This window comes from Streptomyces thermocarboxydovorans, from assembly GCF_039524635.1.
Taxonomy (GTDB): domain Bacteria; phylum Actinomycetota; class Actinomycetes; order Streptomycetales; family Streptomycetaceae; genus Streptomyces; species Streptomyces thermocarboxydovorans.
The window spans coordinates 1-50,459 of the sequence record NZ_BAAAGU010000014.1; the positions used below are offsets into that span (position 1 = coordinate 1).

The 50,459-nt window shown below is 73.9% G+C and carries 39 protein-coding genes, 3 tRNA genes and 2 pseudogenes; 15 read left to right on the plus strand and 29 right to left on the minus strand.

The genetic code is table 11. The features are described from left to right. Window positions 1–323 precede the first annotated feature (323 nt). From ABD198_RS08640 to ABD198_RS08680, 9 genes are all read right to left on the minus strand, one after another. Window positions 324–614, minus strand: coding sequence for a hypothetical protein (locus ABD198_RS08640; RefSeq protein ID WP_343999111.1), 291 nt, complete (start codon window positions 612–614; stop codon window positions 324–326). Between the two features lie 108 nt (window positions 615–722). Then, window positions 723–1,208: an LAETG motif-containing sortase-dependent surface protein gene (locus ABD198_RS08645; RefSeq protein ID WP_343999113.1), complete on the minus strand. Its 486-nt coding sequence runs from the start codon at window positions 1,206–1,208 to the stop codon at window positions 723–725. 185 nt (window positions 1,209–1,393) lie between these two features. After that, complete coding sequence (locus ABD198_RS08650) at window positions 1,394–1,594, minus strand: hypothetical protein (RefSeq protein ID WP_425580439.1); 201 nt, start codon at window positions 1,592–1,594, stop codon at window positions 1,394–1,396. Between the two features lie 116 nt (window positions 1,595–1,710). Further along, complete coding sequence (gene nirD / locus ABD198_RS08655; protein WP_343999115.1) at window positions 1,711–2,061, minus strand: nitrite reductase small subunit NirD; 351 nt, start codon at window positions 2,059–2,061, stop codon at window positions 1,711–1,713. Continuing rightward, window positions 2,058–4,667 carry a nitrite reductase large subunit NirB gene (nirB, locus tag ABD198_RS08660; RefSeq protein WP_343999117.1) on the minus strand — a complete coding sequence of 870 codons (2,610 nt, stop codon included), beginning with the start codon at window positions 4,665–4,667 and terminating at the stop codon, window positions 2,058–2,060. Before nirB ends, nirD begins: the two co-directional genes overlap by 4 nt. Continuing rightward, window positions 4,668–5,885, minus strand: coding sequence for an NAD(P)/FAD-dependent oxidoreductase (locus tag ABD198_RS08665; RefSeq protein WP_343999119.1), 1,218 nt, complete (start codon window positions 5,883–5,885; stop codon window positions 4,668–4,670). A gap of 389 nt (window positions 5,886–6,274) precedes the next feature. Beyond that, the gene (locus ABD198_RS08670) at window positions 6,275–6,931 is read right to left on the minus strand and encodes a class F sortase (protein ID WP_343999121.1); all 657 of its coding nucleotides are present in this window, start codon (window positions 6,929–6,931) and stop codon (window positions 6,275–6,277) included. 114 nt (window positions 6,932–7,045) lie between these two features. Further along, window positions 7,046–7,603 carry a hypothetical protein gene (locus tag ABD198_RS08675; protein ID WP_343999123.1) on the minus strand — a complete coding sequence of 186 codons (558 nt, stop codon included), beginning with the start codon at window positions 7,601–7,603 and terminating at the stop codon, window positions 7,046–7,048. Window positions 7,604–8,045: 442 nt separating this feature from the next. After that, complete coding sequence (locus ABD198_RS08680; RefSeq protein ID WP_343999124.1) at window positions 8,046–8,480, minus strand: gamma-glutamylcyclotransferase family protein; 435 nt, start codon at window positions 8,478–8,480, stop codon at window positions 8,046–8,048. Between the two features lie 199 nt (window positions 8,481–8,679). On the opposite strand from ABD198_RS08680, the gene ABD198_RS08685 reads away from it, so the two are divergent. Further along, window positions 8,680–10,323, plus strand: coding sequence for a M4 family metallopeptidase (locus tag ABD198_RS08685; protein WP_343999125.1), 1,644 nt, complete (start codon window positions 8,680–8,682; stop codon window positions 10,321–10,323). Window positions 10,324–10,428: 105 nt separating this feature from the next. On the opposite strand, the gene ABD198_RS08690 is transcribed toward ABD198_RS08685, so the two are convergent. Together ABD198_RS08690 and ABD198_RS08695 are read right to left on the minus strand one after the other, a co-directional pair. Next, entirely contained in the window at window positions 10,429–12,744 is a 2,316-nt protein-coding gene (locus tag ABD198_RS08690) for a molybdopterin oxidoreductase family protein (protein ID WP_343999126.1), read from the minus strand. A 151-nt stretch (window positions 12,745–12,895) separates the two neighbouring features. Then, on the minus strand, window positions 12,896–13,597 hold the full coding sequence (locus tag ABD198_RS08695) for a SanA/YdcF family protein (RefSeq protein ID WP_343999128.1): 702 nt from the start codon (window positions 13,595–13,597) through the stop codon (window positions 12,896–12,898). A gap of 232 nt (window positions 13,598–13,829) precedes the next feature. Between ABD198_RS08695 and ABD198_RS08700 the strand changes: the two genes are divergently transcribed. The 4 genes from ABD198_RS08700 to dnaG all read left to right on the plus strand — a co-directional run bounded on the left by ABD198_RS08700 (window position 13,830) and on the right by dnaG (window position 19,393). Beyond that, window positions 13,830–14,675, plus strand: coding sequence for a sirohydrochlorin chelatase (locus ABD198_RS08700; RefSeq protein ID WP_343999130.1), 846 nt, complete (start codon window positions 13,830–13,832; stop codon window positions 14,673–14,675). Window positions 14,676–14,704: 29 nt separating this feature from the next. Beyond that, window positions 14,705–16,027 (plus strand): deoxyguanosinetriphosphate triphosphohydrolase, encoded by a 1,323-nt coding sequence (locus tag ABD198_RS08705; protein ID WP_343999132.1) that lies wholly within the window; start codon window positions 14,705–14,707, stop codon window positions 16,025–16,027. Window positions 16,028–16,120: 93 nt separating this feature from the next. Continuing rightward, window positions 16,121–17,386, plus strand: coding sequence for an NAD(P)/FAD-dependent oxidoreductase (locus ABD198_RS08710; RefSeq protein ID WP_343999134.1), 1,266 nt, complete (start codon window positions 16,121–16,123; stop codon window positions 17,384–17,386). A gap of 81 nt (window positions 17,387–17,467) precedes the next feature. Next, complete coding sequence (dnaG, locus tag ABD198_RS08715; RefSeq protein ID WP_343999137.1) at window positions 17,468–19,393, plus strand: DNA primase; 1,926 nt, start codon at window positions 17,468–17,470, stop codon at window positions 19,391–19,393. 27 nt (window positions 19,394–19,420) lie between these two features. On the opposite strand, the gene ABD198_RS08720 is transcribed toward dnaG, so the two are convergent. Continuing rightward, window positions 19,421–19,609: a hypothetical protein gene (locus ABD198_RS08720; protein ID WP_343999139.1), complete on the minus strand. Its 189-nt coding sequence runs from the start codon at window positions 19,607–19,609 to the stop codon at window positions 19,421–19,423. A 305-nt stretch (window positions 19,610–19,914) separates the two neighbouring features. Here ABD198_RS08720 and ABD198_RS08725 point away from each other — a divergent pair. Continuing rightward, a pseudogene (locus ABD198_RS08725) lies at window positions 19,915–21,211 on the plus strand (RNA polymerase sigma factor). Window positions 21,212–21,385: 174 nt separating this feature from the next. On the opposite strand, the gene ABD198_RS08730 reads toward ABD198_RS08725, so the two are convergent. From ABD198_RS08730 to ABD198_RS08745, 4 genes are all read right to left on the minus strand, one after another. Next, a complete protein-coding gene (locus tag ABD198_RS08730; protein ID WP_343999141.1) occupies window positions 21,386–23,314 on the minus strand; it encodes an ABC transporter ATP-binding protein in 1,929 nt (642 codons plus the stop codon). Beyond that, window positions 23,314–25,047: an ABC transporter ATP-binding protein gene (locus tag ABD198_RS08735; protein WP_343999143.1), complete on the minus strand. Its 1,734-nt coding sequence runs from the start codon at window positions 25,045–25,047 to the stop codon at window positions 23,314–23,316. The genes ABD198_RS08730 and ABD198_RS08735 overlap by 1 nt, the downstream gene beginning before the upstream one ends. Window positions 25,048–25,197: 150 nt before the next feature. Continuing rightward, the gene (locus ABD198_RS08740) at window positions 25,198–26,649 is read right to left on the minus strand and encodes an FGGY family carbohydrate kinase (protein ID WP_343999145.1); all 1,452 of its coding nucleotides are present in this window, start codon (window positions 26,647–26,649) and stop codon (window positions 25,198–25,200) included. Between the two features lie 84 nt (window positions 26,650–26,733). Beyond that, the gene (locus ABD198_RS08745; protein ID WP_343999147.1) at window positions 26,734–27,039 is read right to left on the minus strand and encodes a YtxH domain-containing protein; all 306 of its coding nucleotides are present in this window, start codon (window positions 27,037–27,039) and stop codon (window positions 26,734–26,736) included. A 166-nt stretch (window positions 27,040–27,205) separates the two neighbouring features. Here ABD198_RS08745 and ABD198_RS08750 point away from each other — a divergent pair. From ABD198_RS08750 to ABD198_RS08760, 3 genes are all read left to right on the plus strand, one after another. After that, window positions 27,206–27,278: transfer RNA gene (locus ABD198_RS08750), tRNA-Asn, on the plus strand. 5 nt (window positions 27,279–27,283) lie between these two features. Next, window positions 27,284–27,356: transfer RNA gene (locus ABD198_RS08755), tRNA-Asn, on the plus strand. A gap of 178 nt (window positions 27,357–27,534) precedes the next feature. Beyond that, window positions 27,535–27,611: transfer RNA gene (locus tag ABD198_RS08760), tRNA-Ile, on the plus strand. Between the two features lie 501 nt (window positions 27,612–28,112). On the opposite strand, the gene ABD198_RS08765 is transcribed toward ABD198_RS08760, so the two are convergent. Then, window positions 28,113–28,526, minus strand: coding sequence for a PIN domain nuclease (locus ABD198_RS08765; RefSeq protein ID WP_343999149.1), 414 nt, complete (start codon window positions 28,524–28,526; stop codon window positions 28,113–28,115). Continuing rightward, entirely contained in the window at window positions 28,523–28,780 is a 258-nt protein-coding gene (locus ABD198_RS08770) for a type II toxin-antitoxin system VapB family antitoxin (protein ID WP_343999152.1), read from the minus strand. Before ABD198_RS08770 ends, ABD198_RS08765 begins: the two co-directional genes overlap by 4 nt. 558 nt (window positions 28,781–29,338) lie before the next feature. Between ABD198_RS08770 and ABD198_RS08775 the strand changes: the two genes are divergently transcribed. The 4 genes from ABD198_RS08775 (at window position 29,339) to ABD198_RS08790 (ending at window position 37,626) form a co-directional block, all read left to right on the plus strand. Further along, window positions 29,339–30,931 (plus strand): TIGR02677 family protein, encoded by a 1,593-nt coding sequence (locus ABD198_RS08775; RefSeq protein WP_343999154.1) that lies wholly within the window; start codon window positions 29,339–29,341, stop codon window positions 30,929–30,931. A 79-nt stretch (window positions 30,932–31,010) separates the two neighbouring features. Continuing rightward, entirely contained in the window at window positions 31,011–32,261 is a 1,251-nt protein-coding gene (locus ABD198_RS08780) for a TIGR02678 family protein (RefSeq protein ID WP_343999156.1), read from the plus strand. Further along, the gene (locus tag ABD198_RS08785) at window positions 32,258–36,355 is read left to right on the plus strand and encodes a TIGR02680 family protein (protein ID WP_343999158.1); all 4,098 of its coding nucleotides are present in this window, start codon (window positions 32,258–32,260) and stop codon (window positions 36,353–36,355) included. The genes ABD198_RS08780 and ABD198_RS08785 overlap by 4 nt, the downstream gene beginning before the upstream one ends. Next, complete coding sequence (locus tag ABD198_RS08790) at window positions 36,352–37,626, plus strand: TIGR02679 family protein (RefSeq protein ID WP_343999160.1); 1,275 nt, start codon at window positions 36,352–36,354, stop codon at window positions 37,624–37,626. Before ABD198_RS08785 ends, ABD198_RS08790 begins: the two co-directional genes overlap by 4 nt. A 143-nt stretch (window positions 37,627–37,769) precedes the next feature. Here ABD198_RS08790 and ABD198_RS08795 read toward each other — a convergent pair whose 3' ends face one another. Then, a complete protein-coding gene (locus ABD198_RS08795) occupies window positions 37,770–38,366 on the minus strand; it encodes an ANTAR domain-containing protein (RefSeq protein WP_343999162.1) in 597 nt (198 codons plus the stop codon). Window positions 38,367–38,855: 489 nt separating this feature from the next. On the opposite strand from ABD198_RS08795, the gene ABD198_RS08800 reads away from it, so the two are divergent. Beyond that, on the plus strand, window positions 38,856–39,818 hold the full coding sequence (locus ABD198_RS08800) for an anti-sigma factor RsbA family regulatory protein (RefSeq protein WP_343999164.1): 963 nt from the start codon (window positions 38,856–38,858) through the stop codon (window positions 39,816–39,818). 6 nt (window positions 39,819–39,824) lie between these two features. On the opposite strand, the gene ABD198_RS08805 is transcribed toward ABD198_RS08800, so the two are convergent. The 4 genes from ABD198_RS08805 to ABD198_RS08820 form a co-directional block, all read right to left on the minus strand. After that, complete coding sequence (locus tag ABD198_RS08805; RefSeq protein ID WP_343999166.1) at window positions 39,825–40,862, minus strand: rod shape-determining protein; 1,038 nt, start codon at window positions 40,860–40,862, stop codon at window positions 39,825–39,827. Between the two features lie 170 nt (window positions 40,863–41,032). Continuing rightward, a complete protein-coding gene (locus tag ABD198_RS08810; protein ID WP_343999168.1) occupies window positions 41,033–42,382 on the minus strand; it encodes a carboxyl transferase domain-containing protein in 1,350 nt (449 codons plus the stop codon). After that, entirely contained in the window at window positions 42,375–43,829 is a 1,455-nt protein-coding gene (locus tag ABD198_RS08815; RefSeq protein ID WP_343999169.1) for an acyl-CoA synthetase, read from the minus strand. The genes ABD198_RS08810 and ABD198_RS08815 overlap by 8 nt, the downstream gene beginning before the upstream one ends. A 3-nt stretch (window positions 43,830–43,832) precedes the next feature. Then, complete coding sequence (locus ABD198_RS08820; protein WP_343999170.1) at window positions 43,833–44,471, minus strand: O-methyltransferase; 639 nt, start codon at window positions 44,469–44,471, stop codon at window positions 43,833–43,835. 169 nt (window positions 44,472–44,640) lie between these two features. Here ABD198_RS08820 and ABD198_RS08825 point away from each other — a divergent pair, with 169 nt between their 5' ends. After that, the gene (locus ABD198_RS08825; protein WP_343999171.1) at window positions 44,641–45,516 is read left to right on the plus strand and encodes an ATP-grasp domain-containing protein; all 876 of its coding nucleotides are present in this window, start codon (window positions 44,641–44,643) and stop codon (window positions 45,514–45,516) included. Here the strand turns inward: ABD198_RS08825 and ABD198_RS08830 are convergent. From ABD198_RS08830 to ABD198_RS08855, 6 genes and pseudogenes are all read right to left on the minus strand, one after another. Continuing rightward, window positions 45,494–46,096, minus strand: a complete 603-nt coding sequence (locus ABD198_RS08830) for a hypothetical protein (protein WP_343999173.1) — start codon at window positions 46,094–46,096, stop codon at window positions 45,494–45,496. The two genes, ABD198_RS08825 and ABD198_RS08830, sit on opposite strands and share 23 nt — an antisense overlap. Beyond that, on the minus strand, window positions 46,071–46,907 hold the full coding sequence (locus ABD198_RS08835) for an FkbM family methyltransferase (protein ID WP_343999175.1): 837 nt from the start codon (window positions 46,905–46,907) through the stop codon (window positions 46,071–46,073). The genes ABD198_RS08830 and ABD198_RS08835 overlap by 26 nt, the downstream gene beginning before the upstream one ends. A 92-nt stretch (window positions 46,908–46,999) precedes the next feature. Beyond that, window positions 47,000–47,209 (minus strand): annotated as a pseudogene (locus ABD198_RS08840) (Trm112 family protein); the annotation flags it as partial. Beyond that, a complete protein-coding gene (locus ABD198_RS08845; protein ID WP_343999289.1) occupies window positions 47,206–48,123 on the minus strand; it encodes a hypothetical protein in 918 nt (305 codons plus the stop codon). The gene ABD198_RS08845 and the pseudogene ABD198_RS08840, both read right to left, overlap by 4 nt. Before the next feature lie 28 nt (window positions 48,124–48,151). After that, entirely contained in the window at window positions 48,152–48,889 is a 738-nt protein-coding gene (locus ABD198_RS08850) for a class I SAM-dependent methyltransferase (protein ID WP_343999178.1), read from the minus strand. Then, window positions 48,890–50,248, minus strand: a complete 1,359-nt coding sequence (locus tag ABD198_RS08855; protein ID WP_343999180.1) for a condensation protein — start codon at window positions 50,246–50,248, stop codon at window positions 48,890–48,892. Window positions 50,249–50,459: the final 211 nt, after the last annotated feature.

Genomic DNA, 50,459 nt, shown 5'->3' on the forward strand with positions numbered 1-50,459 from the left:
GCGTGCAGCTGCAAGGCGGAGGAGGGCGCCGATGCGGAGCATCGGCAACCGGTGACAACGCCGCAGATGCGCGTGCCGGACCCCGCGTCCGCGGGCTGATCCAAACGACAGGCCCTAGGAGCCGCGGGGCGTTGAGCCCTGGGGCACAAAGACCCCGGAGTCGTTGTCTGTCACCCGACCACCCTCACCGATCGGCATCGGCTCCGGACCACGAAGGAGAGGGCGGGCACCCGTGCGGGGGTGCCCGCCCTCTCTTCGTACGGCCGGGAACGCCGGTGTCCGGGCTGACGCCTGGTCAGCCGGGTCCGGAACGGGACGCCTGGTCAGCCGAGGCCGCGATGGGCGGCCCACAACTCGGCGGCCCGGCCGGCGGCGTCGGAGATCAACGCCGCCAGCGCGGGCTCGTCGGGGACCCGGAACGAGACGTAGTTGCCCCGGCCGCCCTCGACGGGCCGGCCATACGCCTTGGCCGCGAGACGGCCGTCGGGCAGCAGCCGGATGTTGAGGGTGGTCAGGTGGTAGGTCTGCCCGCGCCGGGTGTCCGTCCAGCGCAGCTCCTCGGGGACGGTCACGTTGATGGCCAGAGCACTCACTTCCAGATCGTCGCTGCTCATGGCCGGATCATGTCACGCGGCCCGCGACGGGCCGTCGCCCGAGCGGAAGCCGGGGAGCCCGCGGCACGGGACGGCGGGCTCCCCGGAACGCGGCCGTCCGGCGACCGGTCAGCGGGCGTCGCGGCGCCTGCGGGCGGCGATGAGCAGGCCGCCGCCCGCGAGGACCACGACCGCGCCGGCCCCCGCGATGTACGGGGTGGCGTCGTTGCCGCCGGTCTCGGCGAGGTCCGTGCCGGACCCGCCCTCGGCGTCCGTGCCGGAGGACTCCTTGGCACCGGTGCCGCCGCCGCCCTCCGACTCCTTGGCACCGGTGCCGCCGCCCTCCGACTCGCCCTGGTCGCCGCGGGGCTTGAAGCCGGCCGGCGGCTTGTCGCAGCCGATGCCGTCGCCGTCCCGGTCAAGTCGCTTGGCGTAGTGCTGGTCGCCCGCCGGGATGTTGGAGTACCCGTTGTTGTAGGCCTCGGTGCAGTTGGCGAACGGGTGGTTGCCGTCGTGGGCCACGGCGGTGGCCGGGACGGCGGCCAGGGCCAGCGCGGCGAGGGCCGCGGCTGACGCGCGGGCGGACGTGCGGGCGGACGTGCGGATCGGGTTCATGGACGAATCCCCCCAGTGGTGCGTGTGCTCGGTTTCGAGATGGACGAAGCTACTGAGCACCCCGGGACATGGGGGAGATATGAAGAAGCCGTGACAGGAACGTGACGTGACCGGAGGGTAGCTCTCCGCAACAGCCTGCGGAGGTCCGCCTGATGACGCACCGTCAGGTAAGGTCGCCGCCCCCGTCAGGCCGGCAGGGCGGGCCGTTCTCTGGGGCGGGAACCCGAGCCGTCCGAGGCGCCGAGGGACTCCGGCGGGGACGCCGAGGGGAGGCTGATCACCGCGTCCAGGCCGCCCGTCGCCGCCGCCCGCAGCGCCGCCTCGCCGCCGCTCGCACGGGCCAGCCGCTGCACCAGGGCCCGACCCAGGCCCGTGCCGCCCTTCAAGACGGCCGGGCGGTGAGAACCGCACGACCCCGCCCGACCCCGACGACCGAGCGCGCATCTCGGGGTCACCCCCCGGGGATGCGCGCTCGGCTGTGTTCGCGAACTGACCGGACCGCTCAGGCCGCCTTCACCTCGTAGGCCGTCACACGGACCGCCTCGTCGTCCAGGCACTGCCCGGTCCCCAGGTCGAAGCGCTGCTTGAGCAGCGGGGAGGCGACGAACGGGCGGCCCTGGTGGGAGCCGGTGAGGCCGCGGGAGAGCACCGCCGCGCCGGTGAACGGGTCGCAGTTGTCGATCGCGTAGAGGTTCCCGGCCCGGTCGGTGAAGACGGCGACCTGGCGGCCGTCGGGCAGCAGGGCCGCCACTCCGCGGCCCGGGATCAGCGTGCTCAGGTCGCAGACCGTGAACCAGCCGTCCGCCAGGCGGAGCTGCACCTTCAGATCGGTGGTCTCGAGTGCCAGGGTCATCGCTGGGCGCTTCCTTCCAGGATCTCGTCAGCGGGTCGCCGGCCGATGTTCAGCAGCGGCAGGTCGGGCTTGATCTGGTCGCGTTCGGGGACGAAGGAGACCACCGGGTCCGGGGTGTCCGGGGCGTTCACGAAGGACACGAACCGGGCCAGCTTCTCGGGGTCGTTGACGGTCTCGGCCCACTCGTCGCGGTAGTCGGCGACATGGGCGGCCATCAGGGCCTCCAGCTCGTCGCAGATGCCGAGCGAGTCGTGGACGACCACGTCCCGCACGTGCTCAAGGCCGCCGGGGATGCGCTCCAGCCAGGTGGAGGTGCGCTCCAGCCGGTCGGCGGTGCGGATGTAGAACATCAGGAACCGGTCGATCAGCCGGATCAGCTCGGCGTCCGACAGGTCCTGCGCCAGCAGGTCGGCGTGGCGCGGGGTGGCGCCGCCGTTGCCGCCGGCGTAGAGGTTCCAGCCGTTGGCGGTGGCGATCACACCGAAGTCCTTCGACTGGGCCTCGGCGCACTCCCGCTGGCAGCCGGAGACCGCCGACTTCAGCTTGTGCGGCGACCTCAGCCCCCGGTAGCGCAGCTCCAGGTCGATCGCCATGCGGACGGAGTCCTGGACGCCGTAGCGGCACCAGGTCCGGCCCACGCAGGACTTCACCGTGCGCAGCGACTTGCCGTAGGCGTGGCCGGACTCGAAACCGGCGTCCACCAGCCGGGCCCAGATCAGCGGGAGCTGCTCCACGCGGGCGCCGAACATGTCGATCCGCTGACCGCCGGTGATCTTCGTGTAGAGGCCGAAGTCGCGGGCGATCTCGCCGATGACGATGAGCTTTTCCGGCGCGATCTCACCGCCGGGGATGCGCGGCACCACCGAGTACGAGCCGTTCTTCTGCAGGTTGGCCAGGAAGTGGTCGTTGGTGTCCTGCAGGGCCGCCTGCTCGCCGTCCAGGACGTAGGTGCTGGCGCCGATCGTGGGGGCGAGGGAGGCGATGATCGAGGCCACGGCCGGCTTGCAGATCTCGCAGCCGTCGCCGCCCCGGGCGCCCTCCCGGCCGTACCGGTCGAGGAGGTCCTGGTAGGAGGTGATGCGCAGGGCGAGGACGATCTCGTACAGCTCCTCGCGGGTCTGGCCGAAACAGCCGCACAGGCCCTTGTCGACCTCGACGCCGCTCGCCTCCAGCTCGGCGTTGACCAGCTGCCCCAGCACCTTGACGCAACTGCCGCAGCCGGTACCGGCCTTGGTGCACTTCTTCACCTCGGGCACGGTGGTGCACCGGTGCTCGGTAACCGCGCCGCGGATGGTGCCCTTGGTGATGTTGTGGCAGGAGCAGATCACCGCGTCGTCCGGCAGTGCGGACGGGCCGAGCTGGGCGGACTCGCCGGCCCCCGCGGGCAGCACCAGCGACTCCGGTGCGACCGGCGGCACCGAGCCGGTCAGGGCGCGCAGCGTGCCGTACGCCTCCGCGTCGCCGACCAGGATGCCGCCGAGCAGGGTGCCGTCCCGGCCGATGACCAGCTTCTTGTACAGGCCGGCGCGGGAGTCGGAGTAGACGACGTCCAGGCAGCCCTCGGTGGTGCCGTGGGCGTCGCCGAAGGACGCCACGTCCACGCCGAGCAGCTTCAGCTTGGTCGACAGGTCGGCGCCGGTGAAGGCGGAGGCGTCCCCGGCGATCGTCGCGGCGGCCGTCCCGGCCTGCTCGTAGCCGGGGGCCACCAGGCCGTACACCCGGCCGTCCGCGGCCAGCGCGCACTCGCCGATGGCGAAGACGTTCGGGTCGCTGACCGTGCGGCACTGCTCGTCCACGGTGATGCCGCCGCGCTCGCCGACCTGAAGCCCGCAGTCGCGGGCCAGCTGGTCGCGGGGGCGGACACCGGCGGAGAACACCACCATGTCGGTGGCGAGTCCGGAGCCGTCGGACAGCTTCATCCCGGTGACCGCGCCGGACTCGTCGACCACGATCTCCTGGGTGCCGACCCCGGTGTGGACGGTCAGGCCCATCTCCTCGATGGTGCGCAGCAGCGCCGCGCCGCCGCCCTCGTCGACCTGCACCGGCATCAGCCGCGGCGCGAACTCCACGATGTGCGCGGCCAGTCCGAGCCCCTTCAGGGCACCCGCCGCCTCCAGCCCCAGCAGACCGCCGCCGACCACCGCGCCGGTCTTCGCCCTGCTCCGCGCGTACTCCTCGATGGCGAGGATGTCCTCGATGGTGCGGTAGACGAAGCAGCCCTCGGCGTCCTTGTTCGGCACCGGAGGCACGAACGGGTAGGAGCCGGTGGCCAGGACGAGGACGTCGTAGCCGACGACCAGACCCGAGCGAGCGGTGACCTTGCGTGCCTCGCGGTCGATGCTCGCGGCCGGGTCGCCGACATGCAGCTCGATGCCGTGGCCCTCGATGAACTGCAGGTCCGTCAGCGACAGGTCCTCGGGGGTCCGCCCCGAGAAGTACGAGGTGAGCTGCACACGGTCGTACGCGGGGCGCGGCTCCTCGCACAGCACGACCACGCGGTGCGTGGCGGTCAGGCCGCGTTCGGCGAGCGCCTCGAGGAAGCGCTGGCCGACCATGCCGTGGCCGACGAGCACGATCGTGGGGGTGCCCCCCGGGTTGGCGGTCATTCAGGAGCCTCCATCGTTGGTGAGCAGGTGGAGCAGCGGCCCGCCGCCGGAGGGGAGCGGCTCTGCTCCCTCCCAGGCGCGCGCCAGGGCGCCGACGGTGCCGAGTTCGCCGACCAGGACCCCGCCGACCAGGCGGTCCTCGCGGACGACGACCTTGCGGTAGGTGCCGCGGGTGGCGTCGGTGAGCTGCACGACGTCGTCGCCGGGCAGCGGCTCGGCCCGGCCGAACGCGGCGAGGTCGAAGGGGCTGTCGGGCCCGGTGAGCGTCAGCCGGGTCAGGGACCGGGTGCCGGTGTAGCGGGCGCCGGTGTCGCCGGCGAGCAGCGCGGCGAGCGCGTCGGCCTGTTCCAGCGCCGGGGCGGCCAGCCCGTAGACCGTCCCGGCGTGCTGGACGCAGTCCCCGACGGCGTGGATGTACGGGTCGGAGGTGCGCAGTTCGTCGTCGACGACGACGCCCTTGCCGACCTCCAGTCCGGCCGCCTGGGCGAGAGAGACCCTCGGGAGCACCCCGCAGGCCAGCACCACCAGGTCGGCGTCGAGCGCATAGCCGTCGGCCATCTCCACCGAGCGGACCGCACCGGCGACGCAGCGCACATCGCGCACCCGGCACTCGGTGTGCACCTCCACGCCGAGGCCGGTCAGATGCCGCTCGACCAGCGCGGACGCGGCCGGGTCGAGCTGGCGCTCCATCAGCCGCTCGGCCTGCTGGGCGAGGACCACCTGGGCGCCGCGCACGGCGAGCGCCCGGGCCGTGGACACCCCCAGCAGGCCGCCGCCGATGACGACCGCCCGCACGCCCGGCCGCACCGCCTTGGCCAGGCCCAGGCAGTCGTCCATGGTGCGGAAGGCGTGCACGCCCTCGGGCAGCTCGGGGCCGGTGGTGAACAGTCCGCGCAGCGGCGGCAGCACCGGGTTGGAGCCGGTGGCCAGCACCAGCCGGTCGTAGGCGATCACCGAGCCGTCCGCGCAGGAGACGGTCCGGCCGGCGCGGTCGATGCCGGTGACCCGGGCGCGGGTCAGCGCGGCGGGCGCCGGCAGGGCGGTCACCTCGGGGCTGTAGCGTCCGGCCAGCACCTCGGCGAGCAGCACCCGGTTGTAGGGCCGGTGCTCCTCCTCGCCGATCAGCGTCACGGGCGTGCCCAGCTCGCCGAGCCGCCGGGCGAGCCGTACGCCCGCGAGGCCGGAGCCGATCACCACCACACGCTCGTTCGAGGTCATGCCATCGAGCGTGCGGTGCGGGTGTTACCCGGTGGCATCACTCCTGTTTCCCGCGCGGAACGCTGCCCTCAGCGGGGGAGGGGCGGGGGTGTGAGGGCCCTCGCGGGGGGAGGCGAGGCGGGGACGCCCCGCCCCCGCCGTGGAGTCCATCGCCTGCTTCTGCGCCGCCGAACTCCCCGCCAGCGCCGTCAAGCACAGCGGGGCGAGCCGGGTCACGGTCGACGCCTGTTGGCCACGGACTGGCCTTGTTGCAGTACGAGGTCGGTCACGGCGTCGTCCCTGGCATCGGCCGCCTATGTCCCGGTGGGCCACGTCAAAGTGCCCGGGGCGCCCGCCACCCGACCGCGGGGAGTGATCGGACGGTGCTCCGCCCGAGAGCTGAGGCCCGGTCAGCGGCTGCCGGTCAGGTGGGCGAAGACGACGACGTTGCCCCGGTAGCCGGTGGTGCGGGAGTAGCCGCCGCCGCAGGTGATGACGCGCAGCTCGGGGCGGTCGGCCGCGCCGTAGACCTTGTGGTCGGGGAAGTTCTTCGCCTGGTAGACCTCGACGGCGTCCACGGTGAACACGGCGACGGTGCCGTCCCGGCGGTCCACCTCGATGGTGCTGCCCTTGCGCAGGGCGCCCAGGGAGTAGAACACGGCGGGGCCGTCCGCGCTGTCGACATGGCCAGCGACGATCGCGGTGCCCGTCTCGCCGGGGGTGGTGCCCTCCTCGTACCAGCCGGCGAGGTCCGGCCGCTCGGCGGGCGGGACGTCGAGGCTGCCGGAGGCGGTCAGGCCGAGCCCCGTGAGCGGGGCGTCCACCTCGATCGCGGGAATCCGGATCCGGTCGGGCGCCGAGGGGGCCATCGCGGGTGCCGAGGAACGGCCGCCGCCGTGGCCGTCGCCCTGGCCCGAGCGGGCCGCCTGCGCGGCGGACGGCTGCGGCGGCGCGTGCGGTGCGGCGCCGTCGCGCAGCAGCCATATCCCCGAGCACAGCGCGAACACCGTGACCGCGGCTATCGCGGTGTTGCCCGGACTGCCGATACGGCGGATGCTGCGGCGCATGACCAACTGACCTCTCCTGATCGGGTCCCGTGCCCCCCTCCGGGCCGCGAGGGGCGTCGGACCCGGAGGGGGAGGGACATGCGGTACCGGCGGACGGGCAGCGGAGGGTGCCCGTCAGATCCCGTCGCCTCTCGCCCGGCGATGCAGGAGCCAGGTACCGCCCGCGGCGGCGACGGCCAGGGCTGCCACGCCTGCCGCGGTCTGCACGGGGCCGGGGCCCAGGGCGCCCCCGACCCCCGTCTTCACACTTCCCCGGGGATACACCTGCTGGGCCTCGGACGACAGCGTGACCACCAGGTCACCCGTCACCCGCCGGCCGCTGCCCGCGCAGGTGGCGACGATCTCGTACGTCCCCGGCTGTGCGCTCGGCGGCACCCGGAACTGCCCGGTGATCTCCCGCTCGCCGGCGCCCGGCGCCAGCGTGAAGCGGCCCGCGCCCACGGCGGTGGCGTCGCCCTCCGTCGTGCCCTCGCCGTCGCAGGCCCCGGTGTGCACCGTGACCTGCCCGCCCGGCACGGCCGACGACGGGTGGACGTCCAGGCTCCCGGCCGACGCGTCGAAGGGGCGGCCGTCCGGGGCGGCGGGCTGACCGGCGTGCGCGGGCACGGCGAACGCCCCCGCGGCGGCCAGGGCGAGCGCGGTGCCGGTCAGCAGCCGGGCGGTACCTCGCATCGATGCTCCCTCCAGCTCACGAAGGGCCGCACCCCGCAGCACCCCCATGTGCCGCCGTCGGACGCGTCCCTGCTCTACCGAGGTAAGTGCCAGCGCGCCCGGCCCGCTCCCCGAGGGCACGTCAGGGGGCGGGCTGAACGGGTGTCAGGAGGGGCGGCACCGCCCCAGCGCGCCCGGTGTTTCAGCAGGTCACCGGCGCCCGGACGGGCGAGGGAAACGGAATGGCCGAAGAGTGGTCCGGCGCGGCGGTGAACGGGTGACCGCCCCGGCACCTCGTCCCTTCGCCCCCCGCCCCGTCGTCCGCCCGCGCCCCGTCGTCCGGTTCCGCCCGCGGACGCGGGGCGGCCACCCCGAGGCCGACGATGCTCGGCACGAGAAGATCGCTCCGCCCGCGGACGCGGGGCGGCCACCGCCGATGCCCGGCCTGCGTCGCCCCGCCGCATCAAGGCGACGGGCGCTGCACCCGCCCCCGGCCCCGCCAGTCCCCGCCGGCGACCAGCTCACCGCGGGCCCGCAGCCGGGCCGCCACGGCGGGCGCGGCGAGGTACACCCAGGCCCGCACCTCCGCCCCGTCGCGCTCGCGCACGACCCGCCGCACCACCCGCTCGTAGAGATTGCGCGGATCGCCCGGCGCGTAGTCCTCCAGCCGGTCCAGCTCCGCCAGCAGCGCCGGGTACTCCGTCTCCCGCGCGGTGACCAGCTCCCCGCTGACCACGCCGCCCGGTTGCTCCACGGCGTAGGGGTAGCCCGGCCCCTCGTAGAGCACCGCGCCCGGCAGCCGGCCCGGCTCCTCGGCCAGGGTGCGGCCGCGCAGGAAGCGGTCGTGGTTGACCTCGCCGGGACGGAGGGTGCCGTAGACGAAGAAGGGGAGAATCACGCGTTTCACCTGCGGGGACGGTCGGCGGTGCCCCTCTGCACGGAAGTGCCACGGGAGCCTTGCAGGAACGATTCTCACCCCTCACACACCCGCACATTCACGGTATGGACATGCCATGTCCGGTCCCACTTGAATCGCGGTCACCATCCCCGCCGCCCCTCTCCCCACCTGCATCGGGGCGCCCGTTCCAGGAGACCGCTTGAGCCCGATACGGCACGTCCGACGTCCCCGCCTCGTGACCGCCGGTGTGGCGGTCGCCGGCACCGCCCTGCTGGCCGCCGCGCTCACCCCCACCGCCGGCGCCGCCGACCGGCCGACCCGCTCCACCGCGCTCGCCCACGCCGCCGCGGCCCTCGAAGAGCACGCCGCCGCCCTGGGCCTGACCACCGCCCAGGACACCAAGGTGCGGGACGTGATCGTGGACCGGGACGGCACCCAGCACATCCGCTACGACCGCACCTACCGCGGACTGCCCGTCCTCGGCGGCGACTTCGTCCTGCACCTCGCCCCCGACGGCACCTACCGCGGGGCCGACCGCGCCACCGAGGCCGCGATCGACCTGCCCACCGTCACCCCGAAGCTCGCCGCTCCGAAGGCCGCCGACCTCGCCGCGAAGCTGCTGCGCGCCGCCAACGCCGGCGAGACCCTCAAGCGGCTCACCGCCAAGGCCCGGCTGGTCGTCGACGCCCTGCACGGCGCGCCCCGGCTGGCCTGGCGCACCGACGCGGTGGCCCAGGACGGCCTCGGCAACCCGGTCGCCCGCACCGTGCTCACCGACGCGCACAGCGGCGACCGCATCGACAGCTGGGACAGCCTGGCGACCGTCTCCGGCGACGGCGAGTCCCTCTACGGCGGCACCGTCCCGCTTCAGACCACCGCCTCCGGGTCGGGGTACCAGCTCAAGGACCCCACCCGCGGCGGCACCTACACCGGCGACGCGGCCAACAAGACCGACCTGTGCGTGCTGAACGTCTGCCTCACTCGCGCCCCCGCCACCGTCTTCACCGACGACGACAACCACTGGGGCAGCGGCGACGAGTCCGACCGGGCGACGGTCGCGGTGGACGCCCAGTACGGCACCGACGTCACCTGGGACTACTACGAGGACGTTCACGGCCGCCGCGGCATCGCCGGCGACGGCAAGGGCTCGTACAACCGCGTCCACTACGGCAACAAGTACAACAACGCCTTCTGGGACGACAGCTGCTTCTGCATGACCTACGGCGACGGCGACGGCACCCAGATGGGCCCGCTGGTCTCGCTGGACGTCGCCGGGCACGAGATGACCCACGGTGTGACCTCGAAGACGGCCGGCCTGGTCTACTCGGGCGAGTCCGGCGGGCTCAACGAGGCCACCTCCGACATCTTCGGCACCCTGGTCGAGTTCCACGCGGCCAACGCCGAGGACCCCGGCGACTATCTGATCGGCGAGACCATCGTCCGGGACGGCTTCGGCAAGGACGCCCTGCGCTACATGGACAAGCCCTCCAAGGACGGCAAGTCCGCCGACTGCTGGAGCCCCTCGGTCAAGGACCTCGACGTCCACTACTCCTCGGGCGTCGCCAACCACTTCGCCTACCTGCTCGCCGAGGGCAGCGGTGCCAAGACCCTCGGCGGCGTCGCCCACAACTCCCCGACCTGCGACGGCTCCACGGTCACCGGCATCGGCCGCGCCAAGCTCGGCAAGATCTGGTACCGCGCGCTGACCGTGCACATGACCTCGTCGACCGACTACGCGGGCGCCCGCACCGCCACCCTGAAGGCGGCCGCCGACCTCTACGGCGAGGGCGGCACCGAGCACCGCGCGGTCGCGGCGGCGTGGAGCGCGGTCGGCGTGAACTGACCGCGCCCTACCGAGGCGACGGGCCGACCGCGCCCTTCGTAGGTGACGGGCCGGCGGCGTCCCGCGCAGTGGCCGACGGCGCCCTTCGGAGCGCCGTCGGCGCGCTCAGGGGCGCACCGCCTCCACCCGCACCGCGCACGCCTTGAACTCCGGCATCCGCGAGGTCGGGTCCAGGGCCGGGTTGGTGAGGGTGTTGGCGCGGCCCTCGCCCGCCCAGTGGAAGGGCATGAACACCGTGTCGGGCCGGACCGCGGTGGTGATCCGGGCCGGCGCCACCGCCCGGCCCCGCCGGGACACCACGGCCACCGGGTCGCCCTCGGCCGCGCCGAGCCGCTCCGCCAGCCGCGGATGCAGCTCGACGAACGGGCCGGGGGCGGCGGCGTTCAGTTCGTCCACCCGCCGGGTCTGGGCGCCGGACTGGTACTGGGCCACCACCCGCCCGGTGGTCAGCAGCAGCGGGTACTCCTCGTCCGGCTCCTCGGCGATCGCCCGGTACGAGACGGGGACGAAGCGGGCGCGGCCGTCCTCGGTGGCGAACCGGTCGAGGAAGAGGCGGCCAGTGCCCGGATGGACCCCGGCATTGGCGGGTGTCTCGTCCCGCACCGGGTCGTCGGCCACGGCGTCCGGTGAGGCCTCCAGCGAGGCGTCCTCGGAGTCGCCGGTGTCCGGCACACCGTCCCCGGTGTCCGGCACACGGTCTCCGGTGTCCGGCACACGGTCTCCGGTGTCCGGCACACGGTCTCCGGTGTCCGGCACACCGTCCCAGGTGCCGGGGGCGCCGTCCCAGGTGTCCGGCGCACCGTCCGCGGAGGGCTTTGCCGGGCACGGCCAGAACACGCCGTTCTCCTCCGCCAGCCGGCGGTAGGTGATCCCGGAGTAGTCGGCGGGCCCGCCCGCGCTCGCCCGGCGCAGCTCCTCGAAGACCTCCTCGGGGTCGGTCGGGAAGCCCTTCTCCACGCCGAGCCGGGCCGCCAGTTCGTGCAGCACGTACAGGTCGCTGTGTACGCCCTCGGGCGGGGCGATCGCTCGGCGGCGCAGCAGTACCCGCCCCTCGAGGCTGGTCGTGGTCCCCGTCTCCTCCGCCCATTGGGTGACCGGCAGCACGACATCGGCGAGCGCGGCCGTCTCCGACAGCACCACGTCGCACACCGCGAGGAAGTCCAGCGACCTGATCCGCTGCTCGATGTGCGCGGCGCGCGGCGCCGACACCACCGGGTTGGAGCCCATCAGCAGCAGCGCGCGGATGTCGGTGCCCAGCGCGTCCAGCAGCTCGTAGGCGCTGCGTCCCGGTCCGGGCAGCGAGTCCGGGTCCACGCCCCACACCTCGGCGACGTGCCGCCGCGCCTGCGGGTCGGTGAGCTTGCGGTAGCCGGGCAACTGGTCGGCCTTCTGGCCGTGTTCGCGCCCGCCCTGCCCGTTGCCCTGCCCGGTCAGGCAGCCGTAGCCGGACAGCGGGCGGCCCGCCCGGCCCGTCGCCAGCACCAGGTTGATCCAGGCGCTGACCGTGTCCGTGCCCTTGGACTGCTGCTCGGGACCGCGGGCGGTGAGCACCATGGCGTGCTCCGGCTCGCAGAACAGCCGTACCGCCTCCCGCAGCCGGGGCACCGGCACGCCGGTGATCCGCTCCACGTACTCCGGCCAGTGCGCCATCGCCGCCGCCCGGGTCTCCTCCCAGCCGGCCGTGCGCTCCTGGATGTACCGCTCGTCGGTGCGGCCCTCGGCGACCACCAGATGCAGCAGGCCCAGGGCCAGCGCCAGATCGGTGCCGGGCCGGGGCGCCAGATGCAGGTCGGCCTGCTCGGCGGTCCGGGTGCGGCGCGGGTCGATGACGATCAGCGTGCCGCCGTTCTCCTTCAGCTCGGTGAAGTAGCGCAGCGACGGCGGCATGGTCTCGGCCGGGTTGGAGCCGACCAGGATCACGCAGCCGGTGCGCGGGATGTCCTCCAGCGGGAACGGCAGCCCGCGGTCCAGGCCGAAGGCCCTGCTCCCGGCCGCCGCGGCCGAGGACATGCAGAACCGCCCGTTGTAGTCGATCTGCGAGGTGCCGAGGACGACCCGGGCGAACTTCCCCAGCGAGTACGCCTTCTCGTTGGTCAGCCCGCCCCCGCCGAACACGCCGACCGCGTCCGCCCCGTACCGCTCGCGGGTGCCCCGCAGCCCCTCGGCGATCCGCCCCAGCGCCTCGTTCCATCCGGCCGGCTCCAGCGTGCCGCCCGGTGAGCGCACCAGCGGGGTGGTCAGCCGTACCGCGGAGGCGAGCACCGCGGGCGCGGTCCGTCCCTTGCCGCACAGGGCACCCCGGTTCACCGGGAAGTCCGCCCGCTCGCTCACCTCGACGGTGCCGTCGGCGGCGGGCGTCAGATTCATCCCGCACTGCAGGGCGCAGTAGGGGCAGTGGGTGGGCGTCACGGTGTTCTGCATGCGCTTCAGCGTGCGTCGCCGGTGTTACGCCGCACGCCGGCTGCTGTTACGCGCCCGGTACGGCGGCCTCCCCGTGCCCTCGGGAGGGCGGTGAGGTCCGTCGAGCCGGCCGGTCATGCCGCTGCACCGGCTGCCGTTCACGGGTGCCGTTTCACCGCGTTCCGCTCTCCGCCAGCGCCTGCCGCACCCCCGGTTCCCGCGGCCCGAGGAACCGCGGGTCCGGGCGGAGGGCGGCGTCGGCGTCCGCCTTGCCCGCCGCCAGGACCTCCCGGACCCCGCCGTAGTACCAGGTGCCGTCGTGCGGCTCGTCCACGCCGACGCCGTAGGAGGTGACCCCGGCCGCCTGGCACAGGGCCACCGCCCGGTGGATGTGGAAGCCCTGGCTGATCAGGACCGCCCGGTCCACGCCGAAGATCTTCTTGGCGCGCACACAGGAGTCCCAGGTGTCGAAGCCCGCGTAGTCGCTGACGATGCGCCCGTCCGGCACGCCCTGCCGGGTCAGATAGGCGCGCATCGCGTCCGGCTCGTCGTAGCCGGCGCGGCTGTTGTCACCGGTCACCAGCACCACCTCGATGCGGCCCGCCCGGTACAGCCCGGCCGCCGCGTCCAGCCGGTGCGCCAGGTACGGTGACGGCTCCCCGCGCCACAGGCCCGCGCCGAAGACCACGGCGACCTGGGTCCGCGGCACGTCCGCGACGGTGTGCAGCCGGTCCCCGGCCGCCAGCCGCAGCCAGGCCGCGGGCAGCAGCGCCAGCGCGCATCCGGCCATCACGGCCTGCACCAGCCGCCGCTGCCCCCGGCGGGTGCGCGGCAGACGCGGCAGGCGCGGCACACGTTCGGTGAATCGGCGCATCGCTGCGGCCCCCCTCGGCTCGGTTCCGGCGCCTCGGCTCGGCTCCCGACCGTCCAAGACGCCCCGCCGCTCCCGCCGGTTCACGCGGCACCGTGTGACCGGCTTCACTCCGCCGGGCCGCCGCGCAGGCCAGGGCAGCTCACACGCCCGTCGGGCCCGGCCGTGAAGGGCTGGAAAACGCCCGTCACTCCCGTGCAACGGGGAGGCAATACGGCGCGGCCACCATCGGTGCATGACGGCGACGCACCTCGACAGTACGGCGGACCTCATGAACCGGATCGGCACCAGCCTCGCGGGACAGCTCGGTCTCGTCACGCTGAACGGCAGGCGCCGCCCGGCGCCGCCCGCCCTCGTGGTGGTGGCCCACGGCAGCCGCGACCCCCGCGCGCTGAGCACCGTACGGGAGCTCCTCGACGTGGTCCGCGCCCTGCGCCCCGGCCTGCCCGTGCACCTGGGCCACATCGAGCTGAACACCCCGCTGCTGCCCGACACGCTGGCCGCGCTCGGCACCGGCGAGGCGGTCCTGGTCCCGCTGCTGCTCAGCCGCGGCTACCACGTCAAACGCGACATCCCCGACATGGCCGCCCGCGCCGCGGCCCGCACCCGTCTGGCCCCCGCGCTCGGCCCGCACCCGCTGCTCGCCGAGGCGCTGCACGCCCGCCTCGCCGAGGCGGGCTGGCGCACGCCCGCGGACGGCGCCACCCGCCGCCGCAGCGCCGTGGTCCTCGCCGCGGCAGGCTCCCGCGACCCCGACTCCCGGGCCGGCACCGCACGCACCGCCCGGCTCCTCGCCGGCCGCCTGGGCGTCCCGGTCGTCGCCGCCTACGCCACCACCGCGGCCCCCACGGTCCCCGAGGCCGTCGCGGCGCTGGCCGCCCGCGGCCGCGACCGGGTGGCCGTCGCCTCCTGCTTCACCGCGCCCGGCCGCTTCGCCACCGAGTGCGCGCAGGCCGCCCCCGGGATCGTCTCGTCCCCCCTGGGCGCCCACGAGGCCATGGCCCGGCTCCTGCTCCACCGCTACGACGAGACGGCCGCCACCCCGGCGCACCCGGCCGCCTCCGAACTGGCGTCGGCGTAGAACGGCGGGCGCGGTACTACTGTCTGTACATGCACTACGACGAGTCCGCCGTGGAGCGCTGGGCCCCGGAGCCGGACAAGCGCCCCGGCCGCACCGCCTTCCAGCGCGACCGCGCCCGCATCCTGCACTCCTCGGCGCTGCGCAGGCTCGCCGGCAAGACTCAGGTCGTCACCCCCGGCCAGAGCGCGGGAGGCGCCTCCGCCTGGGACTCCAGCCCCCGCACCCGCCTCACCCACTCCCTGGAGTGCGCCCAGGTCGGGCGCGAGCTGGGCGCCGCCCTCGGCTGCGACCCCGACCTGGTGGAGGCCGCCTGCCTCGCCCACGACCTCGGCCACCCCCCGTTCGGCCACAACGGCGAGCAGGCGCTGAACGACTTCGCCGCCGACTGCGGCGGCTTCGAGGGCAACGCCCAGTCGCTGCGGCTGCTCACCCGCATCGAACCCAAGCGGTTCACCCCGGAGGGTTCGGTCGGCCTCAACCTCACCCGCGCCACCCTGGACGCCGCCACCAAGTACCCCTGGCCGCGCGGCGCCCACCCCACCGACCCGGCCTCCCCGAAGTTCGGCGTCTACGACGACGACCGCCCCGTCTTCGACTGGCTGCGCAAGGACGCCCCCGGCACCCGCACCTGCTTCGAGGCGCAGGTCATGGACTGGGCCGACGACGTGGCGTACTCCGTGCACGACGTGGAGGACGGCCTGCACGCCGGGCACATCGACCCCGCCTGCCTGAACGCCGAGCCGGAACGCCAGGACGTCTTCGCCGTGGCGATCGGCCGCTATGCCGACGCCGGAACCGACCCCGCCGAGCTGGCCGAGGCCCTCGACCGGCTCCTCGCCCAGGAGTGGTGGCCGCACGGCTACGACGGGACCGCCGTCGCCCAGGCCCGGCTGAAGGACGCCACCAGCCAGCTCATCGGCCGCTTCTGCCTCGCCGCCGAGGGCGCCACCCGGCAGGCTTGGCGGAGCGGCGGCCTCACCCGCTACGACGCCGAGCTGGTGGTGCCGCGCGGCACCCGCATGGAGTGCGCCGTGCTCAAGGCTGTCGCCGACCGCTACGTGATGCAGCGCGCCGAGCAGGAGCGGCTCCGCGCCGACCAGCGGATCGTCGTCATGGAGCTGGCCGAGCTGCTCACCTCCCGCGCCCCCGACGGTCTGGACCCGCAGTTCCGCACGCTGTTCGAGCAGGCGCCGGACGACCGCGCCCGCAAACGGGTGATCGTCGACCAGATCGCCTCGCTCACCGACGCCTCCGCCCGCTCGCTGCACGCCCGGATGACCGGCTCCGCACCGGGTATGACACCGGAAGGGACACCGGGGACCGCGCCGGGGGCAAAGACCGCCCGAATGTGACCGTAGGTGGCCTGATCGGGTCACTCCCTCTTCACGTGCCCGGCCCGGTGCGGGAGGCTCGCAAGTGGTGGCACCGCTACGAGGAGGCATCAAGTGGTCGACGCGGATCAGACATTCGTCATCGTCGGAGGCGGCCTGGCCGGCGCGAAGGCGGCCGAGACGCTGCGGGAGGAGGGCTTCACCGGCCGCGTGATACTGATCTGCGACGAGCGGGACCAGCCGTACGAGCGTCCGCCGCTGTCCAAGGGCTACCTGCTCGGCAAGAAGGAGCGGGAGAGCGTCTTCGTGCACGAGCCCGCCTGGTACGCGCGCCACGACGTCGAGCTGCACCTCGGGCAGACCGTCGACGCCGTCGACCCCGCCGCCCGCACCGTCCGCTTCGGCGAGGACGGCACCACCGTCCGCTACGACAAGCTGCTGCTGGCCACCGGCGCCGAACCCCGCCGCCTCGACATCCCGGGCACCGACCTGGCCGGCGTCCACCATCTGCGGCGCCTCGCCCACGCCGAACGGCTCCGGGGCGTGCTGGCCTCGCTCGGCCGGGACAACGGGCATCTGGTGATCGCCGGCGCCGGCTGGATCGGCCTGGAGGTCGCGGCCGCGGCCCGCGAGTACGGCGCCGAGGTCACCGTGGTGCACCGCGGCCCCGCCCCGCTGCACTCGGTCCTCGGGCCCGAGGTGGGCCAGATCTTCGCCGAGCTGCACCGCGAGCACGGCGTCCGCTTCCACTTCGGCGCCACCCTCACCGAGATCACCGGCCAGGACGGCGTGGTCCTCGCCGCCCGCACCGACGACGGCGAGGAGCACCCGGCGCACGCGGTCCTCGCCGCCATCGGCGCCGCCCCGCGCACCGCCCTCGCCGAATCGGCCGGCCTGGCCCTGGCCGACCCGGCGGACGGCGGCGGTGTCCTCGTCGACGAGTACCTGCGCACCTCCGACCCGCACATCCACGCCGCCGGCGACGTCGCCTCCTTCCCGCACCAGCTGTTCGGCACCCGGCTGCGGGTCGAGCACTGGGCCAACGCCCTCAACGGCGGACCGGCCGCCGCACGGGCCATGCTGGGGCGGGAGGAGAGCTACGACCGGCTGCCCTACTTCTTCACCGACCAGTACGACCTGGGCATGGAGTACTCGGGCTGGGCGCCGCGCGGCTCGTACGACCAGGTGGTGCTGCGGGGCGACGCGGGCAAGCGGGAGTTCATCGCGTTCTGGGTGAAGGAGGGCCGGGTGCTCGCCGGTATGAACGTGAACGTGTGGGACGTCGCCCAGCAGATCCAGCAGCTCATCCGCTCCCGGGCCCAGGTCGACACCGAGGCCCTGGCGGACCCGCACGTCCCGCTGGAGTCCCTCGCCTCCTGACCTCCCGCCCGGCCACGCTCCTGCCCTCACCCCCGTCTCACGCCGAGCAGGAGTGTCCGAGCGCCCCCGTAGAATTCACGCGTGGCAGGACGGATCAACGACGAGGACGTGAAGGCGGTACGGGACGCGGTCCCGATCGACGCCGTCGTGTCCGAGTACCTCCAGCTGCGCAACGCGGGCGGCGGCAACCTCAAGGGCCTCTGTCCGTTCCACGACGAGAAGTCGCCGTCCTTCCAGGTCAGCCCGAGCAAGGGACTCTTCCACTGCTTCGGCTGCCAGGAGGGCGGCGACACCATCACCTTCGTGATGAAGATCGACCACCTCTCCTTCTCGGAGGCGGTCGAGCGGCTCGCCGCCCAGGCCGGCATCACCCTGCGCTACGAGGAGGGCGGCTACAACCCCGCCCACCAGCGCGGCGAACGCATCCGCCTGGTCGAGGCCCACAAGATCGCCGCGGAGTGGTACGCGGAGCAGCTCGCGACCAGCCCCGAGGCGGAGACCGGCCGCGTCTTCCTGGCCGAGCGCGGCTTCGACCAGGCCGCCGCCGTGCACTTCGGCGTCGGCTACAGCCCCCAGGGCTGGGACCACCTCACCCGCTATCTGCGCGGCAAGGGCTTCAGCGACAAGGAGCTGATCCTCTCCGGCCTCTCCCAGGAGGGCCGCCGCGGCCCCATCGACCGCTTCCGCGGCCGGCTGATGTGGCCCATCCGCGACATCGGCGGCGACGTCGTCGGCTTCGGCGCCCGCAAGCTGTACGAGGCGGACAACGGCCCCAAGTACCTCAACACGCCCGAGACCGCGATCTTCAAGAAGTCCCAGGTGCTGTACGGCATCGACCTGGCGAAGAAGGACATCGCCAAGTCCTCCCGCGCGGTCGTCGTCGAGGGCTACACCGACGTCATGGCCTGCCACCTCGCCGGGGTGACCACCGCCATCGCCACCTGCGGCACCGCCTTCGGCGGCGAGCACATCAAGATCCTGCGCCGCCTGCTGATGGACAACGGCTCCGCCCGCGTCATCTTCACCTTCGACGGCGACGCGGCCGGCCAGAAGGCGGCCCTGCGCGCCTTCGAGGACGACCAGAAGTTCGCCGCCGAGACCTACATCGCCATCGCACCGGACGGCATGGACCCCTGCGAGCTGCGGCTGGCCAAGGGCGACGAGGCGGTCGTCGACCTGGTCGAACCCCGCACCCCGCTGTTCGAGTTCGCGCTGCGCCAGATCGTCTCCCGCTACGACCTCGACACCCCGGCGGGCCGCGCCGCCGCCCTGGACGAGGCGGCGCCCGTGGTCGCCCGGATCAAGAACAGCGGCGCCCAGCACGAGGTCGCCGTGCAGCTCGCGGGCATGCTCGGCATCCTGGACACCCAGTTCGTGGTCCGGCGGGTCGCCCAGCTCGCCCGCTGGTCCCGCGAGCGCGGCGGCAGGGGCCCGGCACCGGACCGGCGGCAGCGCCCCGGCGCCCCCCAGCAGCCCGCGGTGGCGGCCCCGCCCGCCCCGCGCGGCCCCGCCCTCAACCTCCGCAACCCCGTCCACGCCACCGAACGGGAGCTGCTCAAGCTGGCCCTCCAGCGCCCCGAGCTGATCTCTCCGGCCTTCGACGCCTACGGCGTCGACGAGTTCACCGCCCCGCCGTACGCGGCCGTGCGCCAGGCCATCCTGGACGCGGGCGGCGCCGAGTACGGCATGCAGGACCCGCAGGCCTATCTGATCCGGGTCCGCGACGCCGCCCCCGACGACACGGTCCGCGCCATGGTCACCGAGCTGGCCGTGGAGGCGATCATGCTGCACCGGGGCGTCAAGGAGGTCGACGAGACCTACGCCGGCGCCCAGCTGGTCACCGTCCGCCGCCGGGCCGTGGAGCGCCGCATCCGCGACATCACCAGCCGCCTCACCCGCCTCGGCAGCCATGCCGACCCGGCCGAACTGGCCGCGGTGCAGAACGAGTTGTGGGTGCTCCAGCAGTACGACCAGGCGCTGCGCGAGCACGGCGCGGCGGCGCTGTAGGACGGCCGAGGGCTCGCAGGGCCGGGGTCACCGACTCGGGAACACGGGCGTCACCGCCCGCACCAGCCGGTCGGGGAACTCCCGCCCCCGCTCGGCGAGTTGCGGGTACTCGGTGGCGAAGTGCTCCCACTCCACGTACTGGACGGCCTCCACCAGGTCCGCCAGCAGGACCTCCTCGCGGTTCAGCCGGGGCCACTCGCCCGACAGCCGGAACACCTCGTGCAGCAGCGGGTAGGGAAGGGCTGCTCGCGCATCCGGCCCCGGGCCGGCACGATGTGCCTCAGCTTCACCCCGGCCGACTCCGCCCACCGGCGGAGCCGTTCGGCCTCCGCGGGCGCGGTGCAGCGGACGGTCACATGGGTCTCGTAGAGCGGGCCGGGCTGCGGGGAATCGTCGCAGACCCGGACCGTGCCCGGCATCCGGTTTCCGGCGGGGTGTAACCGGGCGGTCACGGACCGGACGCAAAAAGTCATCGCACGCCCCTCGTGATGACGATGTGTCGTACCCCACACTGGGGTGCGGTGCCTGAGTCCTCGGAGCGCGGCCGATCCGTCACCGACGAATCCCAACCCCCCGCGGTTCCGCTCATCGCGTACGGGACGGACAGCGGCGAGGCCGCCGACTCCGCTCCCGAAGTACCGCTGCCGTCCCCCCTGGCAGCGATCATCCTGGAGGTCGCCCCCCGTGCAGACCCAGACCCTCACCCAGACCGACACGACCACCGTCGGCACGCAGTCCGACCGAGACGTCCTCGTGGCGCTGCCGCCGCGCAGCCGGCTGCTGCACCGCCCCGAGGCGGAGCCCGGCCCGGAGTCTCCCGCGGCGGCCGGACCGCCCGCCGATCCCCCGGCCGAGGCCATAGAGGCCGCCGGACCGGTGCCCCCGTCCCTGCGGCCCGAGGCCACCGGCCCCTCCTCGGACCTGTTCCGCCAGTACCTGCGGGAGATCGGCCGCATCCCGCTGCTCACCGCCGCCGAGGAGGTCGAGCTGGCCCGCCGGGTCGAGGCCGGACTGTTCGCCGAGGAGAAGCTGCGGCTCACCCCCGACCTGGACAGCCGGCTCGCCCTCGACCTGGACCGGCTCGTGGTGATGGGCCGGATGGCCAAACGCCGCCTGATCGAGGCCAATCTGCGGCTCGTCGTCTCCGTCGCCAAGCGGTACGTGGGACGCGGGCTGACCATGCTCGACCTGGTCCAGGAGGGCAATCTCGGACTGATCCGTGCGGTGGAGAAGTTCGACTACGCCCGCGGCTACAAGTTCTCCACCTACGCCACCTGGTGGATCCGCCAGGCCATGTCCCGTGCGCTCGCCGACCAGGCCCGCACGATACGCGTCCCGGTGCATGTGGTGGAGCTGATCAACCGGGTGGTCCGCGTCCAGCGCCGCATGCTGCAGGAACGCGGCTACGAACCCACGCCCGAGGAGGTCGCCGCCCATCTGGACCTGCCGCCCGAGCGGGTCTGTGAGGTGCTGCGGCTCGCCCAGGAACCGGTGTCGCTGCACGCACCGGTGGGCGAGGAGGACGACGTGGCCCTCGGCGACCTGATCGAGGACGGCGACGCGACCAGCCCCGTGGAGTCGGCGGCCTTCCTGCTGCTCAGGGAGCACCTGGAGGCGGTGCTGTCCACCCTGGGCGAGCGCGAACGCAAGGTCGTCCAGCTGCGGTACGGGCTGATCGACGGGCGGCCACGGACGCTGGAGGAGATCGGCCGCATCTTCGGCGTGACCAGGGAGCGCATACGGCAGATCGAGTCCAAGACCCTCAACAAGCTCCGCGACCACGCCTTCGCGGACCAGCTGCGGGGCTATCTGGACTGACGCGCCAGGCGGCAGCGGCACCGGTCGGCAGTGGCATCGGCACCCGGCGCCGGCGGGACCGGCACCCGGACGGGACGGACACCGGCCGTGGCGGCGGCCCGGTGGGGGCCGGTGGCGCGGTCTCCCCGCGCCACCGCCCACCCGCACCGGGCCCGCGACCCGGCCCGCGCCGGCTCAGTCGACCTCGGCCACCGCGGAGGCGAACTGCGCCTGATACAGCCGGGCATAGGCGCCGTCCGCGGCCAGCAGCTCCTCGTGCGAGCCCTGCTCCACGATCGAGCCGTTCTCCATCACCAGGATCGTGTCCGCGTCCCGGATGGTGGAGAGCCGGTGCGCGATCACGAACGAGGTCCGCCCGTGCGCGAGCTTCGCCATCGCCTTCTGGATCAGCACCTCGGTCCTGGTGTCCACCGAGCTGGTCGCCTCGTCCAGCACCAGGATCACCGGGTCGGACAGGAACGCCCGCGCGATGGTGATGAGCTGCTTCTCACCCGCGCTGACCCCGCTGCCCTCGTCGTCGATCACCGTGTCGTAGCCGTCCGGCAGCGTCCGGATGAACCGGTCCGCGTGCGCGGCCCGCGCCGCCTCCTCGATCTCGGCGCGGGTGACCTCGCGGGCGGCGCCGTAGGCGATGTTCTCCGCGATGGTGCCGCCGAACAGCCAGGTGTCCTGCAGCACCATGCCGATCCCGGACCGCAGTTCGTCCCGGGACATCCGCGCGATGTCCACCCCGTCCAGGGTGATCCGCCCGCCGGACACCTCGTAGAACCGCATCAGCAGATTGACCAGCGTCGTCTTGCCGGCGCCGGTCGGGCCGACGATCGCCACCGTGTGCCCGGGCTCCACCGTCAGCGACAGATCCTCGATCAGCGGCTTCTCGGGGTCGTACCGGAACGACACATGCTCCAGCGCGACCCGCCCGCGCACCTTTTCCGGCCGGACGGCCGGCACCGGGTCCGCCTCCTGCTCCTCCGCGTCCAGCAGCTCGAAGATCCGCTCCGCCGAGGCGACCCCGGACTGCACCAGGTTCGCCATCGAGGCGACCTGCGTCAGCGGCATGGAGAACTGCCGGGAGTACTGGATGAACGCCTGCACATCACCGATGGACAGCGAACCGGAGGCGACCCGCAGACCGCCGACGACCGCCACCAGCACATAGTTGATGTTCGACACGAAGAACATCAGCGGCTGCATGATGCCGCTGTTGAACTGCGCCCGGAACCCGGCCTCGTACAGCGCCTCGTTCTCCTCGGCGAACCGCTTCGCCGACTCCTCCTGACGCCCGAACACCTTCACCAGAGCGTGCCCGGTGTACATCTCCTCGACGTGCGCGTTCAGCCTGCCGGTCGTGCGCCACTGCTGCACGAAGTGCGGCTGCGACCGCTTGCCGACCCGCGTGGCGACCACGAACGACAGCGGCACCGTCACCAGCGCCACCAGCGCCAGGATCCAGGAGACGTAGAACATCATCGCCAGCACGCCGATGATGGTCAGCAGCGAGTTGATCAGCTGGCCCATCGACTGCTGCAGCGTCTGCCCGATGTTGTCGATGTCGTTGGTGGCCCGGCTCAGCACCTCGCCCCGCTGGCGCTTGTCGAAGTACGACAGCGGCAGCCGCGCCAGCTTGGTCTGCACGTCCTCGCGCATCCGGTACATGGTGCGGTTCACCGCCCGGTTGACCAGCCGCGTCGCCACCGCCATCAGCAGACCGGCGCCGGCGAACACGGCGAGCGCCAGCAGCAGGACGTTGCCCACGGCGGTGAAGTCGATGCCCTGGCCCGGAGTGAAGTCGGCGCCCTGCAGCATGTCGGCGACATCGCCGTCGCCGCGCTCCCGCATCGAGTCGAGCACCTGCTCCTTGCTCGCGCCCTCCGGCATCTCGCGGCCGACGATGCCCGCGAAGACCAGGTCGGTCGCCCGGCCGAGGATCTTCGGGCCGACCACACTGAGCCCGACGCTCACCACCACGCAGGCCAACAGCCCGTACAGCGTGGCGCGTTCGGGCCGGAAGCGGCCGATCAGCCGCTTGGTCGAGCCCTTGAAGTCCATCGTCCGCTGGTCGGGGCCGCCGCCGGCCATCATCCGCCCCATCGGCCCGGCCATCAGGCAGCCTCCGCTTCCGTCAGCTGGGAGAGCACGATCTCCCGGTAGGTCTCGTTGTCCGCCATCAGCTCGTGATGCCGTCCGGTGCCGACGACCCGGCCCTCGTCCAGCACCACGATCCGGTCCGCGTCCCGGATGGTCGCCACCCGCTGGGCCACGATCACCACGGTCGCCTCGGCCGTCTCCCGGGCGAGCGCCTCCCGCAGCGCGGCGTCGGTGGCGTAGTCGAGCGCGGAGAAGGAGTCGTCGAAGAGGTAGATCTCCGGGCGCTGCACCAGCGTGCGGGCGATCGCCAGGCGCTGGCGCTGACCGCCGGAGACGTTCGTCCCGCCCTGCGCGATCGGCGCGTCAAGACCGCCCTCCAGCCGCTCCACGAAGCCCCTGGCCTGCGCCACCTCCAGCGCGTGCCACAGCTCCTCGTCGCTGGCGTCAGGATTGCCGTACCGCAGGTTCGTCGCCACGGTGCCCGCGAACAGATACGGCTTCTGCGGCACCAGACCCACCGTGCGGGCCAGCAGCCTGGGATCGAGGTCCCGCACCGGCACGCCGTCGACCAGCACCTCGCCGTCGGTGGCGTCGAACAGCCGGGGGATCAGCCCCAGCAGCGTCGACTTCCCGCTGCCGGTCGAGCCGATGACGGCGGTCACCTCACCGGGCCGCGCCACCAGGTCGACCGCCTTCAGCACCGGCTCCTCGGCACCCGGATAGCGGAAGCCGGCGCCCCGCAGCTCCAGATGCCCGTGCTGGCGCAGCTCAGTGACCGGCGCGGACGGCGGGACGACGCTGGAGGAGGTGTCCAGCACCTCGTGGAGGCGCTCGGCGCACACCTCGGCGCGCGGCACCATCATGAACATGAAGGTGGCCATCATCACGGACATGACGATCTGCATCAGATAGGCGAGGAACGCGGTCAGATCGCCGATCTGCATGCCGCCGCTGTCGATGCGGTGGGCGCCGAACCACACCACCGCGATGGACGACAGGTTCACCACCGTCATGACCACCGGGAACATCAGCGCCAGCAGATTGCCGGTGCGCAGCGCCACATCGGTCAGCTCCGCGTTGGCCTTCCGGAAGCGCCGCTCCTCGTAGTCGTCCCGGACGAACGCCCGGATCACCCGGATGCCGGTGATCTGCTCCCGCAGCACCCGGTTCACCGTGTCCAGCCGCTCCTGGATCCGGCGGAACAGCGGACGCAGCCGCCGCACGATCAGCGTCACACAGATGCCCAGCACCGGCACCACCGCGACCAGCACCCCGGACAGCGGGACGTCCAGGCCGAGCGCCATCACGATGCCGCCGACGCACATGATCGGCGCCGACACCATCAGGGTGAACGACATCAGCACCAGCATCTGCACCTGCTGGACGTCGTTGGTGGTGCGGGTGATCAGCGAGGGCGCACCGAAGTGACCGACCTCACGCGCGGAGAAGGACTGCACCCGGTCGAACACCGCGGCCCGCACGTCCCGGCCGAGCGCGGCGGCGGTGCGGGCGCCGTAGTAGACGGCACCGATGTTGCACACCACCTGCGCCAGCGAGATGCCGATCATCAGGGCGCCGTAGGTCAGGATGTAACCCGTGTCACCCCGCACGACACCGTTGTCGATGATGTCCGCGTTGAGGGTGGGCAGATAGAGCGTGGCGCAGGTCTGCAGGAACTGCAGCAGCACCAATAGGGCGATGGGTCTGGAGTACGGACGGAGGTATGTCCGAAGGAGTCGTATGAGCACGCTGTTTCTCTCGGAAGGGTCGACGCGGGGCCGTTTGGTTGCCCGTGGCCCCTATCGTCGGACACTCCAGTGGCGTTACCTCAACCCATTTACCCGATTCATGTGTTCCGGGTCACACACATGCCCCGGCCCTCACGGCTCTCCAGGTCCCTACGGCCGGAACGCCCCCGGATGCGTCTGCTCCCGCACCGCCACGTACTGCTGGCGCACCGCCTGGCCCACCGCCAGCTCCTCGCCCGGCTCCAGCACCTGCGCCGCCGCGCCCTGCCACACCGGCGGGGTGCGCGGATCGAGGGTGCCCTGGGAGACGCCGAGCGCCCAGGCCGCCTGACGGGCGGCGCCGATCGCGGCGTAGTCGGCCGGCTGCGGCACCATCACCTGCGCCCCGAACAGCGAGGGCGCCGCCGCCTGCACGGCGGGCAGCTCCGCGGCCGGGCCCAGCAGGAACACCCGCCGCACCTCCACGCCCCGGCCGCGCAGTACGTCGAGCGCGTCGGCGAGCCCGCACAGCATCCCCTCGAACGCGGCCCGCGCGAGGTGCTCCGGCTTCATCGACTCGCGTCTCAGCCCGGCCAGGGTCCCGGCGGTGTGCGGGAGATTCGGTGTGCGCTCGCCCTCCAGATAGGGGAGCAGCACCAGCCCGTGCGCGCCCGGGGTCGACTTCATCGCCAGTTCCGACAGCGACTCCAGGTCGGGCAGCTGCAGCAGCTCCGCCGTTCCGCGCAGCGCGCGCACCGCGTTGAGGGTGGTGACGACGGGCAGGTGCATCCCGGTCGCGTCGGCGAGCGCGGTGATCGTCCCGGTCGGGTCGTAGAGCGCCTCGGGGTGCACGGCCATCACCGAGCCGGAAGCGCCGAGGGACACCACCGCGTCTCCGAGTCCGATGCCTAGCCCGAAGGCCGCCGCCTGTGTCTCACTGGTCCCGGCGGAGATCAGCAGCCCCTCCGGTGTGGTGCCCGCCGCCTCCGCCGGGCCGATGACCTCGGGCAGCATCGCCTGGTGCCCGAGCGCCAGCTCCACCAGGTCGGGCCGGTAGCCGCCGGTGGCCGCCGCCCAGTAGCCGGTGTGCGAGGCGTCGCCCCGGTCGGTGGTGCGCCGCACCGGCCGGCCGAGCAGCTGCCACACCAGCCAGTCGTGCGCCTGGAGGAGGACGGCGGTGCGGGCGGCGTTCTCCGGTTCGGTGCGGGCCAGCCAGCGCAGCTTGGTCACCGAGTGCGCGGCCTGCGGCACGGCGCCCACGGCCTGCGCCCACGCCTCGCGCCCGCCGAGCGCGTCGATCAGATCCGCGGCGGCGACCTGCGCCCGCTTGTCCCCGCCGACCAGGGCCGGGCGGACGGTGTTGCCCTGCGCGTCCAGCGGCACCAGCGCGTTCGCCTGCGCGGAGACGCCGATGGCCTGCACGCCCTCCAGCAGGCCGCCGCCGGCCGCCTCGCCCAGCGACAGCAGCCAGGCCTGCGGATCCACGTCGGAGGGGCGGGTGCCGTCGGGGCCCTGAACCGGATGCTGGGCATAACCCTGCCTGAGCACGGCCCCGGTGTCCGTGTCACACACGACGATGCGAGTGAAATCGGGCGCACTGTCCAGCCCGGCGACTATCCCCATGTCGAAAATTCTGCCGTACCGCTCCGCCGGGGTCGGGCCACGGGCGCCGGGTGCCCGGCGCTGCCCGGCACTCGGCAGGTGCGGTCAGGTGTTGCTGGTGCCCCAGTCGTCCTCGCCGGAGCCGTGGGCGGTGCGCTCGCGGAGGGTGCGGACCCGCTGGGCGACCGAGTCGGGCATGCGGTCGCCGACCTTGTCGCTGACCGCGTGGTAGGCCTTGCCGGCGAATTCCCGGCCCTGGTGGGCGGCGGTCTCCGCGGTGTTGCGGACCGCGGGATTCTGCGCGAACTGCATGGCGGACTTCTTCAGCTGCTCGTAGCGCTCGCGTCCGGCGCGCGTGCCGAGCACGTACCCCAGGACGAGTCCGGCGGCGAACGTGAGCCGGTATCGCATGGTGGCCACCCTTCCCTTGCAGATCTGCGTAGGTCTCCGGTGCGGCAACGGCGCCGGGGAGTACCGGTTGGCGGAGCACCCCCCTGCTTGCGCTAATGTATGTGTCGCAGCGAGCGCGCGCCCCCTGGCGGATACCCAGGTAGGTACGTTCGATGCAACGAGGCATTCCTCCGTAGCTCAATTGGCAGAGCAGCCGGCTGTTAACCGGCAGGTTACTGGTTCGAGTCCAGTCGGGGGAGCTCGGTCCTCCGTAGCTCAATTGGCAGAGCAGCCGGCTGTTAACCGGCAGGTTACTGGTTCGAGTCCAGTCGGGGGAGCATGCTGAACGAGGGCCCCTCTGGGGTCCTTTTTCATGTCCCGCCGGAACCGCACGGGGCTCACAGCAGTCTCCATGGTCACGAGCACCGGGCATGGCCGACCAGCCGAGGCAGGAGATCGTATGAGCGGCTATGCTGCGGCAGACGGCGCGCACACATGTACGCGACACGCCGCTATGGGGCGGTAGCTCAGCCGGTTAGAGCAGCGGACTCATAATCCGTCGGCCGTGGGTTCGAGTCCCACCCGCCCCACCAAGCGCAGGTCAGAGAAACGTTCTGACCTGCGGGAAACATCTCTTCGGGTGTCCGGATTCGGTACTCGGGGGCAACGGATGTCACTCCGTTTGCCATTACTTCGGTCAACACGTGAGTCCAGGGTTGCCTGTGGGCTGTGACCTGCGGTGGTGCAGTGACTGGAGAGGCGTCGGATTGGCGTGGAACCGTGGAGCCGCGACAGCGTGAACGCCCGCCCGCCGTCGTGCAGATGACACCGCGCAAGGGGTGCGGCGGGTCGAGTTCCAGGGCGCTGACGGTACGGATCGTTCGGTTGCCCGTGATCGGCGACGTGCTCGGTGGTGACCGTGCGGCTGTTGTCGGCGGCGGGGCGGTCTGGTGTATGTCGGTGTGGGAGAGGGTTCGGGCGTAGCCGGCGGCGCTCTGTCGGGTCGGTGTCCAACGGGACGCCGTTGTACGGATTGAGGGCGGGGGCGCCCGCTCACTGCGTGCTGGACGGCGTCTTACTGCCCTTGAGGCGGATCAGTCCTTGAGGTCGATCATTCGTACCGGCTGTCCGGTCGTCCGGGCGATCGTTTCGAAGTCGCGGTCGTGGTGAAGCAGGGTCAGCCCGGACTCTTCCGCGGTAGCGGCGACGAGCAGGTCGACGGGGCCCGCGCTGCGGTGCTCGCCCTTGGCGGTGAGCAGTTCCTGGACGACGCGTGCGCGTCGGTAGATGCCGTCGGGCATGGGGCACCAGGTGTAGTGCGCGTTCAGCGTGCGCTGCACGCGTTCCCGGTCTACCGCCGAGCGTGCGGAATAGAGGACTTCCAGTTCGGTGAGGTCGCAGAGGGCGACGAGCCCTGCGCCTATCCTGTCGTCCCACTCAGCCGTGGTCCGGCCGAGGAGGACGCGAGCGAGGGCGGAGGTATCGATCAGGTAGTCGGCGATCGTCACTCATCCGCTCCTGCGTCGCGGACGCCGTCCGGCTCGCCGGCGGACCGGTACCTGTTCTTGTCGAGGAGGATGTCCATGTCGAGTGCGCCTCCGGCGATCAGCTCGCGAGCTTCTCCGAGAGCCCGCAGCCGCCGGTAGCGGGCGGTGACCTCCCGCAGGGCGGTGTTGATGGTGTCGCGCTTGGTCGTGGTGCCGAGCTCCTTGGCGGCGGCCTCCAGCGCCTCGTCGTCGAGGTCGATCACGGTGCGGCTCATGACGCCCCCCTTGTATATGCGGCGTTGTATATCAATATACACGATCCGGTATGCCTGGCGGTGGGTGTTGCTTGTTCCGGGATGTCTGCGCGTGGCGAGCCGGCGGAACGACGTGGCCAGGATTGCCGCTGCAGAGGCCTCATCGGGAACATGCCGGCTGCGAAGCTGTGGGCCGTCGTGCGGGCGGCACCTTGCCCGGCTCGGGCGGCCCAGGACCGCTGAGCTGCCGACCTCAGGTGCGTGAGGAGGAGGTCGCGCGCCGTCAACCTCCTTGTCTGCGCGACGGCGGTCCGTCACGGCCACACCCTGCTCCACGTGGAGAGCGACTTCGCCACCGTGTCGGCAGTCTTCAAGGAATCGAGCAACGAGACATGCGTGTGTGAGGAAACCCGGGGTCCGGCGCCCTTCCGGCCGTCCTCCCGGGGATGCGGCGGCAGCCGCCCATCCATGGTCAAACCGGGCTGGGTCATCCCGGGGCATACGGCGTGCAATCACCCAGTGTGAAGGTTTGGCCATGGTTGCCGTGAGGGGGTATGCGTCTGGGAGAATGCCGGGACGATGACGTCGCAGCCTGCCGAACCCGACCCCGTCGAGTCCACCGAGCCCGCCTCCTACGCTCCTTTCGCTCACCTCACGGTGCCCAACACGGCCCTCTACCGTCAGGTGATGGGGGTCTTCATGGCGGCCAAGGAGCGGTTCGCGGTGCATCTGCGGCCCGAGGAGGTGCACGCGGCGCTGGCCCCGGAGCACCGGCCCGCCGACCTGGACACCGTGGCCAAGGCGCTGGACAGCCTTGTGGAGTGGGGCAATCTGCGGGCGGACCCGGACACCTCCCGGGTCACCGCGGTCGAGGACTTCTACCGCAAACGCTTCATCTACCAGCTCACCCGGGCCGGCGAAGCCGTCGAGCAGGCGCTGTCCGCGTACGACGAGGCGCTGGGGCGGCGCGGCGCGCTGCAGGCGGTGGCGCTGCACGACATCGTCACGCAGCTGCGGGCTCTGCTGGTGCTCGCCGCCGAGCAGGAGGAAGGCGAGCCGGACGCGGCCAAGGCGCATCTGGCACTGTCGGCGCTGACCAGCCGGTTCGAGGCACTTGCCGAGAACGCGCGGGCGTTCATGGGGTCGCTGCAGCGCACCATCGACCTGCACGGGGTCGAGGTGGAGGTGTTCCTCGCCTACAAGGACCGGCTGATCCAGTACCTGGAGCGGTTCATCCAGGACCTGATCACCCTCGGCGGGCGGATCGCACGGCTCATCGGGGAGTTGGAGGAGCAGGGCCGGGTCGGCACGCTGCTGCGGCTGGCGGCGGCCCGGGAGGCGGGGGACGCCGCCCCGGACGAGGCGGAGACCGCCGAGGCGCAGGCGTACGCACGGTGGGTGGGGAAGTGGGAGGGGCTGTCGGCATGGTTCGTGTCGGCGGACGGCCGCGAGTCGCAGGCCCGGCTGCTGCGCGGACGCGCTCTGGGGGCGATCCCCCAGCTCCTCGCTGTCGTACGGCAGGTGAACGAGCGGCGGGCCGGGCGCTCGGACCGGTCGGCGGACTTCCGCACCCTGGCCCGCTGGTTCGCCGAGGCCCCCGACGACGAGGCGCGGCACCGGCTGTGGCGCGCGGCCTTCGGCCTCTACCCCGCCCGCCATCTCACCGTCGACGCCGACACCCTCGCCGAGCGCGCCGCCCGCCCGGTGGCCGCCTCCACCCCCTGGGCCGGGGCCGAGCCGCTGCGGATCAGCCCGCAGCTGCGCCGCACCGGAAGCTACGAGCGCCGCGGCAAGCCGCGCCGGGTGCAGGACCGGTCCGACCAGCGGCGGCAGCTGGCCGAGATCGCCGCCAAGCAGGCCGGGGAGATCGCGGCTGCCCGCGCGCGGCTGGCGACCGACGGCACCACCCGGCTGTCGGCGCTCCGGGAACTCGACCCGGTGGCCTTCGGCCTGTTCCTGGGGCTGCTCGGCGACGCCCTCGCCACCTGGCGGCCCGGCGTCACGACGACCCAGGCGACCAGCAACGACGGCACGATGGAGATCCGGCTCACCGCCCTGAACGACGGCACGACCGCGGAGATCCGCACGCCGGGCGGGGTGTTCCGGGGCCCCGACCACATGGTCGAAATCACCGACCTCACCAGGAGCAACGCAGTGCGGGAGGCACGATGACCATCCCGAGCCGTCAACCTGCCTCTCACCGGCATCCCGCCCCGGGCCTCGCAGGGGCCGCCGAACGGAGAGTCCACCAGTGACCACGCCCCTGGGGGAGGTGCTGGACGGCCGGCGTACCGCCGAGTTCCACAAGGCCGCCCGCGCCCTGCTGAAGGAGCCGCTGCTGCTCGCCCGCGGCCCGTACGCCGACGCCCACCGCCTGGTGCGGCAGCACGCCGCCGAACTGCGCGACTGGTTCGACCGCAACACCGGCTGGTCGCTGCGGGTGGACGCCGAGGCCGCCCGGCTGCGCCGGACGCCCGGCACCCTGGCCGACCCGACCCACCCGGCACGCGAGGCATCCCGCGCCGGCGCGCCGTTCAGCCGCCGCCGCTATGTCCTGCTGTGCCTGGCGCTGGCCGCGCTGGAACGCGGCGAGGCGCAGGTCGCGCTCGGCCGCCTCGCCGAACAGGTCGTGCTGGACGCCGCCGATCCCCGGCTCGCCGCCGCGGGCGTGGAGTTCACGCTGGAGCGGCGCGACGAACGCCTCGACCTCGCCGCCGTCGTACGGCTGCTGCTGCGGTACGGGGTGCTGCGGCGGGTCGCCGGGGACGAGGACGCCTACGTCAGCGGGGCGGGGGACGTACTGTACGACGTGGAGCGCCGGGTGCTCGCCGGGCTGCTCGCCGCCCGCCACGGCCCGTCGATGATCACCGCCGACGGCTTCGAGGAGCGGCTGGCCGCACTCACCGCGGAGAGCGCCCTGGACAGCGACGAGCTGCGGTTCCGCGCCATCCGCCAGACGCTGACCCGCCGCCTCCTCGACGACCCGGTGCTCTACTACGCCGACCTGACCGACGAGGAGTTGGCCTACCTGACCCGCCAGCGTGCCTTCCTCACCGCGCGGATCACCGAACTGACCGGCCTGGTCGCCGAGGTACGGGCCGAGGGCATCGCCATGGTCGACCCCCTGGACGACCTCACCGACGTACGCATGCCGGAACAGGGCACCCACGGACACGTCACCCTGCTGCTCGCCGAGCACCTCGCCCGCATGGGCGGCGAGGTGAGCCGGGGCGAACTGGAGCGCCGGGTAAGGGAACTGGCCGCCGAGCACGGCGGGTACTGGTCCAAGAGCGCCAAGCAGCCCGGCGCGGAAGGAGAGCTGGTGGAGCAGGCGCTGGCCAAGCTGACCGCGCTCGGCCTGGCGACCCGCACTCCCGCAGGTGTGGCCCCGCTGCCCGCGCTCGCGCGGTACGCGGTCGGAGAGACCGTCGTCGTGGAACCGGGAGACCGCATGCCTCGTCAGACCCCCCGCACCGCTCAGCGAAAGGCCCCCCGGACGTGACCGCCCTTCCCCAGCCCGCACCCGGCCGGTGGCGGCCGCTGCGCATCGGCCTGGTCGACCTCTTCTACTACGACACCGAGGAGTTCTGGTTCCGCGACGGCCGCCTGCTGCTGCGCGGCAACAACGGCACCGGCAAGTCCAAGGTGCTCGCCCTCACCCTCCCGTTCCTCCTGGACGGTGATCTGTCCCCCCGCCGTGTGGAGCCCGACGCCGATCCGGCCAAGCGCATGGAGTGGAACCTGCTGCTCGGCGGGGAGCACCCGCACCCCGAACGGCTCGGCTACACCTGGATCGAGTTCGGCCGCGTCGACGAGGACACCGGGCAGGCCCTTTTCCGCACGCTCGCCTGCGGACTGAAGGCGGTGGCGGGCCGCGGTATCGCCCGCCACTGGTACGCGGTCACCGACCAGCGCGTCGGCCAGGACCTCAGCCTGCTCGACGCGACCGGCACCGCGCTGTCCCGGGACCGGCTCGCCGAGGCGATCGCCGGGCACGGCATGGTGTACGGCACGGCCGCGGCGTACCGCAGGGCGGTGGACGAGGCACTGTTCGGGCTCGGCGAGCGACGCTACACCGCCCTCGTCGACCTGCTCGTCCAACTGCGCCAGCCGCAGCTGTCCAAACGGCCCAACGAGGCCGCGCTGTCCCGCGCGCTGACCGAGGCGCTGCCGCCGGTGGACCAGGCGCTGATCGCGGACGTGGCCGAGGCGTTCCGCTCCCTGGACGAGGAGAAGGAGGAGCTGCGGGCGGCCGCCGAGGCGGAGCGGGCGGCCTCCGCGTTCCTCGACCATTACCGGCGCTACGCCCGCGTCGCCACCCGCCGCCGGGCCCGGCTCCCCCGCAGCGAGCACGCCCGCTACGAGCAGTTGCACCGCGACCTGGCCCAGGCCCGCGCCGAGCGGGAGGAGGCCGAGCGGGACCGGGCGGCCGCGGCCGAGCGGATCGCCGAGCTCGAGGAGAGGGCCACCCGGCTGAAGGCGCAGGACGCGGCGCTGCGCGAGGGCCCCGAGATGCGCAGCGCCCGCGAACTGGAGCAGGCCGCGGCAGACGCCCGCCGCACCGCGGGGGAGCTGGCCCGCACCGAGGCGGACCGGCAGCAGGCGGCCGAGGCGCACACCCGCGCGCTGGGCCGCCTGCAGACGGCCGAGCGGCGGCTCACGAGGGCCCAGGAGCAGGTCGCGGACACGCTGGCACGCGTGCGGGTCGCCGCCGCGGCGGCCCGCGTCGACGGCGAACCACACACCGAGGGCGTGCCGGAGGCAGAACTGCGGCGCGCGGCCGAGGAGTCGGTGGCCCGCAGACGGCGCACCATCGAGCATGTGGAGGAACTGGCGGCCCGAGCCGAGCGGGCCGCCGCCGAACGGCGCGCCGCCGCCCGCCGCCTGGACGAGGCCGAAACCGAGGCCGGGCACACCGCACGGCGGCAGGCCGAGGCGAAGGACGCCGCCGCCGAGGCGGGCCGGGACCTCGTCGCCCGCGTCCGCGAACACTTCGGCGTCTGCGAGGAGCTTGCCGTCGCCGATCCCGCCGGGCTGCTGGACGGCCTGCAGGACTGGGTGACGCACCTTCAGGGACCTTGTCCGGCACGGGAGGCGGCCGGCGCGGCGCACCGCGCGCGGGCGGCGCACCTGGCCGACCGGGCTGCCGCCCTGGGGCAGGAGCTGGCCGGCCTCGAGACCCGGCGCGCCGAGGCCGAGCGGGAGCTCGCCGGCCTGGAGGCGGGCGGTCAGCGGGGGCCTACGGCGCCTCACACCCGTACGCCCGGAGTCCGCGACCAGGTCCCGGGTGCGCCCCTGTGGCGGCTGGTCGACTTCCGCGACCAGGTCACCGCCGCGGAACGCGCGGGCCTGGAGGCGGCGCTGGAGGCCTCCGGGCTGCTGGACGCCTGGGTACGCCCGGACGGCACCGCCGTGCACGCGGACGGACACGACACTCTGCTCGCGCCGGGTGCTCCCCTGAGCGGGCCGACGCTCGCCGACGTGCTGCGCCCCGCCGTGGACCACGGCGACCCCCACGCGTCGGCGGTGGACGAGCAGACGGTGGCCCGCCTCCTCGCCTGTGTGGGCCTCGGCTCCGGCGGGGACACCTGGGTGGCGGCGGACGGCCGCTTCCGCGTCGGCGCGCTGACCGGCAGCTGGTCGAAACCGGCCGCCACCTACGTCGGCGAGGGCGCCCGCGAGGAGGCGCGCCGTGCCCGGATCGCCGCTCTGCGCGACGAACTCGCGGCCCTGGCGGACGAGGTGTCCCGCCTCGAAGCCGAGTGCGCCACGGTCGCCCGGCGCCGGAGCACCCTGGACGCCGAACTGGCCGGTGTCCCCGACGACGACGCGCTGCGCCACGCGCACGCCCTCGCCGCCGCGGCCACGGACGCCGCCCACCGCGCACGGGCCCGCCACGACGAGTGCGCCGCCGACCTCGCCGAGGCGACCCGGCAGGAGGCGGAGGCCGCCACCGAACTGGGCGACACGGCCGCCGCGGTGAACCTGCCCGCCGACCGGGCCGGCCTGACCGCCGTCCGCCAGGCGCTGGCCGACTACACCGCCGTCCTCGCCGCCCTGGTGCTCGCGCTGCGCGAGCGCGCCGACGCGGCACGGGCCGTCGCCGACGAACGCGCCGAGGCCGAGCGGGCCGGCGGCAGAGCAGCCGAACTGGCCGAGCGCGCACAGGAGTCGGCTCGCCTCGCGGCGGCCGCCGACGAGCGCCACGCCACCCCGCGCTCCACCGTCGGCACCGCCGTCGCGGAGCTGGAGCGGCGCCTCGCCGAGACCGCCCAGGCACTGGCGGCGTGCGAGCGCGGGCAGCGCCGGGCACGCGAGGACCACACGGCCGCCGACCGGCGCGCCCACCTGGCACTCGGGCACATAGAGCGCCTCGACGTGGACGTCCGCGAGGCGACCGAGGCCCGCGCCGAGGCCGTCGCCGCGCTCCAGCGGTTCGCGAGCACCGGGCTGCTGGCCGTAGCCCTGCCCGAGGCGGCCGTACCGCCCCTGGACGCCGGACCGTGGGCCGCCACCCCGGCCATCGCGCTCGCCCGCGCGATCGAGAGCGACCTGTCCGACACCGATGACTCCGACGGCGCCTGGGAGCGTGTGCAGAAGCGGCTCAGCGAGGAGTACAAGAAACTCCAGGACGCCCTGTCCCGCGGCGGCCACTCCGCCTCCGCCCGGATGGTCGAGGACGGCATGGTCGTCGAGATCGTCTACCAGGGCCGTGAGCGGGCCGTCCCCGAGCTCGCCGAAGCCCTCGCCGCGGAAGTGGCCGAGCTGACCCGCATCCTGTCCGCGCACGAACGGGAGATCCTCGAAACGCACCTGATCACCGAGGTCGCCGGCACCCTGCAGGAACTCATCGGCGCCGCCGAGCGCCAGGTGCGGGCCATGAACGCCGAGCTCCAGGAGCGGCCCACCTCCACCGGCATGAGACTGCGGCTGACGTGGCGCCCGTCGCGCAAGGCGCCGGCGGGGCTCACCCAGGCCCGTGAGCGGCTGCGCCAGTCCGCCGACGCCTGGACACCCGAGGACCGGTCGGCGGTCGGCGAGTTCCTGCAGGCCGAGATCGCCCGCCGGCAGTCCGAGGACACCGCGGGCAGCTGGCTGGAGGTGCTCACCGCGGCCCTCGACTACCGGGCCTGGCACGAGTTCGGCATCGAACGCCACCAGCACGGCAAGTGGGTCCCGGCCACCGGGCCCGCCTCCGGCGGCGAGCGCGTCCTCGCGGTGTCGGTACCGCTGTTCGCCGCGGCCTCCTCGCACTACGCCACCGCCGCGCCGCACGCCCCGCGCCTGGTCACCCTGGACGAGGCCTTCGCCGGCGTCGACGACGACTCCCGCGCCAAGTGCCTGGGGCTGCTGCACGCCTTCGACCTGGACGTGGTGATGACCTCCGAACGCGAATGGGCCTGCTATCCGCAGGTCCCGGGCATCGCCATCGCCCAGCTGTCCCGCGTCGACGAGATCCCGGCGGTCCTGGTGACCCGATGGGAGTGGGACGGCACGCAGCGACTGCGGGGCAGCGAACCCGGCCATGGGCTGGTGGCCCTCCCCGCGCAGACCGCCGCATCCGCTCCGGAGAGCCAGGACAGCCTGTGGGCGTGAGCGAGGACAGCAACGAGAACACGAGCACGCCGCCGGGCGGAGCCACGCCGCCCGGCGACCGCGACCGCCTGGCCCGCCTCCTCGGCGGCCCCGAACTCGCCTGGCTCGTCGACCGGGTACGCCGCCGTATGGCACGGGACGAGCCCCTCACCGGACCCGTCACCCTGTCCGACCCCACTCCCGCGCAACGCGAGGCAGCCGAACGCCTGCTGGGCCGCGCCCCCGGCGCCGGTCGCTCGTTGCGCATACGCCTCGACGCGGTGGACGCCGTCCTGCGCCGCTCCGGCGCCGGCCCCGACGGCCTCGCCGCCGCCGTCACCGCCCTCACCGGCCCCGTCACCCGCCTCGCCGAGGTACGCGAGCAGGAGGAAAACGCCTGGCGGGAGGCCTACGCCCCGCTGGACACGCTGGTCCGTACGGCCAGGCCCGAACTGGCCGCATGGGCCGACCGGTTGCGTCGCGACGGGCTCGTACGCAGGCTCGCCCGTCCGCAGGCGGCGACGAAACTGCTGGGCGACACGGCCGAGGCCCTGCGCCGTCTGCCCGCCGACCCGGCCGTGTCCATGCCCGCCTTCGCCGCCGACGCGTTCGGCGACGCGCACGCCCTCGACGACGGCACCCCGCTCGCCACCCTCGTCCTGTCCGGCGTCCGTGCCCTGACCGGCTTCCCGGACGGCAGCGGAGCCGAGTGGCGCCGCGAGGCCTGGGCGTCGGCCGGCCTGCTCAAGGACGCCCTGTCCTGCACCGTCCTCACCCTGGGTCTGCGGGGCACGCCGGCCCTCGACTGGGCGGCCGACGCGGGGGAGCCGGCCGTCCTGACACTGCGCCAGCTCACCCACCTCCCCCCGCGTACGGCTCCCACAGCGGTCCATGTGTGCGAGAACCCGGCCGTGCTGGCCACCGTGGCCGACACCCTGGGTCCCGCATGCCCGCCGCTGGTCTGCCTCCAGGGCCAGCCCTCGGCCGCCGCCCTCACCCTGCTGCGCCACCTGCACACCCACGGGGCCACGCTGCTCTACCACGGCGACTTCGACTGGGGAGGCCTGCGCATCGCCACCACCCTGCTGCACCGCGTCCCCTGGCGCCCCTGGCGCTACACGGCCGCCGACTACCGCGCCGCCGCCACCGCCACCCCGCTGGCCCCGCCCCTGACCGGCACACCCGCCACCGCCCCATGGGACCACGAACTGTGCCCGGCTCTCACCGAACTCGGCGTGCGCATCGAGGAGGAGACGGTGCTCGACGACCTGCTGGCCGACCTCGCGTCCTGACCGGGCGCTGGGACAGGGATTTTCTGGAGCACTTCCACCGTGCCGGAGTGGCCGACCTGGAGGATGACGGAACCGTCCGGGTGCGCTCGCTGGGCGAGGCCCGGTTCCGCCTCACGGTGCACTGAAGCTAACGGGGGACGAAGCTAACGGGGACGGCCGGCCAGCGCTCTGACCAGGGCTTCCCGGATGTCGTCCGGTGGGCCGGGGTCGTCGGTGCCCCCGTCCGGGGTGACCGCTGCCGCGATCTCGCGGAGGCTGCTGCCGGCGAGGCGGGCGGCCTCGCGCAGGACGTCCCACGCCTCGTCAGAAGTGCAGCCGTAGCGGGCCATCAGGATGCCGCGGGCCCGGTCGACGAGGGGGCGGGCGGCGACGGCGTCGCGGAACTGCTCGATCTCCGACTCCAGGGAGCGGGCCTGTTCCGCCTCCGGGGCGGGGCGTGAAGGCACCGCGCGGGCCGGGTGGTTGAGCGGGTCCGCGGGGTCCAGGCCGGCCGACTCCAGCAGCCGCCGGGGCTGGCCGTTCCAGCGGGTGGCCGTCACCGGCAGGGAGCGGCGCCGGCCGAAGTCCCGCAGGACGTCCAGGAAGCGCAGCCCGGCCGTGTCCATGAAGTGCACGCCGCTCATGTCGGCGTCCACCCGGGCCGTGCCGGCGGGCAGCCGGGCCAGCTTCCCGGCCAGGGCCCGCACGCACCCCTGGCGCAGCATGCCGCAGGGGGTGAGCAGGGCCCGGTCTCCGTCCATGCGGGCGCCGATGACCAAGGTGTTGAGCCTTCCCGGGAGTGGGGGTGGTGCCGAGGAGGTCATGTCACCGCCTGGTCGCTGTGAGAGGTCGCTCCGAGGGGAGGGGCCGTGCGCGCGCATCGCCCCCTGTGTCCCTGTCCCTGACGTGCTGAGGTGCGCCTGCCCCCTTCTGCGCGGACTACACGTACGGGTGGGAATGAGCACGGCCCGACGGGGTACACGCGCGAGCGTTCCCGACGTGAGGAGACGCCATGGGTACCGACGGCACGGGCGGGGCGCCGCCGTGCGCGGCCGGGGCGCCCGCGCGTCTCCCGGCATGTCCGCCGGAGCGGGCGGCGGACGGCCGCCGATGCGTGGTGCAGCGGCCGCCACCCGCACGGTCACGGGGCTTCGACCGACGTCCGGGGCGGTCCGCCGGCGCTCGCCTCGACGAAGTCCGTGGCCGGTGTGCCGGCGATCCAGGCGCCAGGCCATGAGTGCGGCGATGCCATGAGTGCGAAGACGGAACACCCCGAGGCCGGGCGGGACCCCTCGGATCCCTTCGTCCACCTCGCGTTCTTCTACCGGGACGAGCGGCAGTACACCGACGGCACCGTCTCCTTCGTGCGCGAGGGGCTCGCCGCCGGTGACCCGGTGGCGGTGGCCGTGCCCGGGGACCGGCTGCGGCTGGTCCGGGACGCCCTCGGCGACGACGCCGGGCTGGTGCATCTGCTGGACATGCGGGAGGCCGGACGCAACCCCGGCCGGATCATCCCCGGAGTGCTGCACAGGTTCGCCGACGCCCCGCCGGAGGGGCGGCGGGTGCGGATCGTGGGCGAGCCGGTCTGGCCCGGGCGCTCCCCGCAGGAGTACCCCGCCTGTGTGCAGCACGAGGCGCTCATCAACGCGGCCTTCCGGGGCCGTACGGTCACGATCCTGTGCCCCTACGACGAGCGGGGGCTGCACGAGCGCGCGCTGGCCGACGCTCGTGCCACTCATCCGGCCGTGATTCCCGCCGGCTCGCGGGTGCGGTGGCCGAGTGAGGCGTACGCGCCTCAGGAGGCCGTCGCCCGGTACAACGAGCCGTTGCCGCTGGTCACGGGGGCGCTGACGCTGCCGTTCGAGGCCGGGACGCTCACCCGGGTGCGGCACGCCGCCGCGGACGAGGGGCGGCGGCTCGGGCTCACCGGCGTCCGGCTGGAGGATCTGGAGCTGGCCACGGCCGAGCTGACCACCAACAGCGTGGTGCACGGCGGCGGCACGGGAGTGCTGCGCGTATGGGCGGACGGCGGGGACGTGCTGTGCGAGGTGCGTGACCGGGGGCGGCTCACCGATCAGCTCGCCGGACGCCGGCCACCGGTCCGCGGGCGGGGCGGCGGGCGCGGGCTGCTGCTGGTCCATCTGATCGCCGACCTGGTGCGCGTGCACACCGGAGAGGACGGCACGACGATCCGCTGCTGGTTCGCGCGCTGAACGAGGTCAGGTCGCCAGGGGTGCCAGCTCCAGCGGGGTGATCTTGCCCTCGAGCATGGCGCCCAGGCCCTGCACGGCACACACGTCGGGGCGGTCGGCGATGTGCACCGGCATGCCGGTCGCCTCCCGCAGCATCTGGTCCAGGCCCGGCAGCAGGGCGCTGCCGCCGACCATCATGATCCCCCGGTCGGCGAGGTCGGCGACGAGATCCGGCGGGCAGTTGCGCAGCACCTTGCCGATGCCGTCCAGGACGGCGGTGAGCGGGGTCTGGATGGCCTGCCGCACCGCGGCCGTGTCCACCTTGACCGAGCGGGCGAGGCCGGTGGCGACGTCCCTGCCGTGGATCTCCGCGGACTCGGGGCCCTGCGGGGTGAGGCCGTTGCCGGACAGGGCGAGCTGCAGGGGCCGTACCGACTGGCTGGGCAGCAACAGCTCGTGCTGGTGACGCAGGTGCTGCACGATGGCGTTGTCCACCGCGTCACCGCCGACCGGGATCCGCTCGGCGGTCACGATCGAGCCGAGCGACAGCACCGCCACCTGGGTGGCCGCCGCCCCGCACACCATGATCATGGTCGCCTCGGGGCGCTCCACGGGCAGACCGCAGCCGACGGCGGCGGTGATCAGCGTGTCCACCAGCTCCACGCGGCGGGCGCCGAGGCCCACCAGGGTCTCGATCGCGGCGCGCCGGGCGAGCGGGTCGGCGTCGTGCGGGGTGCAGGCGGCGGCGCGCAGCCTGGGCTTGCGCCGCAGGTTGCGGCGGATCCGGTCGCCGAGCAGATGCCGCAGCATGCGCTGCGCCATCTCGATGTCGACGACCGTGCCGCCGGAGACGGGCCGGACCACCCGGATGTAGTCCGGGGTCCGCCCGGTCATCTTCTCCGCGAACTCGCCCACCGCGATCAGTGCGCCGGTGCGGGTGTTGACGGCGGCGGCGGAGGGCTGGTCGACGACGAGCCCGGCGCCCTTGACGTACACCCGGGTGCGGGCCGCGCCCAGGTCGACTGCGAAGTGGCAGCGGCGCAACTGCTCCAGACTGGCGGTCACGGCAGAACCTCCCGAGTGCACGGACCGGCGGCCCGCCGGATGGCGAACCTCACCGTCATCGTGCGCGGCGGCCGGAGCGGGCGCCCTTCGTGGGGGGCCGGGCGGGGGGCCGCTGAATGGCGGTCACCTTTTCCGGGGAACTCCGGGGAACCCGGTGACCCCCTCTCCGGTCAGGAGGTCCCGTCGCGGATCCCGCGCACCACCCCGAGCGCCGTCAGATCCTGGGGACGCAGGCGGAGTCGACCGGCCGTCGACTCGATCTCGCCGGGCGGGCGCTTGAGGATCGCGGCCGCGAGCTCCGGGGCGATCACTGAGAAGTAACTGTCGGGTGTGGCCCAGGTGTTGCCGGGCGCGGCCAGCGCCAGCGCACCGCCGGAGCCGCCCTCGCCGATGACCAGGGTGGTGACGGGTGTGCGGGCGGCGGCCACCGCACCGAACAGCTCGGCGATCGCCGGGCCCGCGCCCTGCCGTTCCGCCTCGGCGTCATTGGCCGCGCCCGGCGTGTCCACCAGCGTCAGCACCGGGATGCCCAGCCGGTCCGCGAGCCGGATCAGCCGCGCGGCCGTCCGGTACCCGGCGGGCCGGGTCGCCGCCCCGGTCTGCGCGGCGTAGGCGACGGTACGGCCCCGGTGCTCGCCGAAGCCGCACAGCATCCCGTCGGGGTCGGTGCCGCCGCAGCGGTCGCCGCTGATCGCCAGCCGGCGGGTGAAGTAGGCGTCCAGATAGGCGTGCGCGCGGGGACGCCGCGGGGAGCGCGCCCGGCGCACCGCGTCCCAGCCGGTGGCCGGCAGGGTGGTGCCGCCGAGGGCGGCCGGGACGGGGGCGGGCTCGACGGGCTGACCGGCCCGTCCCCCGGACAGCAGGCGCAGCCAGGCCGCCAGGATGTCCCGCAGCTCCTCCGGGCGCACCACGGCGTCCGCCGAGCCCGCCGCCACCTGCGCCTCGGCCGTGTACGCCGCCGGGTCGGCGTCCGGGGGACGCACCCGCGAGCCGGCGAATCCGACCTGGGCGCCGGGCAGGGCCAGCACGATGTCGGCGCCCGCGCCGAGGGTGGCCCAGCCGCCGCCGGTCGTGGGGTCGCGCAGCACCGCGATCTGGGCCAGGCCCGCCTCACGGGTGAGCGCCGACTCGCGGGCCACGCGCTGAAGCTGCGTCAGGGCGAGCATGCCCTCCTGCATCCGGCTGCCGCCGGTGGCGATCAGCGGCACCACCGGCAGCCGCTGCTCGCGGGCGTGGGTGTACGCCGCGACCAGCCGGTCGCCGGTGCGCTCGCCGAGGGAGCCGCCCAGATAGCCGAACTCGAACGCGATCAGCACGGCACGGGTGCCGCCGATGCGGGCGGTGCCGCAGATCACCGACTCCTGCTCGCCGGTGCGCTCGGCGGCGCGGGCGCGGGCGGCGTCGTAGCCCGGCCAGCCGAGCGGGCCGTCGGGCGGGGACTGCCGTGCGGGGGCGGGCAGTTCGGTGAAGTCGTCGGTGACCAGGGCGAGGGTCTCGCGGGCGGAGAGACCGTCAGCCATGGCTCAGCGCCCGCTTCATGATCTTGCCCATGTCGTTGCGGGGAAGCGCCTGCAGGTGGTGCACCACGCGCGGGCGCTTGTGCGGGGCGAGACGGCGGGCCACGTGCTCGGCCAGCTCCTCCAGGCCGGGCGGGGACTGCGGGTCGGCCGGCACCACCCAGGCCACGATCCGCTCTCCGAGGTCGCTGTCGGGCTCACCGGTCACCGCGGCCTCCCGCACGCCCGGATGCTCCAGCAGCGCGTTCTCGATCTCCCCGGCGCCGATCTTGTAGCCGCCGCTCTTGATCAGGTCGGTGGCCTTGCGGCCGACGATCCGCACATAGCCGTCCGGCTCGCGCACCGCCATGTCGCCGGTGCGGAACCAGCCGTCGGCGGTGAAGGCGGCCGCCGTGGCGTCGGGCCGGTTGAGGTACTCGGTGAACAGGTTCGGCCCGCGCACCTGGATCTCGCCGACGGTCTCCCCGTCGTACGCCGTCACCGGCGTGCCGTCCTCCTCCACCAGCCGCAGCTCCACGCCCGGCAGCGGCACGCCCACCGTGCCGGGGCGGGCCTCGCCGTCCGCGCGGACGCTGGTGTTCATCAGCGTCTCCGTCATGCCGTACCGCTCGATCACCCGGCGGCCGGTGGCCGCGGCGATCCGCTCGTGGTCGTGCACGGGCAGCGCGGCCGAGCCGGACACCAGCAGCCGCGCACCGGACAGCGCCTTGACCAGCTCCGGCTCCCCGGGCAGCGCCTCCGCGATCCGGTGGTACATCGTCGGCACACCGAACAGCATGGTCGCGCCCGAGTTCAGCTCCCGCGCCACGCCCTGGGTGGTGAAACGGCCGAGGTGACGCAGCGAGCCGCCGCGCCGGAGCGGCCCGAGAACGCCCAGCACCAGCCCGTGCACATGGAACAGCGGCAGCCCGTGCACCAGCACGTCCTCACCGGTCCACTGCCACGCGTCGGCGAGCGCGTCCAGCGTGGCGGCGATCGCCCGCCGCGGGATGACGGCACCCTTGGGCGGCCCGGTGGTGCCGGAGGTGTAGACGATCAGCGCGGGATCCTCGCCTCCGGCGCGCTCCTCGAACGGCCCGGGCGCGGTGCCGGTCACGTCGGCATCGACGTCGAGGCGCGTCAAGTCCCGCACCGCAAACGGTAGTTCGGCGCCCGGTGCGGCGAGCACGAGCTCGGGCGCACTGTCGGCCAGGATGTGCCCGAGCTCCTTCTCACCCGACTTGGGATTCAGCGGCACGACCGCCACGCCGGCGAGCAGTCCGGCCGTGACCGCGACCGCGGTCTCCAGCTCCGGTGTCGCCCACACGGCGACCCGGCGGGCGTCCCGCAGGCGGCCGGCCACGGCGACGGCCGCCGCGCCGAGCTGCCCGTAGGTCAGCGCACGGTCCCCGAAGCGCAGGGCGGGCCGGTCGGCCGGGCCGTCGGTGAGGGCCGGGAAGAGAGAGGACACGGGTCAGGCTCCTCGGGGTGCGTGGCCGGTCGCCGCACCGCCTCGGCGGCGCGTACCGACCAGTGTGGCCAGGTCCTTGGCGAGCGGCAGCTCCACCGCATGCAGGTCGGGGTGCTCCAGCCAGTGCAGCCGGGGATGATCGACCTCGCCGTCCAGCAGCGGCGGCCACCCGGTGGCCGGGGTGAAGTCGTCGATGACGATCCGCCCGCCCGGCCGCAGCAGCCGGGCCGGCTCGGCCGGGGTGTCACCGGCCCGCTTGGCGTTCCCGCCGCCGTCCAGCACCAGCAGGTCGTACGGGGCGCGCTCCTCGATCCGGCGCCAGTCACCGGTGAGGATCTCGACCTCGGGGACGTCGGCGAACACCTCCGCCGCGACCCGGGCCCGGTCGGGATCCAGCTCGACACTGACGAGCCGCACGCCCGCCCGCGCCCCCGAGGCCAGCCAGGCCAGCCCCACGCCGCAGCCCGTGCCGGTCTCCCCGATCACCCCCTGCGCCCCGGCGGCCAGCGCCTGCAGCAGCCGCCCCTGCTCGGGACGGCAGGACTTGCCGAACCCGTGCGCCCGAGCGGCGGCCACGGCACGGGAGACCAACGGCGGCAACTGCTCCTCGGAGTCGTATGCGTCCGTTCCTGAGCGTGACATGGCATTGATCCTGCCCGGCCCACAGTGCGGACGACACCGCTCCCTGCTGTGACATAGGCCCCTCTCGGTCACCGCCCGATCGGGGGCCGGGGCACGCGCTGTCCCGGTTCCCGGGGGGCGTTGTTAGCCTGCGGCGATCTGGTGGTGCTGTGGGAGAGGGAGAGGTGTCGTGGGGCGGATAGCGCTCGTGACCTGCCGGCCGGGGCCGGAGGTGGCGGAGGACCGGGATCTGCCGGGGCTGGTGCGGGCGCTGGGGGCGGCCGGGGCCGAGGCTGTGGCGGTGGCGTGGGACGAGGAGGGGGTCGAGTGGGGGAGTTTTGATCTGGCCGTCATCCGGTCGACGTGGGACTACAGCTGGCGGGCGGCGGAGTTCGTCGCGTGGGCCGAGCGGTGCGGGAGGGCGACGCGGCTGGCCAATCCGGCGGACGTGGTGCGGTGGAACGCCGACAAGCGCTACCTGGGGGAGCTGGGGGCGGCCGGGGTGCCGGTGGTGGAGACCCGCTATGTGGCGGCGGGGGAGCCGGTCGAGCTGCCCGAGGAGGGGGAGTTCGTCGTCAAGCCGACGTCGGGGGCGGGGGCGCGGCTCGCTGCTCGTTACACGCCGGAGGAGCACGAGGTCGCCGTGCGGCACATTCGGCGGATGCATGCCGAGGGGTTCACGGCGATGGTGCAGCCGTATGTGCGCAGCGTCGATACGGCGGGGGAGCGGGCGTTGCAGTTCTTCGGCGGGAGTCTGCTGCACGCCAGTCGCAAGGGGGCGGTGCTGGCGCCCGGTACTCCCTACGACGCCCGCAAGACGGCTCATCCGGGTCTGACGCCGTGGACGCCGACGGAGGACGAACTCACGGTGGCGGAGCGGGCGTTGGGGGCCGTGCCTGGTGCGCCCGAGCTGCTGTACGCGCGGGTGGATCTGGTGGACGGTGACGACGGGCGGCCGCGGGTGATGGAGCTGGAGCTGGTGGAGCCGGATCTGTTCCTGTCGCTGCATCCGGAGTCGGTGCCGCGGGTGGTGGATGCGATACTCAAGGCCGCGGCTGCGGGCTGATCGCGGTGCGCTGGAGCAGGCCCCAGGTGAATTCGGCGGTCACCTGGTGGGGCACGCCTTCCGCGTCCGGTGCGGTGAAGGCGAGGGCCCAGCGGGTGGGGGCGGAGCCCTGGAGGGGGCGGGCCGGGGCGAAGGCGCGGGCGGCCTCGTCGACCGTGCAGGACCAGGGAGTGAGGTCCGCCAGCGTGCGCAGCGCGGGCGGCTCGGCGTGCGGGGCGCGGACCAGCCATGCGTTCCACACCGTGCCGCCGGGAGCGGTCAGCATCTCGAAGCGCAGGTCCGGCCAGAGCGGCAGCGGCCACAGCCAGGCCTCGCAGTCCAGGTCGCCGACCCGGCGCGGGGTGTGCGACTCCGGTGCGCCCAGCACCGAGCGGTAGCGGGCGAGCGCCGGGCGGGAGCGGGGCGAGCGGACCATCGCCTGCCAGCGCTTGTTGGCCTCCCGCATCCGGGCGCGGGACACCCCCAGCTCACGGCGGGCGTCCTCCACCAGGTCCGGGTTGTGGTCTGCCATGCGGCGCAGCAGCACGAGCTGGAAGTCCAGCCGGCCGAAGGGTTCAGCGGGGTGTTCTCCTGTGGGCACGGGCACTATCGTCCCGCACCGGGAACTCCCCGGGGCGCCGGCCGTCCGGCAGGAACAGCACCGAGTTGACGTAGCGGGGGCCGCGCAGGACGCCGTAGGGCAGGACCCGGCGGAGCAGGCCGCGGGTGACCACGTAGGACGCCTCGGCCTGGTGGGCCTCCAGCGGGAAGCGGGACAGCGGGAGCCAGGTGTCGCCGGGCAGCACCCAGCCGTCGTAGCCGAGCAGCGACAGATACGTCACCACGGGCGCGACGGGCTGGATGCGGGACTCCAGCTCGATGAAGAGGGCCGGCCGGTCGCGGGCCAGCAGGCCGGTCGCCCCGCGCAGCACCGCCGGCTCGCTGCCGTCCACGTCGATCTTGATGAAGCCGACGTTCTTCAGGCCCAGTTCGTCCAGGGTGACGCAGCTGACGTCCAGGGCCCGGCCGTGGATGTCCCGGCGGACCAGCGACGACACCCCGCGGTCGCCGCCGTCGTCCGAGGGCAGCCACAGGCGGGCGATGCCGGGACGGTCGGAGGCGGCGGCGCGCACCACCCGTACATTGCGCGGGGAGGTGGTGGCGAGCAGCCGGGCCAGGTGCGGCACCGGTTCGACGGTCACCACCCGGCGGGCGCGCCCGGCCAGCCGGCGCGTCCAGGGGCCGTACCAGCCGCCGACGTCCACCGCCGTGTCGCAGTCGGGCGGGCACAGGTCGGCGAGCCGTGCCAGCTCCGGCTCGAAGCGGGGGTAGACGGCACGGGCCGCGGCGGCGACGACCCGGGTGGGCAGGAAGGACGCCACGCGGGCCGCGAGGGTCCGGTGTCCGGTCATGGGGTGGGGTCCTCCGGTTCGTCCGGATCCGGCGCCCCGCCTTCGCCCGGCGCCTCGCCGTCGTCCGGCGCCCCGGAGTGGACGGGCTCCTCCGGGCCGAGGAGCGTCAGCAGCTCCTCGTGCTCCTCCTCCGAGAGCTGCTCGCCGGAGGACGGCAGCAGCTGCGGGATGCCGTCGAGGATCGGATAGCGGCGGCGCAGCCGCGGGTTGTACAGCGCCTCCCGCTCGCCGGGCACCAGGCGCAGCGGGCCCTTGTCGAGCGGACAGGCCAGGATCTTCAGCAGCGGGTCGTCGGGTTTCACGGCGGGGCCAGCTCCTTCGCGCCGGTCGGGGAGGGTGGGGCGGCGGTGTCGTGTTTCGGCATGGCGAGGAGCACGGCCACCGCGAGGACGATGCCGGCGACGCGCAGGGCCAGCCGCAGCGGCTCGTCGGGCAGCTCCTCGCCGAACGCCAGGGTGCCGAGCACCGCCGTGTACAGGCAGGTCACGGTCGTGCACACCGGCACGATCAGCGAGGCCCGGCAGCGCTGCAGCGCCGCCTGCGACATCACCAGTCCGAACGCGCCGGTGAACATCAGCAGATAGGGGTAGGGGGAGCGCAGCAGACCGAGCAGCGCACCGCCGAGGCCGCCGCTGGTCAGATGGCTGGAGACGCCCTTGATGGCGAGCGAGCTGACGCCGTAGAGCAGGCCCACGGCCACGCCGTACTCCACGCCGGTGGTGGGCAGCCGGTGCCGGTGCCGGGCGTTGCGCTCGGCCGAGCCGTAGAGCCACACCCCGGCCGCCAGCGACGGCACGCACACCAGCAGCACCAGCGGATACGGCGCCTCGCGGCCGACGGTGTCGGCGCCCGGCCCGCCCTCGCGCAGCGACAGCACCACCATCAGCAGCGCCAGCAGGATCGCGGCGAGCGCGTACCGCTCCCGGCCGCTGGTGCGCTCCCCGAGCAGCCGCGCCGACAGCAGTACGAGCAGCACGAGCCCGGAGACGAAGATGCCCTGCGCGGCGGCGATCGGCAGGGTTGCGTACACCGCCAGCTGGGCGCCGAAACCGGCGGCGAGGGCCAGGGAGCCGCCGATCCACAGGGGGCTGCCCAGCACCAGCCGCAGCAGCCGCGCCGGCTGACGGATCGTTACTGCCGGCAGTTTGGCGAGCGCCCGCTTCTCCAGGACGAACCCGCCGCTGTACAGGACGTTCGCCAACAGGGCCGCGGCCACTCCCCACCACATGCTCGCCCTCCCCCCTTCACGTCCTTCGCGCGTGCAGCAGCAGAATCGACGCGAGCGACGGCCTGGCGCAGGCCAGCCGGTCCAGCGGGCGCAGCGGGCGCGGCACCCCATGGAAGGGCGCACCCTGAAGCCGTACGACGGTGAACCCGGAGGCGGCGACGAACTCCCGCAGCGCGCGGGCGGTGTACAGCCGCAGATGCCCGACCACCTCGGTGCCCGGCCGGCCGTGGATGCCGCGCAGGCTGACCTCGGAGAACACCGGCTGCACCCCCGCCAGCAGCAGCGCCCGGTTGTACCAGGCGGCGAGGTTCGGGGTGGACAGCATCAGATGACCGCCGGGACGCAGCACCCGGCGCAGCTCGTCCAGTGCCGCGTCCGGGTCGACGAGATGCTCGATCACCTCGCTGAAGAGCACCGCGTCCGCCGAGGCGTCGGCGAACGGCAGCCCGCCGCCGGTCAGTTCGCCGCGCACCACGTACGGGATGCGGGTGCGGGCACGGGCCAGCGCGTCCTGGGACCAGTCGACGCCGACGATGCGGTGACCGCGCAGGAAGGGCGCGGCGGTGGCGGCGGCGCTGCCGTCGCCGCAGCCGATGTCGAGCACGGTCTTCGCACCTGACGCCCCGGCCGGTCCGAGCGCGCGGGCCAGCATGCGGGCCTGGCGGCGGCTGCGGGCCGGGCCGGAGGCGACCGGCACGGCCGGGTTCTCGTAGAAGTCGCGCAGGTCGCGGGGCGCGGGTGCGGTGACCGTCACTTAAGTCGCCTCCGTGGTGTGCAGACAGTGCTCGAACAGGTCGCGCAGATGGGCGCCGTCGCCGTGGCTGAGCAGGGACCGGGACCAGCGCAGCGCCAGATGGAGCCGGCCCGCGGTGGAGGCGGTGGTGACGGTGAGGCCACGCGGCATCCGGGCGGGCGCCGAGAACCACACGGCGTGCGCGCGGCCCGCCCGCTCACCGAAGTCCAGCGGGTACGGGACCCGGCCGATGTTGCTGAGCAGGGTGGTCGACGTCCAGGGCGCCGCCGCCCGGCGCAGCGTCCGGGTGAGGGCGGCCCGCCAGGCCACCGGCGCCCAGGGCGCGGTGAGCAGCGCGGCGCCGTGGCCGAGCTGCGGGCGCGGGAGGGACTTCAGCGCGCGGGTGCGCAGCGCGGTACGGCGCAGCAGCTCCGGCATCTTCGTCGCGTCCAGCTCCTCGGGCGCGAACGGGACCTCGACCAGCCGGGTGCCGTTGCCGATGGGCATGGAGGCGTCACGGGGCCGGTCGTCGACCGGCATGGTGATCCGCAGCGGCCGCGGCCTGGCGCCGTGCTCCCGGTTCCAGTGGGCGATCGTCAGGGCCGTGGTCACCATCAGCTGGTCGTTGACCGTGTACGGCGCGCCCTTCGGCCGGTGTGGCAGCGGCAGCTCGGTGACCAGCATCCCGTTCCCGGGCGACGGCTCGGGCGTGCCGTGGGCGACCCGCGCGGGCAGCGCCCAGTTGGAGGGCAGGCCCGCCGGCGCCTGCGGTGTCTCCGGAGGCCGTACGGGCGGCGCGGCGGGCGAGTTGTCCCGCCCGCCGTACAGCTCGGCGGCGGTGGCGAGGACCCGCAGGCAGGCGGGGCCGTCGAGGGCGGTGTGGTTGATGGTGAGGAACAGCACCGTTCCGCCGGAGCCGGCGGCGGGTGCCTGCGGGCGGGGGCGGAGGCCGCCGCGGCCCGCGCCCACCTCGGCGCCCACCGCGTCGCTCGCCTCGCTGCCCTCCGCCGCGTGGGCGCCCGCCACCACCTCCAGGCGGATCGGCGGCGAGACGGTCAGCGGGGGCGCCTGGGTCAGCGCCCGGGTGCGCGCGTCGCGCAGGGCGTCGGGCCCCGGCGGCGGGAAGGCCACCACCTCCACATCGGGGCCCTCGGTCAGCTCCCACTCGTAGCGGCGCCGGTACCAGGGGCCCGGCGCCTCCCGCATCAGGATGCGCGGGTGCCGGCGCAGCGCCTCGGCGAACGCCTTGCGCAGCCGGGCCTCGTCCAGCGGGCCGGGCAGATGCACCTCGATGTGCACCGTCTCCGGCTCCTCCTCCTGCCGACAGTGCCGGGCGACCTCGTCGACCACCGGGAACGGGATGCGCGGGGGTGCAGTCATACGGAGCCGTCCTTCCCCGAGCCGTCCTTCCCCGAGCCGCCGTGCCCCGGGCCGCCTTGTGCCGGGCCACCCTGTCCTGGGCCGCCGTACCCCGGCGGCTGTCCGGGCGGCGGTGGTGAGGTGTGCGGCGGCGGTGAGGTGTGCGGCGGCGGTGAGGTGTGCGGCGGCGGTGAGGTGTGCGGCGGCGGTGAGGTGTGCGGCGGCGGTGAGG

Coding starts and splice junctions, on each gene's coding strand:
- ABD198_RS08640 (WP_343999111.1), bottom strand. CDS start 614: ATGAGCAGCGACGATCTGGAAGTGAGTGCTCTGGCCATCAACGTGACC.
- ABD198_RS08645 (WP_343999113.1), bottom strand. CDS start 1,208: ATGAACCCGATCCGCACGTCCGCCCGCACGTCCGCCCGCGCGTCAGCC.
- nirD (WP_343999115.1), bottom strand. CDS start 2,061: ATGACCCTGGCACTCGAGACCACCGATCTGAAGGTGCAGCTCCGCCTG.
- nirB (WP_343999117.1), bottom strand. CDS start 4,667: ATGACCGCCAACCCGGGGGGCACCCCCACGATCGTGCTCGTCGGCCAC.
- ABD198_RS08665 (WP_343999119.1), bottom strand. CDS start 5,885: ATGACCTCGAACGAGCGTGTGGTGGTGATCGGCTCCGGCCTCGCGGGC.
- ABD198_RS08670 (WP_343999121.1), bottom strand. CDS start 6,931: ATGCGCCGCAGCATCCGCCGTATCGGCAGTCCGGGCAACACCGCGATA.
- ABD198_RS08675 (WP_343999123.1), bottom strand. CDS start 7,603: ATGCGAGGTACCGCCCGGCTGCTGACCGGCACCGCGCTCGCCCTGGCC.
- ABD198_RS08690 (WP_343999126.1), bottom strand. CDS start 12,744: ATGCAGAACACCGTGACGCCCACCCACTGCCCCTACTGCGCCCTGCAG.
- ABD198_RS08695 (WP_343999128.1), bottom strand. CDS start 13,597: ATGCGCCGATTCACCGAACGTGTGCCGCGCCTGCCGCGTCTGCCGCGC.
- ABD198_RS08700 (WP_343999130.1), top strand. CDS start 13,830: ATGACGGCGACGCACCTCGACAGTACGGCGGACCTCATGAACCGGATC.
- ABD198_RS08705 (WP_343999132.1), top strand. CDS start 14,705: ATGCACTACGACGAGTCCGCCGTGGAGCGCTGGGCCCCGGAGCCGGAC.
- ABD198_RS08730 (WP_343999141.1), bottom strand. CDS start 23,314: ATGGCCGGGCCGATGGGGCGGATGATGGCCGGCGGCGGCCCCGACCAG.
- ABD198_RS08740 (WP_343999145.1), bottom strand. CDS start 26,649: ATGGGGATAGTCGCCGGGCTGGACAGTGCGCCCGATTTCACTCGCATC.
- ABD198_RS08745 (WP_343999147.1), bottom strand. CDS start 27,039: ATGCGATACCGGCTCACGTTCGCCGCCGGACTCGTCCTGGGGTACGTG.
- ABD198_RS08770 (WP_343999152.1), bottom strand. CDS start 28,780: ATGAGCCGCACCGTGATCGACCTCGACGACGAGGCGCTGGAGGCCGCC.
- ABD198_RS08775 (WP_343999154.1), top strand. CDS start 29,339: ATGACGTCGCAGCCTGCCGAACCCGACCCCGTCGAGTCCACCGAGCCC.
- ABD198_RS08795 (WP_343999162.1), bottom strand. CDS start 38,366: ATGGACGGAGACCGGGCCCTGCTCACCCCCTGCGGCATGCTGCGCCAG.
- ABD198_RS08800 (WP_343999164.1), top strand. CDS start 38,856: ATGAGTGCGAAGACGGAACACCCCGAGGCCGGGCGGGACCCCTCGGAT.
- ABD198_RS08810 (WP_343999168.1), bottom strand. CDS start 42,382: ATGGCTGACGGTCTCTCCGCCCGCGAGACCCTCGCCCTGGTCACCGAC.
- ABD198_RS08820 (WP_343999170.1), bottom strand. CDS start 44,471: ATGTCACGCTCAGGAACGGACGCATACGACTCCGAGGAGCAGTTGCCG.
- ABD198_RS08835 (WP_343999175.1), bottom strand. CDS start 46,907: ATGACCGGACACCGGACCCTCGCGGCCCGCGTGGCGTCCTTCCTGCCC.
- ABD198_RS08855 (WP_343999180.1), bottom strand. CDS start 50,248: ATGACTGCACCCCCGCGCATCCCGTTCCCGGTGGTCGACGAGGTCGCC.